Below are 57,671 nucleotides of genomic sequence, written 5' to 3' on the forward strand. Positions count from 1 at the left end.
ACCCTTTTTACAGAATGAAGTGTTGAGTCTTAATTGATGAAAACTGTTGAAAGTTATTTATCGAAAACTGTTGAATTCTACTTGACGGTTACAACTTGTTTTGTGGAGTCTAGGATTTTGATGTATTTTTTCTTGTTGAATATCTTTTTCCTATTCGTTCACAGTAAACAGGACTTTCAGGAAATAAAGTATTCTATCAATTATGGCAATTGAATACATTCTATACTATATATTATTTTCGTATTAATCAAGGCTTCTTCACAAACGGTACCAGGTCCCCGCACAACTCTGATTCAATTCAGAATTGTTTCTGATTTGTGTTGGGACCTGGCACTTTCTTTTTCCAGTCAAAAAAGAGCTTCCTGATCTATTTTCGATCAGAAAGCTCCTCTAGTTATTTCATCCAACTAGTACCTACTTTTCGTGTTATACAGATAAACGGTTTACTCTTTGAACAACAATGCTTTGCTATTCGGATAAGTTGGGAACTGATTCATCGGAATCGTCCAATCTTGCTCCGGTACAGTAAATTCGTATTTATTCACTAACTGGTCAGAAAAGACGCGCAGGCTGTGAAGAGTAATCCATTCACCCGCACAACGGTGCATTTCTCTGAACTTCCCGCCACCTTGTGCAAGCATTTCATATTGCTCTTCATAAGAAATATCTTTCGCTTTCCCTACATATCGTCTACTGTCAAACTGATCTGGAGAAGCGATGGTTCGCTCATCATGGTTACTTCCGTAAAGATCCAGCACCACCCAGCTATCTTTCGGAATCAAGTACCCATCCACTTCTACATCTCTCACAGTAATCGCAGGTAGCATGGGGAAAAATGGATAGTAACGACGCATTTCTTGAATGAAAGAATCTTGTAAGTTGTCGAAATTAGCTTTCAACTCTTCAAAAATATCTCTCTTAGCGAAAAGCGCGTGCCCCATCAATGCCACCCAGACAGTTAATGCTACAGTTGGACGGATGATATTTAACAACTCAACTGCTGCTACTTCCACCGGTAACAATTCTCCGTCGAGATTAGTCGCATTGGCAAAAACATACAAAGCCAAATGTTCTTTTCCCGGAACGGGGTGCTTTCTTGCTTCTTCTATGAGATCCTGAGCCCATTTTTCGGACTCCTTGCGATCCGTCACTCCTTTTACATGATCAATTGGAGAAGTAACCGCGCCACTAATCATGGAAATTTGGTTTCTTGCAAGCTTTTCTACCATTTTTGTATCAAACTTTTCCAAGTTAATACCAGCCCATTCTGAAATGGTAGTAAACAACACTCTATTGGCGAGGTCAAACAACTCAAATTCACCGTGCTGTTTGTCTAGCTCCTTTGATACATTCTCCGCTAACAACTCACGGTACTCTTCCATTCTATCGGGAGTCATCAAATCCATGAAATAGTTCTTGCGATGATGGTGCTCTTCTCCATCTAACGTCTGTACACCGTCTTCACCAAACAAAGTTTTCAACACTGGTTTGGGCATAGCGCCAGTTCGTGTAAAGTACTCCGGATTATAAAATGTACGAGCAGCTTCTTCCCCGTAAATGGCCGTGATTTCCTTCGTTAAAAAACTAGCTTTTACAACAGGTGCACTCACGTCTTTACGCAACTCACCTAAAAGATTATATCCTGAATTGATCAGTTCCTTCACATCAGTTAATTTAACTTTTGTTTCGGGTACTTTTTTCATTCATTCTCACTCCTGTTATATTTTCATATATCACGTAGTAGATTCATGCGTTACTGTCTTATTACCTTATATGTACTCTGGTAAACATTACAATAACAATAGGTACCAGGTCCCCGCACAACTCTAGTTCAATTCAGAATTGTTTCTAATTTGTATCGGGACCTGGTACCCACTCAAAAAAGCCATGTACCGAATAAAATATATTCGCTGCATGGCTAGAGTAGTTTTTATTAGTTAGTATGGTTTTCTTGTTTTTTAGAATATGGCCCATAAAGTTCAGCATTGTCATTGCTGCTATCCAAGTCGTGGTGCCAGTAGAAACATATTGAGGAGCAACTTCAACTAGGTCGAAACAAATGATGTCCCTGCTTCAGTGATTTCAATTACAATGTCGTTTAGGAAATTGAATGAGAAACCCCTAGGCGAAGGAGCCCCTGTAACCGTTGCTAATGATGTATCAATGCAATCAATATCGATCGTAACATAGTACTTGATTATTGGCTGTGCGTAAAACTTTCATGATTGTTTACACATTCGTCAAAGTTTCTCACATAGGTACCTTATTTCATTTTCTAGATTAATATTTGGGTAGTATAAGTCATGTTATACTAAACACTAACATTAAACTAAATCAGATAGCTTATTTCTGACATCTTCTAAATTTTTATGTATATGAGTAATTTCGCCTTTAAATACTAATTCAAGACTTGAAATCTCTGTAGTGATTTTCTCTTTATCTAATAGGTAGCTATTAGCATTGTTTAGAGAGTATCTCTCAATACTATTCAATTTACTTCTAATTTCTAATATACTTTCGGTTCTTGGTAAGATTTTTTGCGATACGATAGGGCTAATTGTCTTTTCTAATTCGGTAACTTGAATATTAGCTTCCGTTATACATTGCTTTGTAGGTTCGAACCTATCCATTTTTTCTCTCAAATTATTTAAAATACGCAAACAGCTATTTATGTTATCTATAACTTCTGGAGCCTCTTTTTCTAATTTCCCTAACTTATTCAGCTCATGTAATTTAGATTTAAACTCAGATTTTTGTTTGCCTAATAAATTTTCATATTCCTTATTTTTCTCATCTATCAGCCTATTCATCTCTAGCACTTTTTTTTGGTATTCTTTTTTATCTTTACGCGTTACTATAATAGTGCCAAAACTAATTATCAATGACAAAACTGTACATATATTAACTATATTAACTATAATAACTTCCATATCCTATGCACACTTCTTTCTAATCCTCTAATTAAAGATACCTGTGCGTCAAACTTTCATGATGGTTTAAACAGTCACTTTTGTTTCTCACACAGCTAACATTTTTATAACATCTTCTTTCCAGTAATCCCATTTTTCCTGGTTATGTCTATCATAAGCTAAAAGGACTGAAATGTCTGTACTATGTTATTTCCTATTAGTGAAATATACCTGTGTGTAAAAATTACATGATTGTTCAAACATTCATGTTTATTTTTCTACGAATAGTGAGACCGTACTTCATCGCTAACGTAGCCAATTCAAACTATAATTTTTTTTCATTTCTTTATTTTCTTATCTTTACGCACTTCTTCTCACTATAGACGTAGGTTATTGTATATAGTTTCATTTTATTTTCAAGAACTAAAAAACGATAAAGCAACTGATTTCCACAGTTTCTCTATCGTATTGGTTAATAGGTACCTTATTCATTAATGCGTCTCCATAACGGAACTTGCAACATTCATTCAGAAATACTATATGCGCCCTATTATCTATTTAGAAAGACGATGTATCCTTTTCTAGAAAACTCTCTATATGAAGTATGAGGAGTACTAAATAGATACTCTTACAACACTTTACTCTAGGGGGACCACCATATGAAATTATTAATTAACGAAGATCCAATTCTATTATTACCTTCATTGGCAATGAAGGTGGGATTAAATGCTGCGATATTCTTGCAACAACTTCACTACCGTTTAAATATTTCAAAAAATATCCGCGACGGTCATAAATGGGTGTTCAATACATACGACGACTGGATGGAAGAATTTCCGTTTTGGTCGTTAAACACGATTAAACGGATAACGTACGACTTAGAACAAAAAGGTTATCTGATTTCCACTTCCAAGCACAATAAGATGAAAATCGACAACACAAAATGGTACCGAATCGATTATGAAAGACTGCCATTTTCGTATACGCCAAATGAGATATTGGTAGACCCAAAAGTGGACACTCCACCACCCCAACATGAGACGACTGTCAACTCACACTTGGATGCTGTGCAAACCCATACTGGTACGAAGGCGTATCCCACTATGGGACGGCCTATAACCAAAGAACTTAAGAATAAAAAGAATAAAACCATTGTCGAGAAGAATCTCTACGTCGCACATTCTGTGATCCAGTACCTAAATGACAAAACCGGAAAACATTTTAAAGCAGAGTCCGCTGCTACCCGTAAATTCATCAACGGTCGAATCAAAGAAGGCTACACACAGGAAGACTTTATTCGTGTCATTGATCTAAAGGCCAAGCAGTGGTTGAACCACCGTGAATTTAATGCGTTCCTTAGACCATCGACTTTGTTTAACGCAACGAATTTTGAAAACTATATCAATGAACTAGGCGTGGCCAAGAAACCGGATATAGAAATATACATACCACCGGTTCTTGATTTTAGTAGTGGTGAGAGGTAAGTAATAGTTCGAATAGTAATGGAGCTATCAAGTTCACACAGAACTTTGTGAACGTCACATGAGCGTGAAACTTTCATGATTGTTTCACACCGACACGTTATTTTGCTTCGTCTACTACTTTCACTGTATCTACCACTCCACTACTTTACTTCCTTTCTGGCGTGGCGTTATACTTCTTCCGCACCTGCTGCAAGTGCGCTTTCCTGATCGACTTCTTTTCCTCTTTCGGAAGATCTGCAAGCTGATCTAGGTTATTGATTATACTGTTCATCTGATTGTCAGTGAGACGAGGTCTATCATCTTGCTTGATTGCTTTCACCAATCCACGATAATGGACAATATCAGCTGACCGAAACGGTTCTTTGAATTTGAATTCGACCACATTAGAGAAAGCGATGATGGAGCATACAGGCAGATTGGGCAAGTTCAGATGGCTTTTGAGCGCTTCTATGTGACCATAGTTCTGCCTTATCGGATTGTAGAATTTCTGTTTATTTTTATAGATGACCTGAGTCCAGTATTTCTGATTTTCACTGCCGAAGATCCATCCTTTATAGTGTTTGGTTTCGATGACGTGCAGGCCATATTTAGAGACGACAACATGGTCGATCTGCGTCAATCCATACTGTGCGTCCTCGACGTAGAGATCATGATAAGCCTGGTACTCTTCGCCTAGTTTTTTGAGTCGTTTCTGCACGATTCGCTCACCGACAGCGCCTCGCCATTTTGGCAATTGCAACTGAACGACGGTGATTAGAACCACCATGACAACGAGGAACCAGAAGGCTTTCAATTTTAGGATATATAATAGGGTGGCAAAAAATAACTCCATTTTGTATATGCTCGCTTTCTATATCATATCTATTTACTTGATACTCATATATTACCGTGACACCAGAAGTAAGTCACTATACTCTCGTTAAGACATTTTTGAATTAGATTCTACTTCTCCTTGTTACTTATCCAAAATAATCCCCTCTAATTAAATTTTGAATCGAAAAAGTGAATAGTACCTGCGCATGAAACTTTCATGATTGTTTAAAAATTCACGTTTGTTTCTCATACAAATGGCATCTTTAATGCCTGATATTTTCTAACAAATAGCACTAGGTCCACCTATAAATCTAAATCGATTCAAAATTGGTTCTGATTTTTGCGGGAACTTATTCTGACCTTCAGATAATAACGATAAAAAAGCTTTAAAAATATATAACCTATGTCTCTTAATTATCTATATTGTGACATTTATCTCTTCAGTTCACAAGAACTGGTATAATAGTTTCATATACTGTAAAAAGTATCGTATTTCTGCATAAACAAGTCGATTACTATCAATTGATGTTGTTGGTTACTACTATTCGAAAAAATGAAAGGGGTTTTTGTATTGAGTAAAAAAGAGTTAAAGAAACAACTGCCTGACGACCTACAGACATTATCTTCCCAAAAGTCATATGACAAATTAAAATGGTTTGAAAAGACATGGAGCGTATTATTAATTATTCTATCTTTACTCGCATTCGTATTCCCAGAGGCAATATTTATTGTTGGCCCTATAATTGCTTGGAAGTTGCGGAAAGCAATAAAGAAGAACAATAAAGTTTTTGAGGAATATGAAGTGCTGTTCACTTTAGAGGAAGATAAGAATAGGCAATTAGATATCTTTAACGCTGAATTGAAAGAGTTAGAAGATAAGATTACTAACAGTAAAGAGGAATTAGATTTCATTAAAGATGAGATTGTCAATAGTAAAGAATTATTTGGACAACGTAAAGAAGAATTTAGAAATGAAGTACGAGATGAAATGAACCAGCAGATTAAGGAAGCAAATACTGAAGCTGAAAAGATTAGAGAAATTGCAGCTTATGATGCAGCAAATATACTAAAGGATGTTCAAAAATATATTGATGAGCGCAATCAACTATTGGCCGATAATGAGAAATCCGAAAAACAATTGAAAACAAACACCAACAAAATTATTAAAGCAAAAGCAGAAATACTGGGAATCAAAACACTGACTGATCGTTTTCCATCCGTCATTGATTATTCTAAGTTGGAGGAAGAGGTACGTAAAGTCAGTCAATTTTATGACGAAGAAAGCTTGTTGCAAAATTTGATTGAGCTTAATTGTCATTATAAAAACTCGAAAGAACTCAGAAAAGAAATGACCCGTAATAAGCGGGAGATGAGCAAAGTACTGGATACCTATGTTGACCGTTATACAACCAAGGGAAACAAGACTATTTATCAGTTAATGGTAATAGGCCTGCAGGCGGAATTACAAAACATCTTATTTACACTTACTTACTCAAAACTCGAAGAAGCACAAGATAATGTTCGTACTTTAGTAAGAAAATACTTAACGATCTGTGCAGACGGCAATAATCAAATTTTACCTACAATCACTCGTTTTCTAACAGAGATTGAACCAATCTTCTTGGAAGCGATAGAAATAGAACACCACTATTATGCAAAACGCGAACGTGAAAAAGAGGAGCAGCAAGCGATTCGTGAACAGATGAGGCAAGATGCCGCTGAAAGAAAAGCACTGAAAGAACAACAGAAAAAGCTGGAGCAAGAAGAAGCAAAGTTCTTAGTTGAAATGGAACGAAACAGAGAACTACTGTTATCTGAAACGGATACCGATAAAATTTCAAGCCTAGAAGCCCGTATTCAAGAGTTGGAAAATCAGCAGAATGAACTTGAAGCGAAGAAGGAAGAAATCACTAGACTTGCAAATGGTAAAGCCGGATATGTTTATGTGATATCCAACTTAGGTTCATTTGGAGATAACATGTTCAAAATCGGCATGACAAGAAGGTTAAATCCACAGGAACGCGTTGATGAACTGGGAAGTGCCTCCGTGCCGTTCAAATTCGATATCCATGCTATGATTTTCAGTAATGATGCAGTAGGCCTTGAAAATCAACTACATCAACTATTACAAAAACAGCGAGTCAATAAAGTAAACTTGAGAAAAGAATTTTTCGAAACAACTGTTCACGAGTTGCAAGAAGTAGTAGAAGAAATCGATCCGACTGTAGAGTTCAAAACGACACTATTAGCCCAAGAATATTATCAAAGTCAAGAATTGAAGGAAGAACAATTAACTAATGTTGGATGATTAAAGAGTTGAAAAGCTCCTTCGAATGAAAGGTACCTACGCTAGAAACTTTCGTGATTGTTTAAACTTTCACGTTTGTTTCTCACACAGGTACCTTATTTTATTTTGGTGTAGGGATTTTTAAATTAGGTAAGTTCTTTCAATATTGATGCCTTCATTTTATTAAATTCATCTTCAGTAATTGCTCCTTCAAGTTTTAGGTTTTGAAGTCTTTTTAAGCGGACAGTAAAATCGTCGTTAATTATTGTCTGCACATTTGATTTTTTATCTAATTCATCAATCTTTTTTCGAATCAAATCGGCAACTATTTCTGATTTAGTACATTGAAACTTCAATGCTTTTTCACCGGTTGAGTTAATAGTCATAGTTTCATATAATAATCGTTTTGAAAAGTCAACGCCTGCAATTTGCTTATATAAAAAGGCGTTAACTTCTCCTCCTATTAATCCTTTATTAAATCCTACTATTACCTTTTTTGATGTTAAAACAATTAAACCTGTTCTTACACCTTTATGTTGTTGAATTGTTTGCAAATATTCTATTGGTTCTCCTTCATCTATTGTCATATGGTTAAAAACTAATGAACTACTTTCATACGAATGTATATTTATATTTTTTTTATGAATTACACTTCTGCCTTCCCTTTTTAATTGTTCGAATGTCTTATACAAAAATAATCACCCCAATTTAATTAATTTTCATTATTTTTCTGAATGCCATTGTCCATACGCTTCAGCAGCTCCAGCCGCAACTGTCCTACATACTCACTTTCTAAATCAGAAAGTGAAGGTGCATGAAACTTTCATGATTGTTTAAACATTCACTTTTGTTTCTAATTTAGATACCTAAAGTATAATTCATATATCTTTACTACTATCAATTGTTTTTACAAGTTTCTATTTACTCTCTAAATCACTTCTCATACTATCAATTAAATTTTTACGAGCTAAATCGATATCATTTTCTAACGGATCATCTCCATCTCCGGCAGGCGATCCTGAAATGAATACATTGTGTATAATAACATCAAAGTTAATTAGAGCATTTCTAACGTTTTGTCCTGCATAAAGATCAAAAATCGATTTTCCAGATTCAGAAAATGACTTGTACTTATCCCTTGCTTTGTAATATTCATCTTGAATCCTAATTATCCTCTTTTTTGCATATTCTCGATTTGATATTCTCACTTGTAAATCATTTTTTTGTTCAAAGTTATTATCTAGATTATCTAACTGGTTTTTATAATCTTCAATTTGAATCTCTAATGATATTAACATAGTTTCAAAATTCTCTAAGGAATATACAGGAGCATATTCAATATTGCTCAGAACATCACTTGGTGATTCATTAGGATAAAAATTGATTGTGGAGATTAAGGAATGATATACTTCTGTTAGATTGTCACGCTTTGATTGAGTTTCTTTTTGTCTAAGATTCGAATCCACTTTGAGTTTAGAAAAGTATATATTAGATATTTGACCTATTAGTGTAAATATGGAACCTAAAAGTGCTGCTATCAAGGTTTCAGACATACTATCCCTCCGTCATTAAAGGCACCAGGTCCTCACACAACTCTAGTTCAACTCAGAATTGTTTCCGAATTGTGTGTGGACCTGGTACTTGCTTTTCAATTTTTATGCGCGCTCAAATTGACTCGTTCTCTATTACGTGCGTTGATTGCACTTTATGGAAGGATTGATAGTATGTACTTCTTGGTATGTCTAGCACGTCACATAAAACTTGAATCGGATGGTTCCCCTTTTCCTGTTCGATATGGTCGATAATCTCTTGGTCGGTCACTTTTTCGCGAATATGGTCATAGCCTTTTTTAGGATTTCGACCTCCTGTTGAAGGCGAAGGTTTTCCTTTTGAATCTCTGCAATTTCAGCAGGAGTTAGACCGCCTCCATTTTCAATTGGGGAATGAGCTTTGATCCATTTATAGATTGTTACTTCAGATACACCATATTCGTGGCTGAGATCACTCACAGATGTGCCAGACCTGTAGAGTTCGACGATTGTTTGTTTGAATTCCTGGTTATAACGTTTTTGTTTCATTCCGGACACGTCCTCTCTATTTAGTAGGATAGAGACTTAACTAACTTGTGTATATACATCTATACTAGCTCCAGTATCTTATTTTCTTATTTAATCTACTCTTTATTCATGACTCTTTGATACCTTTTAAAAGCTTCTTTATCGTTAACCATTTTCAAAAGTTGTGTTTCATATTCATAGGAAATTCTTTGATTTTCTAAGTTTTCATCTTTAGAGACAGTTTTTTGAGAATCAATCATACTATTTACAAGTTGGGTTAATGGTTCGCCAATTGCTTGTTTATAATTGAAACCGAGAAGCTGGAGAATATTAAATGTTTCTTTTGATAGTAAGGGTTTAAATATCTCAAGCTCATTCTTTTTATCTTCTGCATCTCCTTCCGTACCTTTATCTGTATTTTCTTCCGTATTAGGAAGGAGCTTTTCGAATAATGGAATGATATTAGTTGTGATGTACTCAATATCATCTTCCGAAATTTTTTGAGCTACCAATTGTTCATCATATACTTGTGCGATCTGAATCAAGTCATTCTTATCGTCAATTAAATCCTGTATTATTTCCTCCAAAACATTAATTCTTTCTTTATCAGTATCTTTCTCTTTAGATATACTCATTTTTTCTCTAACCGCTGCTGCGCCTTTTTGGGTTAGATACTTAGCTAGCTGTGTGCTAGCCTGTATTAAATCGGGATTATCAAACATAATATTCCTCCTTATTTGGGATTAATAATCTTGAATTAAGGTATCTGCACATAAAAATTTAATAGTAATTTAAACATTCAGTTTTTTCTCACAGGGCTACCTAATCTTATTGTTTCATGCTCCTTTAATCAAATACACCTTGATCGAAGTTCTCACTTTCAATAGACATACCTTCGCCATTCCGTTGCATATTTAATTTATAAACTGTGTCGCCTTCCTTTAGATATGGAGCTTCCCAAAAGACTGTCACTTCGTTAATATCAGGCTGGTCAGCTAATGTCGCACCTAAATCTTGGCCATACAGAGTGACCATATCTTTCGTTGTCTTGGATCTGTTCTTTGCATCAAATGATAGGTAAGCAAGAACGATGTATCCTTCACCTTTTCCCGCATCTTCGTTCACTGTTATTTCCTTGATTGATGTCGAATCATAGTCTGACTCCACTTTATCTTTCACTACTTCCTTGATTTCGTCCGTTCGTTCTACTTCTTGTTTTTCAATTGGCTCAACATTTTGTTTTTCCGGATCAATAGATTCGGACTTCGTTACAATGCCTCTTTCGATAACTGTATCTAATTTATCATCCTTGAAAAGTAAAGAAACATATGAATCATCTTCAATTCCGTTCTCTCCTACGTACTCATATTCTACCATGCCAGCAGCATCGATTTCTCGTATACTTTCAGGTTCACCGCCGACAACTTTCTTCACGTCATCCACTGACATGCCTTCTTCAATTTGCTTAAATTCATCCGGTGTGATGGTAGTAGTTTCTTCACTCCCGCACGCCGCGAGTAATCCAGCAGTTAATAATATTGCTAATAGTTTCTTCATATTTAAATCTCTCCCTACTGAATATTGTGACCGCAATTTAAACAAAGATACCTCTGCGTATAACTTTCTTTATTATATCTAACACAGGTATTCCTTTATTGACTGATGATAAATATTTCATTAAGCTTCACTCACTTAGTAACACTCACAAAAAATTCATGTGCACCTTCCCAAGAACCATTAGGCAAAATATGCACTTTAAGTGTTCCTTCTTTTATAAACTTTCCTGTATCGTAATTAACAATATCGGTGTCCATTGTATACATGACTCTTACTCTATAGTCTTCTAGATAAGATGTCTTTTGAATGAAGTGAAGTTTTTGACCAACTTTTGCATATATAGTGTCAAATGCCTCTATATTGCTGTGGATGATATCGTACTGGTCTTGATCATACGTAATTACAATATCATTTTTCTCTGGTTGAACAATACTAACGTCTGTCTTAAGTAACTTACCATCAGCCCATATATAAGCTACTTTCGATTTGTCTCCTTCAAATAAATTAAGCTCTCTATTTATTACTTTGTAGTTTCCTTGATAGAACGCTGAAGGTATTTCCTCGACGTGGAAACCTGAATTAGATGTATAACCTAGAACTCTGGCAGTTAGCATTGCTGAACTACCTTCTAAAGAATAAATCAGCACTTGATTTTCTTTTTGATTTTTCCCTATTGATATTACGTCCAAGTATACATCATCATAGTCTCCTATTTTGTATTCAGTAGACACTGTCCAAGTCTTTTTCATTTTGTCATATGTTAAAACTTTAAATTGAAAACGTAACGCACGTTCATAGGCAGATTTATGTCTGTATTGTGCAACGTATTGGATTGTAGAAGAATCATTGTCGAAATTAGCTTGTTGAAGATCTGTTAACTTATAATCTTTTGCAGCAAAATTAGAAGCTTTTTCAAATGCGCTTCGTGGTGTATTAGGATAAACGAAAGCTGGACTATCATTTAGTCTCTTGAAAAAGGCAGATATATGTTCTCTTTTCAAAAAGTCGCCGCCACCAAAATCCTTGTATCTATTCGAACTAACACCTTTTCCAGTTGTAATACCTGCTTCATACATCCAGTCAACAGCTTGTTTTTCAGAAACTTTATTTCCAGTCGCCAAAGTTGCAAAAACCTTCGCCACATCGATACGTGTATACGGACGATTTCTAACCTTTTCATCTTTAATACCTTTGATAGGTAAGTTATAAGACCCGATATATTCATACACTTCTTCTCGTTCAAATCCAGGGTATATATTATTTGTAAGTATAGGATTTAAATAACGTGTCAATATTATAGTGAACTGTGCCTCCGTCAGATTATTTTTGGGTTTGAATGTACCATTGTCATAGCCTTTTAACAGATCGTTATGAGTAGCCCATTCAATTGATGTGTAGAACTGATTGGAAGGTTTAACATCTCTAAAACTATCATTTGCTTCAACTGGTGCAGCTATAATAAAGACTAACAAAAAACTAAATATGCTAATTATTTTTTTCATAAGTATATCTCCTCGTATATATTTTTGAAGTGCGGTTATTTTTTTTGCTATCATACTAATAATCTTCTCGATCATCTACCAAATAAAGCAACTGCTCCTGATCCCTACGATTCGCTGTCACTCTCTTCAATCGGTCCTTCAAATAAGACTGCAACTCAGGATCAGTGCAATAAATAAAACATCCCTTTTGCCCCCGTGTCATCAACGTACGGTACGTATTTCTGATAATCGGGTCAGCCACCTCATAAGCATTTTCAGGATCTTCTTTAGCTAGCTTCTTAATACCTCTCAGTGATTGATCCGACTTTGCGCGCTTAGTAAAATCCGTGACCAGTTTCCCGTCCTCCACGCGGAGATCGTCCCCTATAATCACACCGACATAGTCAAACTCCAGTCCTTGAGCTGTATGGATACACCCGGCTTCACGAACAGACGAGTTCTCTATAGCCCACGTATTTTCTATGTTCCAACTAATACCGAAATCATGCTCCGGAATCGTAATGTCAAAATGATCTACATCACGCCGATTGGATTTCGGCCACTCCCAGCAGTACCCCGCCATCAGACGTGATTTATTGTTTCTTTCATTCAGCTTTTCAATTTCCTCAAGCATTTCATTCGGATCATCGAAAATCCTGAAATCGTAGTCCATCCCCATATCATTGATGTTTGCAGTATGTCTAATTTGCAATACATCATCCAGCCATGCAATATAGCCGTCTGATCCGCCACAACGGAATTGTGACACTAGCTCACGTGAGATAATTTCAGCACCTAGTTCTTTTGCATATTTCTCGATCGTTTCTATACTGCCAATATCGTGTATGGTAACTTTCTGATGTTCATCAATAAAGAAAATTGTAAATTGAGAGCCTTTAATTAGTTCTTTAACTTGATTCTCTCCTAAATTACGAAATAAGCCTGACTTCTCATTTAATCGATGAGCTTCATCGACGATTAAAATATCAAATTCATTTGACTCTACTTCTGTAAAGCTGCCAGATCCTTTGAAGAGATTATCAATATGGGACTTTTTAAAATCCTTTTTCAGCTTTGTAGAATAAATATGCCGCGGCGCAGCATTCTTCGTTACATACATCGCCACCAGTTCTTCAGCTATCAACTTCACCATTAAATTAATAGCCAGCACAGATTTACCTGTACCGGGTCCCCCTTCCACTATCATCACTTGTTTAGTTCCTGTCCGGATACTATTGAGCGCTAAGTGGAATGCCTCTTCATAAAACACTTTCTGCTCATCGATCATGATGAACTCTTCATTTCCTTTTAACATATTGTTCAATGCATCCTGAAGAGATTTTGACGGTCGGATTCTACCATTTTCAATCTGATAAATTAAATGATTGCGGTCACCTTCGCGTATGTACTTTTTAATGAATGTCCGCAACTTGGAAATTTCACCTTTAACAAAAACAGGTGCTTTTTCTAGATGTTCTGCATAGTGATCATCTGTTAACGGATCATTATCTGTTTTTCGATAGTTATGTAGGTAAGCACACGGTTCCAAACGAATTTCTTGTTGCTGTACGTTTTCATTGAAATCCTCAATGAGAGCCGCATACGACCATGCCTGATAGGAGGGATGGACGACTTCTCTAACGCCTCCACCGACATATGTGCGAACCAACGCATCACGGGATGGTACTTTCTCTACTTCTTCCCACTGCTTTAATTCTACAATGACTACATGATCTTGCGTCCCGTCATTACCCGCAATAAGAAAGTCCACCCGCTTGGATGTATTAGGAATGTTGAATTCAATAGCGACTGCTGCATCGCGCGGTATATCGTCATCCTGCATCACATTGGACATTTTCTGCAAAGAATTTTCCCACGAACGAATCTCCGCTTTACTCGTTCTCCCTATCTTCTTTTGATAGGAGCTATATAGACGATCAATCAACAGTTCATTTACGACATCACCAACAAATTGTTCTTTAGTCGATTCATATATAATCAATACATCACCCACATACTTGATATTTACGTTCTATCCACATCCTACCATTATAATAGAATAGCGACAACACTTGACAAAATAATCAGTATACTAGGAGGAACTACACTCCTATATATTTCATAAATCCAAACATATATCATCTCTCTATCCTGTATAGTTAAACTAAACTCAATATCCACACACCCAATAAAATACGAACTGGAGGCGACACATAGTGAAAAAAATCATCCTAACAACCGAAAGCGGTGCTGATCTACCAGAATTTCTTTCGAAGAAACACAACATCCATGTAGTACCCATGCACGTCATCATGGATGGTCAGGACTATTTAGACGGTCATCTACCCGTACAAGAAATATTTGATTTTTATGACCGCACTAAAAAGATACCTTCTACCGCCGCCACTAACACCCATGAGTATCAAGAGTTTTTCAAAAAGATTCGAACAGAATTTCCTCATAGTACAATCGTTCATGTAGGGTATACATCAAAGGCGTCTGTTTCCTATCAAAATGCGTTAACAGCAGCGGAAGATGTAGAGGATATTTATTTAATCGATGCATTAAACGTCACAGGCGGATTAACTGCGGTGATTATGTATGCGGTTGCTCTGCTGGAGGAAGAACCTGAAATGGATCCTGTCCACTTGCTAGAAAAGATCGAAGCAAAGGTTCCAAAAGCGAGACTTGCCTTTCTTCCGGGTAGCTTAGATTTTTTACGGGCTGGCGGACGAGTCAGTAATATGGCGTATCTAGGCGGGGCTTTGTTAAAAATCAAACCGTGTATTGAATTAGTGGAAGGGAAGCTTGTTTCGACTAAAAAATATCGTGGGAACATGAGCAAAGTGGCTGAAAGTTTACTGCTAGACTATTTACAGCAATATGACATTGATCGACAACAAATATATTTCATATACTCTATCGGCCTTAGTGAGACTATTAAAGAACGGATCAATGACATTGCAGGAAAAAAAGGATTCGAGAATAGTCTTTGGATTGAAGCGGGTGCGATGATTTCGTCACATTCTGGTCCTGGAGGATTTGGGATTGCGGGGATAGAGGTTTAATATCAAAAAGGTACCTGTGTTATACAGGTACCTTTAATTATGTTGAGCTCTATCTAATAAAACACAAATACCGTCCTCAACAACAAACGAGCTCCATTGCCATCAGTGAAGGTATTTTCCAACCCGCTATGGAGAATTGCAGCTTCGTACACAACTATAGATCGGTTACTTGTTTTTCATAAAAGAACTCTCATCTAAACCCTTACTGAATATAATCCCAAACATCTTCGACAGATTCATAACAGAAAATATTAGACAATAACAGCCCCAATTCAATCGAGTCCGCTCGCATTATCGCTTCTTTAATGTCTACTTGTGCCTCTGCATCTTATTAATTTAGTTTCGTATATTTCAAGCTTAAAAAGCCAACAATGGAATTAATATCGAATTTTACCGTTCTTCCAAAAAATTCTTTTTAACATATAGAAGTGAGGAATGTACATGTTTTGGAAAAAACAATCAGATGAAAATAAGCCTGTTTCTCAATCAAACGCAGAATCAGAAATATCAATAGAGACTCTAAAAAAAGCCCTCGTTCAAATGGATGATGCGGAATTTGTGGAAATTAACATTTCTGAAAATCAACATGTTGATCTTATCTACGTAAGAACTCTGATTGACCAAGAAAGATTAAATGAAAGCATTCTAAAACCTTTATCTAACTGTTCCAAACAATTCATTCAGGAATGCAATGTTCACTCAACAATAAGCCCCATTTCCACTTTTAATGAGGCAAAAAAGCAGCTGTTTAAAGGTTCTGTTTTGTTATTTGACTCTTCGTCAAATCTTTGGTTCGCTATCCCTTTAGAAAATCCACTTGGACGTGCAATTGAACCATCCGATACTGAAACCATCCTTTTAGGAGCAAAAGACAGCTTCAGTGAACAGCTAGAACAAAATATTACGCTCATTCGTAGACGTCTTCTAACACATGATCTGAAAACAGAGAAGTTCACCGTTGGTTCTTTAAGTGAGACAAATGTGGTTTTATTGTACATAGAAGGGCTGACCAATCCAGAATTTGTTTCAACCGCCAAAAAGAAGATTTCGGAAATTAATTATGATCTCTTATCTGATTCTTCTCAAGTAGCGGAATTCATGGAGGAACATCAAGATAGTATTTTTCCTCAGTTTCAGCAAACTGACCGACCTGATGTTGTTGCTTATTCTCTGGGATCAGGAAAAATTACGATTCTGGTAGACAATACACCTTTTGCTCTCGTTGCCCCAATTACTTTTTTTCATTTGTTCCAATCACCAGAGGATTATATTAATCGATGGGTAGTTGCCAGTTTTTTGCGCATCATCCGATATGTAAGTTTTATTCTGTCTATCACATTGATCCCATTCTACGTGGCATTAACAACTCATCACTATCAAATGATTCCTTTACAAACACTTTTCGTCTTGGTGGAGTCAAGGAGCAAGCTTCCGTTCACTCCTTTTTGGGAAGCATTTATCATGTTGATTTTTATTGAAATTATAAAAGAAGCAAGTTTAAGGATGCCAACAAAGACTGGTCAAACGCTTGGGGTTATTGGGGGCATTGTAATTGGTCAAGCAGCAGTTGAGGCTGGTATGGCAAGTCAGGTGTTAATTGTCTTGGTAGGGATTTCAACTATTGGATCTTTTCTTGTTCCTAATTACCTTGTGACAAAGGCGAATTCATTGATTCAATTCATTCTTCTTATATTTTCTTCGTTTCTTGGGATAGTAGGGATTGTTTTGGCAATGATTATCATTTTAGCCCACCTTAATGGCTTGTCTTCACTCAAGCAGCCATATTTATCTCCTGTTGCCCCTTTCTACGGAAAAGATTGGCTTGACCTATTCATTCGAGGGCCTTTAGTCAAAATGAAAGAGCGTCCAGAACATCTTAAACCTCTGAAGATGAAGAGATATCAAACTAGGAGATGAACTGATGGAAGCCCTTCAATTATTTAATAAGAATGAAACCTATAATGGGTTCTATGTCATGTTGATGGTAAATCGCCTCCAAATGCTTTACTTTTTTTTGATTATGCCAAGGTTTTTGATCCATTCATATATGATTTGGGTGATTATAGCGGTCGGCATATTGTCTCAACTAAACATTCTTCTTTTATCCAAATGGTTTTTAACCCGGATTTCTAGCGAAGGGTACAACGGATTTGTCCAATTATTCGGAAAAAAACTTGTACGACTCCTCTCATTCATCGGGTTGTTCTTTATCCTGCTTAAACTTTTCGTGATCATGTTAGGATTCTCGGAAATGGTTCAAATATTTATGTTTCCAGCTACAGATTCAAATTGGCTGATCTTTTTTATTATGTTGTCTTGTTTGTATGTAGCATGGAAGGGCGTTGAAAAAACTATACGTTTTGTCGTGATTTCATTTTTGTGTACATTTTGGATGTTCTTATTCTTTGCTTTTTTCTTCTTTCCTCCAATAGCTCAACTCAGTGATTTGTATCCAATTATTCCAATGGAATTAAGTGTGAATTCCTGGAAAGGAATATTTTTAATTTTATCTTCATTTTCAGGGCCTGAATTTCTGGTATTTTTGGGACCGTGGTTTAAAACAAATAATAAGACATTTCGCTATTTGTCTTATGGCAATGCTCTAACCGTTATAGAGTATGTATTCTTATATATGGCGTCCTTATTCTATTTCGGTTCCAATTATTTAAGCAAAAGTCAATTTCCAGTTGTCACTATGGCCCGTTATTTTCAAAATCCAGTAATTGAACGTATTGATATGGTCATGCTTTCTTTAGAATTATTTAACATCGTCTTTGCGGTTTCAATTTTTCTACTGTTGTTTTATGGAGCATCTAAAATAGCTAGTGGGAAAATGGAGAGACCACCCAGTCGAGTAGGCTTTTTATTCAGTGTATTCATTATTTTAATTGGAATGATTCTTGTGAATGAATGGATTTGGAAGTCAGATGAAAAGCAGGTTATTTTACTTAATCTTCAAATTTTAGCAGGAAGCTTAAGTTACTTAGTGGTTCCAATTACTATGATCGTAGTGATGAAGATAAAGGGGGTTAATAAACATGAGACTACGAAAGAAGATGGCTAAAAAATTGTCAATCATATTTATGGCGTTATGGTTAACTGGATGTGCCCCTTTTACTGAAAATAACATTATTGAAGAGCTTACTCCAGTGACATTTTTATCACTTAGTAAAGGGGATGAAGGTAAAATAAAAATCAGTACGATTTTGCCTTCTCTAAGCAAAGAAAAAAAGAGTGTAGTGACGCAAGAAGTAAGCTTAATAAAGGAGGTACTAAGGAGTTTTAATTTAAACTTCTACCAGGAAATGAAATTTGGGCAAATGCGAATGCTGATAATTAATGAAGACCTCGGAAGAAACGAGGGGATTATGTCCATTATTAATGTGTTATTGACTGATCCGGATATTTCTTTGAGAATCTATTTAGTTATCGTAAAAGGAAATTTTGAAGAATACTTGGAAAATCAATTGGACAAACAAGAAAATCTTGATTACTCTTTTTACCAAATGCTGAAGCACTATGAGGAAAAAAATCAGGGAGAATTAAGTGTCGTTAATCTACATGAATTTAAAAATTTGTTATATACTCCTTATTCAGATCCTTTCTTACCTGTATTCAAAATAGAAAATGACGCTATCAGCTATAAAGGTACAGCCCTGTTTCAAAATGATAAACTAGTTGAAATACTAACAACTTTTGATGATCGTATCTTCCAACTGTTACACAACGATCACTACTTAGCAGTTTTACCGATTCCAAAATTACAAGTTGTTCTCGGTCATGTTAGGTCTAAAACGAAAGTGGATATCAATAAAAGCTTGTCTACAATGACCTATACAGTGAATATAGACTCAAGAATTGAAGAATACCGGGGAGAAAAGCAATTATTTGACCCACAGGATTTAGAAGATTTTAAAAAAGATATCCAATCCAATCTTGAAAAACAAACACAAGAACTAGTAAAAAAGATGCAAGAATTGAATGTGGATCCATTACAGCTAGGCATTCATACATTAAAACCATTCTCAAAACCAATGGATGAAAAAAAATGGATTGAACTTTACAAGAAGATGGACATTAAAATAAAATACAATATTAATATTAATCCTTTGACGGATGCAAATTCAAAAAGGCAAAACCTTTAATTCTTCCTATTGCAATCTCTTTCTCATTAATCGGACGTGCGTCTTCTTCAGCCTGCTTTTCCTTTAACCATTGTTCACGTTCGGCCTTCGGCTTCCGTCCGTGCTTTTTCGGTACCTGCTTCTTTTTCTTTTTGGCGGCTTGGACTCGATCTCTTGCCTCAAAATGTGTGGCATCGAAGGCGACATATTTATCGCTGATACGCCCTTCGTCGATGGCAAGTAGAATTAGTTCATCATGGATCTGTGGAACTACTTACAGCATCAGGTGGAGTATAAGAGGCACCTGATATGATTACATTCTGCTCTCTATACTTCCCTGCATTTGCTCTGTCTATTGAATGCAAGACGATGCCATGCAATTCTTTAATCACTATTTCCGAGAGGGGCTGATCTTGCTGCACTATTTCTTCTGCAACTAAAATAGCTTCCTTATGATTAATAGCTTCTAGGTGCTCTCTCATGGATTTTCCAGCAATAACTATGCCGTCCTCTAGCACCGCTTTCGTTTCATAAACTGTTAGCCTATTTCCTTCAATCGCATTGGAGTGATATGTATTTTTAATTAAAAAGTCTTCTTTCAAGCTACGAATAAGTCCTTTTGAAAGTGGTCGTCGTTGATCGACATTCTTTTTTAACAGTGAAAGTCGATCCGTTTTTTCTGTCACAGCTTACATCCCCTTTATTAAAATAAGGGATATTGTACAAGAGCTCACTCTTGTACAATATCCCTTCATCGAAAAAGTATAGAAAACCGATTCATCACTGGATATATTTTCAGATGTATTCAACGTCTTCGTATAGCTGCTTCACTACAATTCATTTTCTAAAATTCGATCTATTATTCGTATGATTTCGTTTACAGATATATCTTCTTGTTCGTTTTTAGAGTAAATGGTTAACGGATATATTTCTAAGTCGGCTGTGACTAAATACCATATCACCCGAAATCCGCCACTCTTTCCTTTGTTTGCATTTGGATTACTCAATCTCGTTTTATATACGACATTTCCTTTGGTTCTGGGAATTCGGTCCCCATATAATTTACCTTCTTCAAAATCTGCAAAAAGGGAATCCACTAAATCAACCACTACTGGATATTTTCTAGCGATTTTTAAAAGCTCTTTTTCGAACGCTTTAACACCAAGCACTTTATACTTCATTATTTTTCTTCTAAGCTCTTCCTCACTCGATTCATCATATCCTTATATGAATGTTTGGGTAGCTTTCCCTTTCTCATTTGGTTTACTTCTTTTATAGATTCTGTCAGTATTTTTTTACTATCTGCCTGATTGTCTTTTAAAATGGCCATTTCATTTTCCTCCTTCTCATCCACACATACCACATCCTTTCAGATTATGTATATGTGTAAGTATGTAATGAGCATGATGATTTAAACATCGTTTTACTTTATTTTTAAAAATAAGGGATATCACACAAGAGGTTCTCTTGTACAATATCCCTTACATCTTATTACACCTTAATCTCATAATGGAGACGGTGGGAGTCGAACCCACGTCCAAAGGCTCTGCTACTTCAGCGTCTACGCGTGTAGATCGATTATTTAGGTTTCGCGCAAGCATTCTGCCATCAATCAGGGCGTCCTGTGCGCTATTCCGGGAATCTCTTATGACACCCTCAGAATGCAGATGTCATCGTAGCTCACTATAAGTGAACCTTACGCCTCCACATGAGCGATGGAAACGGAAGGTAGATTCAACAGCTTACGCTGCGAATGCTAGGTTGTTGTTTGTTTTGCCAGTTATTATTAACTGTCGTTTCTGACGGAGACGATCCCTCCGACGCGCGGCTCAAGCCCAGACCACCCCTGTCGAATCCGTAACGTCCCCGAAGGAAAGTCCGGAACCCAGGCCCGTTTCACTTAAAACGGCGGGTCGTACTTGAAACTATTTATAGTATATAATAAATCGGCTTGAATATCAATCTTGTTGATTGGCTTTAAATGCTCGTTGCATATCGCGCTTATGCTCTTTTTCTTTCAAGTCTTGGCGCTTATCATAGAGTTTCTTCCCTTTACCTACACCAATCAATACTTTGGCGAAGCCGTTTTTAATATACATTTTCAACGGGATGATCGAATAGCCTTGTTGTTTCATCGTGCCTGTGAGCGAAGCAATCTGTTTTTTGTGCAACAGTAATTTTCGCACACGAACGGGATCATGGTTATGGATATTCCCTTGTTCATATGGACTGATGTGCATATTCGACAGCCATGCTTCGTTATTACGGATTAATATAAAGGCATCACGCAACTGGACTTTCCCTTTGCGGATCGATTTGATTTCCGTTCCTTTTAGCACGATGCCTGCTTCAATCGTTTCTTCAATTGCGTAATCAAAATTCGCCTTTTTATTGACGGCGAGTACTTTACCGGTTCCTTTGGCCATGCAACTTCCTCCCTGACAGAAGACCGGAGACAGGCTCCAGTCTTATTTTTTCTTTGGACGTTTCTTAGATTTCTTTGGCATACCTTCATAAAACTTCTTCTTTGGTTTTTCGTATTTTTTATTGCGCTTGTCGCTAGAACTTTTCGCTCCGCCACCAGCACTTGATTTACTACTAGACCCTTGGCTTCTTCCTCTACCTGCACCTTGGCCTCTGCTCTTACCTCTGCTAGCCTGGATCACTTTTGGTGACTCTTTACGAGAGCCTCGGAAGTTTTCTTTCATTCCAACGATTTCGAAGTCCACTGCTTGCTCTTCTGGTTTAACAGATGTCACACGCACTTTTACTTCGTCCCCGATACGATATTGTTTCGCTGTACGTTCCCCGATCATCATCATTTGGCGATCATCGAAGCGATAATAGTCGTCGTTCATGTTCTTGACATGGACAAGTCCTTCTATCGTATTTTCAAGCTCTACAAAGATTCCGAAGTTCGTAACAGAAGAGATGACTCCTTCAAACTCTTCCCCAACTTTATCGAGCATAAACTGTGCTTTCTTCAGTGCGTTCGTATCACGCTCTGCATCTACTGCACGGCGTTCACGTTCAGACGTGTGCTGGGCAATCTCAGGTAGTGTAGCAGACCAATGTGCAACCGTTTGAGCCGATGTGTCTTTATTGAATAAATACGTACGGATGAGACGGTGAACGATTAAGTCCGGGTATCTTCTAATCGGTGCTGTGAAGTGCGTGTAGTATTCCGTCGACAAACCGAAGTGACCGATACTGTCTTGGAAATACTTCGCTTGTTGCATCGAACGTAATAACATCGTGGAGATCAGTGATTGTTCTGGCATTCCTTCAATCGATTCCACAATTTCTTGCAATGCACCTGAATCGACTTGTTTACCCGTTCCTTTGACGACGATTCCGAATGTCGTAAGGAACTCGAAGAAGCGTTGTAATTTCTCTTCTTTTGGATCTTCGTGGATTCGGTACAAGAAAGGTACTTTCATGCGGTCGAAGTGCTCTGCAACGGTTTCGTTGGCAGCTAGCATGAATTCCTCGATCAACCGTTCAGATACTGTACGCTCAATAATGACCACGTCTGTCGGCCAGCCGTTTTCATCTACTAAAATTTTGGATTCTTTAAAGTCGAAGTCGATGGCGCCACGGTCTTGACGCTTCTGACGGAAAATGCTTGCCAGTTTGGCCATGTCGTTTAGCATCGGTACGATCTCATCGTATTTCTTAGATAGTTCTTCCTCTTGATGCTCAATGATTTGATACACTTCATCGTATGTCATGCGGTAATTGGAGTTAATGACACTCGGATAAATATCATGATCAATGACTTTACCGTTCATATCGACTTTCATTTCGCATGTCAGTGTTAAGCGATCTTCTCCTGGATTGATGGAACAGATGCCGTTCGACAAGCGATGCGGCAACATCGGAATGACGCGGTCTGTCAGATAGACACTCGTACCACGGTCTGCTGCTTCTACGTCCATTGGGGAGTTCTCTGTTACGTAGTAGCTCACGTCCGAGATATGGACAAATAGACGATAGGATCCGTTGTCTTCTTTGAAGACTGAAATCGCATCATCCAAGTCTTTTGCATCGGCACCGTCAATAGTCATCGTCAATTCTTTACGTAAATCTCTACGGCCTTCGAAGTCTTCTGGCTGAACTGTCGTCGGTACACTATTCGCGTGTTCCATAACGTCTGCAGGGAATTCGATTGCAATGCCATGTTTGTGAATGATCGATAGGATGTCTACACCTGGGTCGTTTTTATGCCCGAGAATCTGTGTGATCATGCCAGTTGCATTATTTTCATCGCTTGGCCAAGCCGTGATTTCAGCAATCACTTTCTGACCGTCTACCGCTTCCAATGAATGACCTTTTTCGATGTACAAGTCCATTGGCAATTTCTTGTCATCCGGTAAGACGAAACCATATCCTTCATGTGCTTGATATGTTCCGACAACTTGTGTCGTTTTACGCTCGACGACTTTCGTGATCACGCCTTCGCGACGATCTCCAAATGAGTCGTCTGATACGCGTACCAAGACGATATCGCCATTCATTGCGCCGTTTACTTCATGTGGTGGGATGAAGACATCATCGCCCTCTACTTGCTCTGGTGCCACAAAGCCGAAGCCTTTTGCGTGACCGATGAATTTACCGCGAAGTAGATTCATTTGTTCAGGCAATCCGTAGCGGTTATTGCGTGAACGAACGATTTTCCCGCTCTGTTCTAATTGTACGAGCATTTTTACTAAGTCTTTAAATTCGTCCGCCTGTTCTAAGCCGAGTGCTTCTTGTATCTCGTGCACAGTGGACGGCATATAGGATTTTTCTTTTAATAAAGACATAACCCGTTCTTGTAACTCTTTTATATTTGGTTCCAAAAAAACCATCTCCTCCTTTTGTTCCTTTAGTTATATCTTCCCCTAATTTCACTCTTGCCAATCAAGGGATTCTAAAAAATGTAGTATATTTTCGTGAAGTTGTGCTTTTTCGGGACCTAGTGTAATGACATGTCCCGATTCTTCGTACCATTGTAGTTCTTTTTCTGTAGATTCTGCTTCGTCATAGATGATTTGTGCAGAGTTCGGATCGATTACGTCGTCGTGACGCGATTGAACAACGAGTAATGGTGTGTAGATGCAGTCGACTTGGTCGCGTACGCCTTGGACCATGGATTGCAAACCGTCTAAACCTGGCATGGACTTCGTTTTCAAGTCGTCCATTTCTACTTTGATTTGCTCGTCTGATAGGCCCGCGATTTTTTTGTAGTCTCGTGCATATTTCAGCACGCCTGACCACATCAAGTCGGTCGTTTTCATCGTCATCGGTGCGCACATCGTCACGATACCTTTTAGCGGAAATTGCGCTGCAAGCTTTAGTGAAAATACGCCACCGAGCGATAATCCCGCCACAGCAATCTCTTCATATCCTGCCTCTTTTAGCTCATTATATGCATCCAGTACATCTTGCCACCACTGGTCAGGATTTGTCTCGATCAATTCTTCAGGCGGCACACCATGACCGCGGTAATGTGGTGCCAATGAAGTGTAATTATGTTTTTCAAGGAAGCGGCCGAGCATCCGCACATCCGCGGATGTTCCTGTAAAACCATGCAATAGTAATACCGCACGTTTTCCATGTTGAAAGAAGAATGGCTTCGGTTGGGCAATTCGCATGTATTTCGTTCCTTTCTACGAAAAGCGCCTGACCGTTCAAACATGGTCAGGCGCTTGCATTTTATATTTTCATAATCGCAATGGTTAGGACAAAAAATAGGACGGATAAGACGATGGTCGCTCTTTGTAGAACGAGGTCTAATCCACGTGCTTTTTGTTTTCCGAAAAGTTGCTCTGCGCCTCCGGAGATGGCCCCTGACAGTCCCGCACTTTTACCGGATTGCAATAAAACGACTACTATTAATGCTATAGCTACGACTATCAGCGATGCTGTGAAAACTGCATGCATGTTTTTCCACCTCCAAAAATAGCAAGTTACAACATTTCTATTCTACCAAAGCAAGTCTCTCGGCACAACCTTTTGTTACAAATTATGCCGATTGACCAGTAATAGATGCTATTATTTATTCAAATTATAGAACGTCTCTTTGCCTAGGTACTGCGCTGTTTCAAACAATTGATCTTCGATACGAAGCAATTGATTGTATTTCGCGACACGATCCGAACGAGAAGGTGCACCCGTTTTGATTTGGCCAGCGTTTGTAGCGACTGCGATGTCTGCAATCGTGACGTCTTCTGATTCACCTGAACGGTGAGAAATAACTGCAGTGTAGCCTGCGCGTTTCGCCATTTCAATTGCATCGAATGTTTCAGTCAATGTACCGATCTGGTTCACTTTGATCAGAATCGAGTTACTAATGCCTTCTTTAATTCCACGTGATAATTTGTCTGTGTTTGTCACGAATAGATCGTCACCGACTAATTGGACTTTATTGCCAAGACGTTCTGTCAATAGCTTGTGGCCAGCCCAGTCGTTCTCGTCCAAACCGTCTTCAATCGACACGATTGGGTACTTTTCGCAAAGCTCTTCATACCAAGCAACCATTTCTTCAGATGTTTTACGAATATCTTCACCTGCAAGGTAGTAGTTGTTTTGGTCTTGATCGTAGAACTCAGAAGAAGCTACGTCCATCGCAAGCAAGATGTCTTCGCCTGCTTTGTAACCTGCTTTTTCGATTGCTTCGATAATCGTAGACAGTGCTTCCTCGTTAGAAGCTAAGTTCGGAGCAAATCCGCCTTCGTCTCCAACTGCTGTGTTCAAGCCTTTACCATGAAGAACCGTTTTTAGGCTGTGGAAAATTTCCGTACCCATGCGAAGTGCATGACGGAATGATTCTGCGCCAACTGGCATGATCATGAATTCCTGGATGTCGACGTTGTTATCTGCGTGCTCTCCACCGTTTAAGATATTCATCATCGGTACCGGCAATTGCTTCGCGTTAAATCCGCCAAGATGCTGGTACAATGGAATGTCTAAGTAATCAGCTGCTGCGTGTGCAACTGCCATAGAAACACCAAGGATTGCGTTCGCGCCGAGCTTGCCTTTATTCTCTGTACCATCTAATTCGATCAACGCTCTGTCGATGACGACTTGATCCAACACAGAATAGTTTTCTTCTAGTTCAGAAGAGATCACTTCATTGACATGATCTACTGCTTTCAATACGCCTTTACCGTTATAACGATTTTCGTCGCCGTCACGTAGTTCTACCGCTTCATACTCCCCAGTAGATGCACCGGATGGTACGATGGCACGTCCAAAGGCACCGCTTTCTGTGAATACTTCTACTTCTACAGTTGGATTGCCTCGTGAATCCAATACTTCTCTAGCTTGAATGTGGGTAATGATTGGCATGAAAATCTCTCCTTAGAATAATGATTTTCCGGTCATTTCAACCGGTTGTGGAATTCCTAACATTTTCAACATTGTCGGTGCCAAGTCTGCAAGAATGCCGTCTGTACGCAGCACTACATCTGGATTCGTGACAATGACAGGTACAGGATTTGTCGTGTGCGCTGTCATAGGTTGTCCACCAATTGTAGTGACTTCATCCGCATTGCCGTGATCCGCTGTAATGATAGCCGATCCGCCTTTTGCAGATAAGGCGTCAATGATTCGGCCTAAACATGTATCGACCGTTTCAATCGCTTTAATGGTTGGCTCTAGCATTCCGCTATGACCGACCATATCCGGATTCGCGAAGTTCAGGATGATGGCATCTTGTCGTTCCGCTTCGATTTCCGCAACTAACGCATCTGTTACTTCGTATGCGCTCATCTCCGGTTTCAAATCATACGTCGCGACTTTCGGCGAATTAATCAGAATGCGCGTTTCGCCTTCAAACGTCTCTTCGCGTCCGCCACTCATAAAGAACGTCACATGCGGATACTTTTCCGTTTCCGCAATACGCAACTGACGCTTGCCTTGGTCTTCTAGCACTTCACCGATTGTTTTGGTTAGATTGACATTATGAAATACAATGTCTGCTACTACATCATCATTATAATGCGTAAAGCCGACAAAATGTAAGTCCGTAAATTTTTTCACGCCGCGATCGAAGCCATCAAAGTCCGGTTGCGTGATCGCACGTGATAATTGAATCGCGCGGTCTGGACGGAAATTGAAGAATATTACCGCATCTCCGTTTTCAATCGTTGCTACTGGTTTGCCGTCTTGTTGAACGACAAACGGCTCGATAAACTCATCATGTATTTCTTCGGCATACGAAGCACGAATTCCTTCTTCTGCTGAATCACAATGAGGTCCAATTCCATAGACCATGGCGTCATACGTTTTCTGCACACGTTCCCAGCGCTTGTCGCGGTCCATTGCAAAGTATCTGCCGGACACCGTCGCGATCTGACCGACTCCTACTTCTTCCATCACATCTTCTGTACGTTTGATGTAAGGAAGAGCTGTCGTCGGTCCCACGTCACGTCCGTCGAGAAATGCATGCAAGTAAACACGCTCTACGCCATGTTCTTTCGCCATTTTCAATAAAGCGAATAAATGCTCATAATGACTGTGAACGCCACCGTCTGACAGCAGTCCCATTACGTGAAGTGCAGAGCCTTTCACTTTGACATGCTCCATCGTCTCAAGCAATGTCGCGTTCTCAAAGAACTCACCTTCACGAATCGACTTGTTGATGCGCGTCAAGCTCTGATAGACGATACGCCCCGCACCAATATTCAAGTGACCTACTTCAGAGTTCCCCATTTGTCCTTCTGGTAACCCTACGGCTTCTCCACATGCCGTTAATGTTGCGTGAGGGTAGTTCTCCCACAGCAAATCAAAGTTCGGTATGTTGGAGTGTGCTACCGCGTTGCCGTACGTTTCATCTCGTAAGCCGAAGCCGTCCAAGATAATTAACGCGACCGGTTTATTCCCCATGAGTTCCTGCCTCCACTAATTGAACGAATGCTGCCGGATCAAGACTTGCTCCTCCGACTAACGCACCGTCGATATTGTCCTTGCTGAGTAGTTCCGTGATATTTTCTGGTTTCACACTGCCACCGTATTGAATACGAATGGCATTTGCTACGTCTGTTGAGTAGAGTGTTTCGACCTTATGACGGATCGCTGCACATACTTCATTGGCATCATCAGCTGTTGCTGTTTTGCCTGTGCCGATCGCCCAGATCGGTTCGTAGGCAATGACAGCTTGTTTCGCTTGTTCCGCTGTGACGCCCTGAAACGCTTTTTCTACTTGCGCTGAGACGATTGAAACCGTTTCAAGTGCTTCGCGCTGCTCTAACGATTCTCCTACACATACGATCGGTACGAGGTGATGGTTGAACGCTGCGAGTACTTTTTTATTCACGGTATCGTCGGTTTCATTGAAATACTGACGACGTTCGGAATGTCCAAGAATGACATACTGTACGCCTAAGTCTTTTAGCATAGCCGGGCTGATTTCGCCTGTGAATGCCCCTTCGTCGGTATCATGCATCGTTTGAGCGCCTACTTTGATCGCAGTCGTTTCAAAACGTTGTAGTAAATCGTTCAGATACAATGCCGGTGGACAGATGACTGCTTCGACTTGATCTGATGCCGTGAGTTGTTCTTTAATGTGTTCCGCAAAATCTGCAGCTTCACCAGATAATTTAAACATTTTCCAGTTGCCCGCAATGATTCGTTTTCGCAAAAGAATTCCCCCTTATTCTCGATCTTGTAATACAGCGACTCCTGGCAATTCTTTGCCTTCCATAAACTCGAGTGACGCGCCGCCACCTGTAGATACATGATCCATTTGATCCGCGACTTCAAACTTTTCCACAGCCGCTGCAGAGTCTCCTCCACCAATTACTGTATAAGCAGTTGTTTCTGCCATTGCGTCCGCCACTGTTTTTGTCCCGTTTGCGAATGGTTCCATTTCAAACACACCCATCGGTCCGTTCCAGATGACAAATTTCGAGTCTTTAATTACTTGCTCGTAACGCGCTGCTGTTTCCGGTCCGATATCCAGACCCATCCAGCCTTCTGTAATCGCATCCACTGCAACCGTTTTAGTTTCTGCATCCGCTGCGAACTTATTCGCTACGACTGCATCTGTTGGCAAGTATAAATTCACTGCCTTTTGCTTCGCCTTCTCAATGAAAGACTTCGCCAACTCTACCTTATCTTCTTCTACTAATGAATCTCCAGTTTCATGACCTTGTGCGCGCGTGAATGTATACGACAATCCGCCACCAATCAACAAGTTGTCGACTTTATCCAACAAGTTATCGATGACGCCGATTTTGTCTTTTACTTTCGCTCCGCCAATGATCGCTGTGAACGGACGATCGGGATGAGACAATGCTTTTCCAAGAACATCTAATTCTTTTTCGAGTAGGAAGCCAAGTACCCCCGGTATGTACTCTGCAATGCCAGCAGTAGAAGCATGTGCACGGTGCGCCGTTCCGAATGCATCATTTACAAAGACGTCTGCAAGCTCTGCAAATTGCTTGGATAGTCCCGCGTCATTCTTTTCTTCGCCTGGATTAAAGCGAACGTTTTCCAGCAAGATCACGTCGCCGTCTTTCATTTCGGCAATCGCTTTTTCTACTTCTTCACCGATGGATGAATCCAATTTCTTCACAGGTTTCCCAAGAAGCTCAGACAATTTATCGCCAGCAGGTGTCAAGCGCATATCTTCTTTCACTTCGCCTTTAGGACGTCCTAAGTGGCTAGCTAAAATAACCTTTGCCCCCGCGTTTGTCATATACTCAATTGTTGGTAAAGCTGCTCTAATGCGTGTATCATCCGTTACCTTTCCGTCTTCCATTGGTACGTTGAAATCCACGCGACAAAATACGCGTTGACCGTTCAATTTAATATCCCTAATCGTCTTTTTCGTGTTCATTCAATAAGTCCTCCTCGGCTTAAATACAAAAAGAGGAACGGGTTCTCCGTTCCTCTCACCCATATTAATTCATTATAATCGGTTAGTTGTGGAATGGCTACGATTTATAACAGAATTCATGGTTTTCTCAGTTTATAGGCCTTGTTTATTCATATATCGTGCAAGATCGATACAACGAGCGGAGTAACCGGACTCATTATCGTACCAAGAAATGACTTTTACCATATTGTCTTCCATTACCATAGTAGACAATCCATCTACTGTGGAAGAAGCAGTGTTTCCGTTGTAATCTACAGATACTAATGGCAAGTCACTGAAGAATAGACGTCCTTTTAATTCGCCTTCAGATGCTTTCTTCAATGCCGCGTTGACTTCTTCCACCGTTACGTCTTTTTCTAATTCCGTCACAAAGTCAACAAGTGAAACGTTTGGAGTTGGCACACGAACCGCCATTCCATCTAGCTTTCCTTTTAGTTCAGGAATTACTTTCGTTACAGCAGAAGCTGCACCTGTTGTCGTCGGAATCATTGACACACCCGCCGCACGCGCACGTCGGTAATCGGAGTGTGGTAGATCCAAAATTTTCTGGTCGTTCGTATACGAGTGAATCGTCGTCATCATGCCGCGCTTAACGCCGAATGAATCGTTCAATACTTTCACGACAGGCGCTAAACAGTTCGTCGTACAAGACGCGTTCGATACGATATGGTCGTTCGCTGCATCGTACGTTCCTTCATTGACACCCATCACAAGTGTTGTCATTTCACCTTGTGCCGGAGCCGATAAGATCACTTTCTTCGCGCCTGCATCGAGGTGCTTTTGCAATCCTTCTTTTGAACGGAAAACGCCTGTACAATCGATGACGATATCTACGCCAAGGTCTTTCCAAGGTAGGTTCGCAGGATCTTTTTCTGCAAACACGCTAATCTTTTTGTCATTTACACGGATCGAGGATTCATCTGATTGCACATCAGCATCAAAAATACCGTGTACTGAATCATATTTTAATAAATGAGCCAACATCTCAGCATCCGCTAAATCATTGATCGCCACGACTTCCATATCTTCTGTTGCAAATGCTTCGCGAAGTACCAAACGTCCAATTCGTCCAAACCCATTAATCGCTATTTTCACTGCCACAATAAATCGCCTCCGTTAAAGTAGTTGTATCTTTTCGCCTGTTAGGCATTATCTCTTCGGTTTACATCAGCGACAGCATATTCTGTGCTGCCCCTTCATCTGTTATCAAAATTGTTTGGGACGGTGCACTTGCTAAATACGACAGCAGTGCTTCCGCTTTACTCGCTCCGCCAGCTACTGTGAACACGAGCGGAACGTCTTGCAATTGCTCCATCTGAATTCCAACTGTTCGGATACGATGGACAATTTCACCTTGCTGATTGAAATAAAAGCCAAATGCTTCTCCCTTAGCTTGCTGATCTTGTAAAATCTGCTGTTCTTCTTCGGAAGAGTTTCGCAATACAGCCATCTTCGTCGCATCCCCGACACCGTGGATCACGCAATCGGTGCGACTATATAGCTCCAACATCTCTTTCGCAGCGGGCTCATGCTGGAATACCGCATGCGCTTCTTCACTCAGAGTATCTGGATAATAAAACGCTTTGTATGTTGCGTGACACGATTCTGCAAACGAAGCAGCAATCATATTTGCCTGTAACCCAACTTCTTCCCCAACGCCACCTCTTGCTGCAATGAATTGCACATTTGGCAATTCGTCTTGCTGCATAAACGATGGAATCGCGGCTACTGAACTGCCACCAGTTACAGCGACAATTTCATTCCCCTTAATGCGCGAGCGAAATTGTTTCGCCGCTTGCATGCCGAGCAGCTTTTTCGTCAAAGGTGAATCATCGGAATCCCCTTCCACAACATGTACTTTTAGAATACCGAGACGCTCAGCCAACTCATTCGCAAGTTGTCGTCTGCCCGATTTCTCTTCCATCGTATCATGCAATACAAAAAGCACTTCTATACCTTTTTCAGTAGTCGATACGCCTTCTTTCGCAATATGCACCAATTCTTGTTCTTTCATTAAATCGAGCATCGTACGCGTTTCCCTTTCAGAATAACCAGACATAGAACTAAGTGTGCGTCTGCCGATAGGTCCCGACGCTTTAATCAGTTTCAACATCTGATAACGTTGCTCGATCAATAGCGGAAGTTCAGGTACAAGTGCGAGTTGTGCTTCGTAAAATGATAAGTTCACTCACATCACTCTTTTCAAGTGGGTTGTATTTGATCCCTGATGATTATTCTTGTCCCACCTAGGGTAAAAAAATACTATACATGAAGTATAGCATGTTCAGAAATGAAACACAATAAGAAAGCGTTTTCATTGTTCAATTAATTCCAAAATATCGATATAGCCGATATTTCCATATGCTAACACTTGTCCTTCGTGCTCAATAACCGGGATCATCAACATGTATTTCTCGTGGATTTCGTCATCTTCTTCTATATTAATCGTCTGCCACTCGAGCGGGTAATCTTCTGCGACCAAGTGAAGCATTCGTTCTGCTTCTTCGCATAGCTCACAATCGGGCTTTGTGTAGAATTGAATTTTCATTGGTGGGTCACCTCGTTTTTTATTAATGATGACATGGAATGGGTTGTTTTTCTAGGGATTTGCATTTTTTTGTGGAAGGGTTTGGGGTGATTGGCTTGGGGGTTATGAGCGGATACGGGGTTGCATTGAGCGGGTAACGTGGAACTATGAGCGGATGTAGGTCGCGATAGAGCGGATCACATTGTTGATAGAGCGCTTGCTGGGCGGCATTGAGCGGATAACTGGATTCATTGAGCGGCCACCCCTCCTCCACTGCAATGATAACTGCGGAAAGATAGATGGCGCGGCAGATACAGTCGTGGAAGATTAGCCGTCATACCGCGGACTTAGAGCGGATACGGGGTTGCATTGAGCGGGAAACGTGGAACTATGAGCGGATGTAGGTCGCGATAGAGCGGATTACATTGTTGATAGAGCGCTTGCTGGGCGGCATTGAGCGGATAACTGAATTCATTGAGCGGCCACCCCTCCGATAACCGCGGAAAGATAGATGGCGCGGCAGATACAGTCGTGGAAGATTAGCCTTCAGGCCGCGGACTTAGAGCGGATATGGAGTTTCATAGAGCGGAAAACGTGGAACTATGAGCGAATGTCGAGCGTGATAGAGCGAATCACACTGCTGATAGAGCGCTCGCTGGACTGCATTGAGCGGATAATGGGATTCATTGAGCGCCCTTCCCTCCTCCACTGCAATGATAGCTGCGAAAAGATAGATGGCGCGGCAGATACAATCGTGGAAGATTAGCCGTCAGGCCGCGGACTTAGAGCGGATAAGGAGTTGCATAGAGCGGGAAACGTGGGACTATGAGCGAATGTGGAGCGTGATAGAGCGGATCACACTGCTGATAGAGCGCTCGCCAGGCGGCATTGAGCGGATAACGGGATTCATAGAGCGCCCTCCCCCCACTGCAATGATAACTGCGAAAAGATAGATGGCGCGGCAGATACAATCGTGGAAGATTAGCCGTCAGGCCGCGGACTTAGAGCGGATAAGGAGTTGCATTGAGCGGGAAACTGAGAACTATGAGCGAATGTGGGTCGCGATAGAGCGGATCACACTGCTGATAGAGCGCACACCGGACTGTATTGAGCGGACAGCGTGACTCATTGAGCGCCCTCCCCCCACTGCAATGATAAACGCGGAAAGAAAGCACTCATCCAACAAAAAAAGTGACAACAACTCAAAATCGAGTCATTGTCACTTTTCCGCAAAGCAAGCCATTACCAACTTCGGCCTGCTCCGCCACCACCACCGGAACCACCGCCGCCGAAGCCACCAAAGCCTCCACCGCCGCTACTTCCACCTCCGAAGCCGCCGCCACCGGAGCCAGGGAAGAATATCGGACCAACGCTAGATCGGCCACGTGGACCGCCGCCACCGCCTCTTCCTCCGCCGCCGAAAAAGACGCGGAAGAGAATATAGAGAACGATGATCACGATAATAAATGATGGCATGCCCACGTCTTCATCATCTTGCTCGGGGTATACGACTGGCAACTCATCGCCTTCTAATCCGTATTCCGCGGCTATTTCATTATAGAAAGCTTTGTATGCTTCCATAATAGCGAGGTCTGGTTGTTCTTGCCTTAAATACGGCATCGCCAGTTCGTCAATATAACGTCCCACTTTACCGTCAGGAAGTGCCCCTTCCAAACCGTAGCCAGTCGCTAAATAAAACTCACGATCGATACCTGCCTCCTCATCTTTTTCTGTGGAAACGACAAGCAACGCGCCGTTGTCCATTTCTTTATCGCCTAATTGCAATTCACGAAGCAACCGTAATGCATATTCCTCAACAGGCTCGCCTTCGAGAGAATATACTGTACGAACAGCAAATTCTGCTTTTGTTGCTGCTTGCAAGCGAATTCCGTAGTCTTCTATCTCCACTTCTTGCGTAGGTGATAAAATGTCCGCGTCATCTACTACCACATCTGTAATCGCATGAACGGTCGTAGTACCGGTAAGGGCCACTAGTAGCGCTACGAAGAACATGCAGATGCGGTTGATCACTCCACGTCATCCCCGAAATCGACTGATGGCGGTTGTTGCGCCCCTTCGACCGCTTTGAAATATTCTTTTTCATCAAATCCGAAGATCGAAGCCACGATTTTACCTGGGAATCGTTTAACTTTCCTATTAAATGCAGACACGACGTCGTTATAATCCTTACGTGCAACGGCGATACGATTTTCCGTACCTGCTAATTCATCCATTAATTGTTGGAAGTTCTGGTTCGCCTTTAAGTCAGGATAGTTTTCTACAACTACTAATAAACGACTTAATGCACTTGATAGTTCTGAATCTGCGGCAGCTTGTTCTTCAGGACCTTGTGCCCCCGCCATTTTACTACGTGCATTCGCAATGTTTTCAAGCACCTCTTTTTCATGGGAGGCATACCCTTTCACCGTATTTACTAAGTTCGGGATTAAATCTACTCTACGTTGTAATTGCGTTTCGATTTGTGCATACGACTGATCAACATCTTCTTCCAAGTTCACTAACTTGTTGTAAGAAGGAACGATCATAATCGCCGCGATAATTACTAACACGATAATGGCTATAAGCGGGCCAGCAAGTTTCTTCATTGATCACTACTCCTCTCATCATCTCATTAGTATGTACTTACCCTACTTATTTCACTCACCAAACTTCCCATCGCGATCTTTTTAACGTTAATAGTTGGGTCTATGTCCAGTTTACTTCCTATATATAAGCATAAACTACATACAATATGACGCATCTATTCAATTAAATGTGCTTCTAGATAAAATCCGTAAGAATATTTTTCAATAACTACTTTACAGAAATTTTTGAGTAAGCTATACTATTGAAAGTTGCGCTAGGGAAACAATATAGTCCTAATCATGCATTAGAGTTGCATAGGGGAAACTATTGTTTTATATTATTACTTATAAAAAAACTATACTGCTTCTTAAGTAAAATAAAAGTTGTATTCCTTTTATCTGAAAGTTGCACTAGGGAAAGAAAAGAGGAGGAAACTGGATGATAGATCCGATCACAGTCAATAATATAAGTGTTTCGTATGACGGAAATGAAGTCGTAAAAGACGTTTCTTTTTCATTTGGAGCTGGTAGTTTGATTGGTGTTCTCGGGCCGAATGGTGCGGGTAAATCTACACTGATGAAAGCTATGCTCGGCTTAATTCATAAAGATCAAGGAGATGTGAAATTCGGTAGTAAGACGGTGGATTCCATGCGTAAGCAAATTGCTTATGTTCCTCAGCGTTCCAATATCGACTGGAACTTCCCGATCATCGTGAAAGATACGGTTTTGCTTGGTACGTATCCTAAGATCGGCTTACTAAGACGTCCTCGTAAAGCAGATAAAGAATGGGCAATGGAGTGTTTGAAGCAAGTAGGAATGGAAAGCTTCGCCAATCGCCAAATTGGTGAGTTATCGGGCGGCCAGCAGCAGCGGGTATTTCTTGCACGTGCGCTAGCCCAAAAGGCGGACTACTTCTTTCTTGACGAACCATTCGTAGGAATTGACGTATCCAGTGAAGAAATTATTATTGGCATTTTGCGCGAGATGCAAGCGGAAGGCAAAGTAATTTTTGTTGTTCACCACGACTTGTCAAAAGTAAAAAAATATTTTGATGGGCTGATTCTCATTAATAAAGAGTTAATTGATGCAGGTCCTACTAGTAAAGTGTTCCAGTCAGACAATATGGCGAAAGCATATAACCGTGAATTTATGATCGACGGCTTGGAGGTTTCAATGTAATGGAGTTTATTCAAGACTTAATGACGTACAGTTTCTTACAGAAAGCATTGATTACGTCGATCATGGTCGGCATCATTTGTGGAGTGATTGGAAGTTTCATCGTTCTTCGAGGAATGGCTTTGATGGGTGATGCGATTTCCCACGCTGTTCTACCAGGTGTTGCCATTTCTTATATGCTTGGAATTAACTATTTCTATGGCGCAGTGTTTACAGGTGTTCTTACAGCATTCAGTATCGGTGCCATATCTCAAAATAGTCGAATCAAGAATGACTCCTCTATCGGGATTGTCTTTTCAGCGTTTTTCGCTCTCGGGATTATCTTAATCACACAAGCTAAAAGCGCGACGGACTTAACGCAGATTTTATTCGGTAACGTGTTGTCTGTCCGCAGTTCTGATATGTGGCTGACGTTGATTATCGGTGCAATCGTCATTTTAGTAGTAGCGTTGTTCTTTAAAGAACTCCTCGTTTCTAGTTTTGACGAGACGATGGCTGCAGCTTATGGTTTGAAAACGCGTCTGATTCACTACGCGATTATGTTTTTATTGACATTGGTTACAGTCGCTTCATTACAGACAGTTGGCGTGATTCTCGTTGTCTCTTTATTGATCACACCCGCTTCTACAGCTTATCTGTTAACGAATCGCCTATCGGTCATGGTCATATTGGCAGCATTTTTCGGTGCTGTGTCCTCCATTACTGGACTGTATTTCAGCTTCTTGTATAATATGCCAACCGGGCCCGTGATTGCCTTGACAGCGACAGCCATCTTCGTCTTGGCATTTTTATTCTCGCCTAAACAAGGAATTGTCGTGGGGATGTTCCGTAAGAAGTTTAAACGTAAATCGATTACAGGCGCAACCAACTAAGCGTTTAACTGACCTGGCAGAAAAAATTTGTATTCACAAAGGAGTAGAATGTACTACATGAAAAAATTCGCAAAATGGCTAACACTATCATTGCTCGCTGTATTCATGTTAGCAGCATGTGGCAATGACAAAGGCACGAACGTTGGTGACAAAGCGGCGGAAACGGACGACAAGCTAAAAGTCGTTACTTCATTTACCATCATTGCGGATATGGCACGCGAAATCGGTGGGGACTATGTAGAAGTATATAACTTAGTGCCAACCGGAACGGATCCTCATGAATATGAGCCGTTGCCAAATGATATTAAAGCCGCAACCGATGCAGACGTTTTATTTTACAACGGTTTAAATCTTGAAGGCGGAAAAAAAGGCTGGTTCTTCAAAATGATGGATTCCGTTGGCCAGAAAGACGAAAACATCTATAGCTTAACTGAAAAAGTAGAACCTAAATATATTGGTGGAAAAGACGGCACTGACGAGGAAATCAACCCACACGCGTTTATCGATCCAGCTGTTGGTGTGAAAATGGCAGAAGCTATGCGCGATGCATTGATTGAAAAACACCCGACAGAAAGTGAAAAAATTCGAGAGCAAGGCGATGAGTACGTACAACGCCTACAAGAATTAGATGATGAATTTGCGGAACGCATTTCCACGATACCTGAAAAAAATCGTGTGCTCGTAACAAGTGAACGTGCTTTCCAATACTTGAATGACCATTATGGCTTAAAAGAAGCGTTTATCTGGGAAATTGATACGGAAGAGAATGGTTCTCCTAAACAAATCAAACAGCTCATCCACTATATCCAAGAACATAACGTGCCTGTATTATTCGTGGAATCTAACGTAGATACTCGCCCGATGGAAACTGTTTCCGCAGAGACTGGCGTTCCAATTGCCGAAAAGCCCATCTACTCTGATGAAATTGGTAACCCTGGTGACGAGATCGATACGTATATAAAATACTTGGACTACAATATGAATCTTATCCATGATGAGTTAAGCAAAGAACGATAATTAGCACGATCTATTAATTTGAGAGAAATAGGAAGCCACACTGCCCTGTGACTTCCTTTTTTGTTTGTCTAAAAGCATTGAACATATAAGCCTGAACTTATATGATATAGATACGTAAAATGAAAGGAGAATTTCATGAACCCTAAACAAATGGAACGTTACTTAAAAACCATTGGAGATCAATCTCGATTACAATTACTGAAGGCATTAGAGCAAAAGCCTTTGTGTATTTGTGATTTGAATACTTTACTAGACGTATCACAACCTGCAATCAGTCAGCATATGCACAGACTAAAAAGTGATGAGATCGTGCTCAATGAACGACGTGGACGCTGGGTATATTGGTCACTTAATCGTTCCCATCCCCACTACTACCTATTACTAGAGTTATTGAAATTATTGCCGGTTCCTACTATTGAATGTGGCAAGGAGGAGAACCCATGCAAATAATACTGGCTTCTCTTATATTTCTCCTCACACTGATCTTGGTTATTTGGCAACCGCGTAACCTATCGATCGGCTGGTCTGCCATCGCCGGGGCGGTTCTCGCCCTTCTTGTGGGCGTCGTCAGTTTTACTGATGTCATCGACGTAACGTCTATCGTATGGAATGCTACATTGACGTTCGTCGCGCTGATCATTATTTCATTGATCCTTGATGAAATCGGATTTTTCGAGTGGTCCGCATTACATATGGCGCGCTTTGCCAAAGGAAGTGGTGTGCGCATGTTTTTACTTGTCATCCTACTTGGCGCTGGTGTGTCGGCTTTATTCGCGAATGATGGAGCCGCATTGATACTCACTCCAATTGTCCTTGCGATGGTGCGTGCACTTAATTTTAAAGAGAAAATGATTTTGCCCTTCGTCATGGCGTCGGGATTCATTGCGGATACTACTTCCCTACCACTTGTCGTCAGTAATCTCGTGAACATCGTTTCTGCCGACTTCTTCGGCATCGGTTTTGCTGAATATGCAAGCCGTATGATTATCCCGAACTTCTTTAGTCTTGGTACAAGCATTCTTGTGTTGTATATGTATTTCCGGAAATCTATACCGAAACGTTTTGATGAAAAGTTGTTGCGTACACCTGCGAGTGCAATACGTGACCATAAGCTGTTCAGAATTTCATGGATAGTGCTCGGTGTATTGCTGATCGGCTACTTCATTAGTGAATCATTAGGTTTGCCCGTCTCCTTCATCGCCGGAACGATTGCAATCGTGTTCTTGCTAATTGCGAGAACGAGCGAAGCGGTGCAGACTAAAACAGTAATCAAAGGTGCTCCATGGGCTATCGTGTTCTTTTCCATCGGGATGTACGTAGTCGTCTATGGATTGCGCAATGCAGGATTGACATCTGTTCTGACCGCGTTGATCGAGTGGACATCGAGCCATGGCTTGTACGCCGCTACGATTAGCATGGGGTTTATTGCGGCAATCCTGTCATCGATCATGAACAATTTGCCGACTGTAATGATAGATGCGCTAGCGATCCAAGATGCTGCGGTACCGCCTAATGTGCGGGAAGCGTTGATTTATGCCAATGTGATCGGGTCTGATTTAGGTCCGAAGATGACACCGATCGGTTCGCTCGCTACGTTACTGTGGTTGCATGTGCTGTCGTTAAAAGGCATACAGATCTCTTGGGGATATTATTTTAAAGTGGGTATTATATTGACTGTGCCTACTCTCCTCATTACGTTGACAGGGCTATGGTGGTGGCTTTCAGTTTCTTAAAATGTGTAGGAAAGACAGTACTTGATTAATATAGGCCCCACTCAGTGAGATCACGTCTTTTCTCACTGTGTGGAGCCTATTTATATTAATCGAATCCCTATAAGCAATAATTAGATGGTAATTCAAGTGAAACGATGATAACCAGAATATCTATAATGGCCTCTTCTGAAATGACTTCTAGAATTTCTGTTATAAAAATCAATTGATATATTCTTCCTGTCAGCGTAGTTCTTGCGTTATTTTTTACTTCTGGCTATTACTTACATCAGCATTTGTTTTTATAAAAAAGCCTTCTGTTTTTGACCATTCACAATACAATATATGTTGAAGATTCCCATGCCCCAAGTGTCTCATTTCAGCATAAAGCCATGCCTCCGTTTTTCCAATAAAGTCTAGGACTTCCTTCTTGATTTTTCCCTCATCAATTAATAGTACGGTCGGTTCTTCTTCTCGGTTCTCCAGATTCATATCCTGTACAGCCACGGGTTTATACTTGGCATATTGATTAATTGAAATTTCTCCTCCCGGCTCGATAAATAAGTCCCGTACTTCTCTCAGCGAAAAAATACCTTGCATACGAAGCATCGTTCTCAACTGCTCCATTTCTAATTGGTTTTTTTCCATCAATTTTTTATTGATTTTCCCATCATGGATCAACCTGTCCGTTTCTCCTTTAATCGATATCCGTAACGGATTAGAAAGGGTGACAATTTTCTCCACGGCATAAATGGCAGTTGCCCACACCACAACCGAAAATAAAAACATGGGGATGGATATCTTTTCGTCGTAGAGGCTCTCTTCAAGAACGCCACCGAATACGAGAAGATACACCACATCATACGGTGTCATTTGACTCAAGTATTTTTTCCCTAGTAATCTTATGACAACTAGGAGAGCCACCAAGCCGATTACAAGCTTGCCACCATTCAGTAAGTAATCCACCCTAAACACCTCCAAACTTATTCACAACTAACAAAAAAATAGTTAGATAGTGAGCTGAGCTGCCTATAAATTTCCCCTCTTTATTTTACCTAGCATTTTTACTTTGTAGCTGATTTAACGCAGTTTCAACTATTTATCGAGTTAAGGAACCTATTGCCTGCATAACTCTTGTATGTAATGGAATAGTTCACACCATACTACTTTTTTCAGATGGTTATGAGAGTTTGTATTTAAATTAATTGAGAGTTATTTGGCCCTGTTTTCATTAGCACCTACAGATAGCATCCCCATTTGCACAGTGACCTAAACAAAGTACGTTTGTTTCCTTCACCATATGAGTTTAATGCCTGATGCCATATAGTTTATGTACTATTTTGATAGGCAACGAATCGCCACTAGTTCTTTCGCAATTAGATAATCGATGCAACGCAAAAAGCCCATATAATATGGGCTTTCTACTAAAATATTTTTCATGTAAACGTAATTTTACTTGTCGATCGCTTTGCTAGTAGCAAGAGTTGGAACCACACTCACCGGTTTGTCGGCAAATTGCTTTTCACGAATAAACGATATAGCGACTGCGGCCAATAATCCCGGTATAGCTAGCGCCATGAAGTTCTGCTGGAAGGAAAGACTTAGACCGAGCAACGCACCGCCCACTACGGGACCAATGATGCCGCCTACTCTTCCTACTCCGGATGACCAACCAATTCCTGTGGAACGGACTTCTGTTGGATAGAACTGTGAAGCAAATGAGTATAAAACAATCTGCGACCCTATGGACGTGGCACCCGCTACGGCTATCAGAATATACAGAACGGAAATAGAGGGGTGGAAACTCATTCCGATCAGTGAAAGCGCATTCAAAGAAAAGAACATCGTCAATACGTTTTTCGTTCTCCAGTGGTCTGCGAGCCAACCGCCAATTAACGCACCAGCAATTCCACCCATATTCAGTACTAAAAGGAATGTCAAGCTGGATCCTAAGCTGTAGCCCGCTTCTGACATTAACTTAGGCAACCACGTTCCGAGTCCGTATGTGATCAGCAGGCAAAGGAAGAAGTTAAACCAGAACAGGATTGTACTGACCGTCCGTCCGTTTTCGAATAACTTGGACACCGGTATGCCTTTCCTTGACGGAACAGAAATATCGTAGACATCATCATCCTTTCGTATATAGGAAGGATTGACTTTCGCCAGTACCTCGCCGATTTTCCTGTTCTCTTGCTTCGCCATCAGAAAACCGAGTGATTCGGGAAGTTGTTTGTACAGCAAAGGTACAGCCAGCAACGGAATGGCGCCGACTAAAAACATCGCTTTCCAGCCCGCAGCAGGGATCAGATAGATCGCCAGTCCTGCAGCAAACATTCCGCCAATCCCATAACCACATAACATCAGTGTCACCAATCGATTTTTCATGACTCGCGGTGCATATTCCGTTACGAGTGCAACAGTAACCGGGAATGCCCCACCGAGCCCGAGCCCCGCGATGAAGCGGTAGATTCCGAATTCTGTCGGACCGTTCGAAAATGCGATCAATCCTGTAAACGAACTGAAGAGGATGACGCAGAAGAGAATGACATTCTTTCGCCCAATTCTGTCGGCGAGAGGCGCAAATATGAACGCGCCTAACATCATGCCAATCAATGCATAACTGCCTATCGTTCCTGCCTGTACTGATGTTAAAGACCATTCCTCCATCAATATTGAAACTATTGATCCGTAAACGATTAAATCATATCCATCAAAGATAATGATAAACGCACACCAGAAAACAAGTAAGCCGTGAAAACGATTAAATTTTGATTCGTCAACAGTTTTTAAGACTTGAATGGGCTTCAACTGATTTCCTCCTTTGGTAAGGCAAACATATTTTTTTGTTTGGTACAGGCAGGTTGATTAGGAAAGTGACAAATTACAAAGATCAAAAAGTTTTTCAGCGTCTTTACTTCGATGTGGCCATTTCATGAATTCCGAGGAACTTTAATGCATTCTGTCCGTGTATCAATCTAGCGTCTTCATCCGAAATACCTTCCAATAGATCGACCACTTTGCCGGACGGTGCTTCCCGCAGCAGGAATGGATAATCTGAACCTGCAATAATTTGTTCCGCACCGAATTTATCAATCATATACTGTAAATTCACCGGATCGTACACTAGTGAATCATAATAGAGTTTATTTGCATAATGGCTTGGCGGTTTTTCAGTTTTTCTGATATGTGGCCACACTTCCCAGCCTTTATCCATACGTGGAAGCAGATAAGGGAGCGCTCCCCCGCCGTGCGCGAAGCAGATCTTCAGTTTCGGGTATCGATCCAGTAGTCCGCTCATAATAATACTTCCCGCGGCCAGTGCCGTTTCTGACGGCATGCCGACCATATACATGAAATTATGTCTTGGCATTCTCTCGCCGCCGAGTGTCGCCCATGGGTGTACAAAAAGAGGCACATTCCATTTCTCCGCTGCCGCGAAGAACGGTTCCAGCGCAGGATCGTCCAGGTTCTGGCCGTTCACATTGGAACCGATTTGAAGTCCTTTTAAGCCCAGTTCATGCACGGCACGATCCATTTCCTGTATGGCAATTTCCACATCCTGCAGCGGCACCGTCCCTAAACCAATAAACCGCTCCGGATACTCCTTGGCGATGGATGCGATAAAATCATTCTGTATTTGTGAAAGTTCCAAACCGGCCTCCGGGCTACTCCAGTAGGCAAGTGTGACCGGAATTGGCGACAGGACTTGAATATCGATCCCTTCGTTATTCATGTCTTCGATTCTCTTTTCAATATCCCATGCCTGATCCGTAATTTTACGGAATGACTTTCCCTGGATAAAGATTTCCGCCCCGCAATCACAGGTTTTCTCCATAACCGGAAAACGCGGATCACCAAATTTCGCTGCCAAATCCGGAAAATCTTCCGGGATGATATGTGTATGAAAATCCACACGCAATGTCTTTTTCACCATTTCTCGCCAACCCCTATTCTTTATACTTATTTATAAAAAATAATGAGGTAGACGTTTGCTTCATCTACCTCATTATTTATTTTCGTATATCTGTTTTACTGGACACGCAACTTACAGAAGCTTTGTTCCGTAAGTGAAGTAACTTTCCGGCGCCTTGCTTCCCCACAGGTCCAAACCAAGAGGTCCAACTTCTGGGTTCCATCCGATCGGCTCCCAATCTGGAGAGAAGATCAAGAATCCGCCAGTCCAGATTTCCACACGGTTCCCAGAAGGCTCGATGACGTAGATGAACTGTGCTCCACTCGTCCCGTGCTTGCCCGGACCCCACTCGATCTTAATACCGTTCTCTGCCATCAAGTTTGCTGCGCGGATTAGCTCGTCCGGTGAATCCAAGTAGTATGCCAGGTGATGGAACAGCGCTCCATCTTGATTGGCATTGCGCATTAAAGCAATTTCATGCGCTACGTTCGTTCGACTCAACCATGAACCAAGACGCACGTCTTCCTCATTCTGAACATAGTAACGGTGGTGAATTCCAAGTAGATCTGTCCACCATTCCTGCTCTTTCGCTACATCGTTTACCATAATATTTACATGGTCAAAGCGACGCGGAGATACTCCCTTGCCTGTATATTTACTTGGGTGGCTCGGCAATTTTGAAGCAACATTCGGATCATCCGTGATGAACTTCTCTTTTTCCCAATATAATTCTGCCGGTAGGCCTGAAGGTGAACGGAACTGAAGCGTGTCGCCTTGCGCCTTTTTCTTCCCGGCTTCCACCCAGTTATGCTCGATTCCCATATCCTTAAACTGCTTTTCAAATGCTTTCAAAGCACCTTTATTGCTTACGCGCCAGCCGATTTGCTGAACACCTGACACATCCGCCTGCTGAAGAACTAATGTGTGGTGATCGAAATCCTGCCATGCTCTTAGATACACTCGATCCTCTTCCTGGGCAGAAACCGCAAGGCCCATTACTTTTGTAAAGAACCAGACTGATTTTTCGAGATCCGTAACGCCCATTTCTACATGGCCAAGATGCGCAATACTTGTTGTATATTTTTCAAGTTCTTTCAATAATGCGTGTTCTTCTACAATTACGTTATTTGAGATACTCATAGTTTCTGTCCCCTGTCTGTTAGTTTTAATTTTTATATGGTACTTCATTATTGCCCTGCTTGGATTTCTGATTTTCACTTACTTAACGGCTGCTCTTTTCTCAGCCATCGTCTGTCCCGCAACGCCCCAGTGCGTGCTCGGCACTTCCGAAACGATAACCCGTACCGCTTCTTTTGGTGCATCCAGTGTGGATGAAACTACTTCAGTGATATTGCGGATCAACTCCGAAACCTTTTCTTCAGGTCTGCCTTCAATCATCTCTACATGTATCAGTGGCATCCGTTACATCCTCCTTCTCACTCAGTTACTGTAAACGACACGTCGCCAAGTCCATCGAACTTTCCAAGCACCGTATCTCCCTTTTCAAGAAGGACGGCACCTGTTAAAGCACCTGATAAAATGACATCACCTTTACGGATCTTCTCGCCTTTACGTGCAAGCATATTGGCGAGCATCGCAATGGCATTCGCAGGATGGCCGAGTACCGCGGCACCGGCACCTAATTCCTTGATTTCGCCATTAATCGCCAATGTTGCACCGACTACATCCAGATCGAAATCCGACGGGCATTTTGGCGAAGTACCGAAAACCACTCGAGAGGTAGACGCATTATCCGCTACAACATCGGGTAACGTAAAATCAAAATTCTCATAACGACTGTCGATAATCTCGAGAGCCGGGATGACCGACTTGGTCTTAGCCAATACTTGAGCACCTGTAATGCCGGGCCCTTCAATATCCTCATCTATAATGAAAGCAATTTCCGCCTCCACTTTCGGATGAATCAAATCACTCAGAGAAACCTTGCCACCATTGTCGATGACCATATAATCAAAGACATATCCGTAAATTGGCTCATCGACATTCATCTGGTCCATTTTCGCTTTACTAGTCAATCCCATTTTAGGGCCTACTATTTTCCGTCCTTCAGCTAATTTCCGAGAAACGATCTTCTCTTGGATTTGGTATCCTTCTTCCACCGTCAAATCTTTCTTCAGTTCGGCGGTCACTTTTTTCACTTCACGCTTTTCTTCTTCGCCTGCCACTAGATAATCGGCAATTTCCTGATACACTGTTGCACTCACGATACCCTCTCCTTTTATACAGCAACTTCCGCTTTCCGTTTGGATAACTCCGCGGCTACGTCCATGATCATATCTTCCTGACCACCAACTACTTCGCGCTTGCCAAGTTCAATTAAAATGCTGCGGGAATCAATTCCGAATCGTTCAGCTGCTTTTTGTGCATGCAGATAGAAGCTTGAATATACGCCCGCATAACCGAGAACTAGACTGCCGCGTGTGATCTCCTGTGGTGTTTCCAGAATCGGCGCTACTAAATCTTCCGCCACGTCCATGATCTTATACAAATCGATACCAGTATGAATATTCATCTTATCGAGCACCGCAACCGCCACTTCGGTCTGTGTATTCCCAGCTCCAGCACCAAGGCAGCGGATACTGCCGTCGATTCGTGTAGCGCCCGCTTCCATTGCAGCAAGCGTGTTCGCCATTGCCAGCGACAGATTATTATGTGCGTGGAAACCGATATTTGCGGTCAGATGTTCTTTCAGCAATGCAATGCGCTCTTTCACCTGATGAGGCAACAGTGCTCCTGCTGAATCCACAACATATACAGTATCCGCCCCGTAGCTCTCCATCAGTTTTGCTTGTTCCAGCAATTTCTTCGGAGACGCCATATGGGACATCATCAGGAAGCCGACTGTTTCTAAACCCAGCTCTTTCGCATACGCGATATGCTGCGCAGAGACATCCGCCTCTGTGACATGTGTCGCAACACGTGCCATTTTTACACCCAGCCCGGCTGCTTCCTTCAATTGTGGCATGGTCCCAATACCCGGTATGAGAAGTACCGCAATCTTTGCCTGCTTCACCTCGGCTACCGCTGCTTCGATCAGTTCCATTTCGTTTGTCAATGACAATCCATACTGCATGGAAGAACCGCCAAGCCCGTCTCCGTGAGAAACTTCTATATACGGTACGTTCGCATCATCCAAACCTTTAGCGATAGATTTTACTTGATCTACTGTGAATTGATGACGAACCGCATGGCTTCCGTCACGTAATGCAACTTCTGTCAGTACTATGTCTCGTTTACTGTTCATCTTCCCATTCCCTTCTTTCATTTCTATCGAATATCAATCAGACCGGTATATTGGCTACTTTATGCTTTGCCCACTCTTCCGCCATCTTCACAGAAGATGCTGTCATAATATCCAAATTACCGGAGTATGTAGGTAAGTAATCCCCTACCCCCTCAACCTCGACGAACACGGTAATATCTTTACCGTCAAAAATCGGTTCCTGTCTGAGTCGATAGCCCGGTACATATGATTGAACCTCTTTTTCCATTTCACGGATTGAAGCAGTAATTTCTTCTGTCTTCGCTTCCTCTTCCACCTGTATATGAATCGTATTCCGCATGAGGATCGGTGGTTCTGCGGGATTTAGCAGAATAATCGCTTTTCCTCTTTTAGCTCCGCCCACTTCGACAATGCCACGAGTTGTTGTTTGGGTAAATTCATCAATATTTGCCCGTGTACCCGGCCCCGCACTTTTACTGGAAATAGTGGAGACAATTTCTCCGTATTCTACCGATTGCACTTGATGAACAGCATGGATGATCGGAATCGTCGCCTGGCCACCGCAAGTAATCAGGTTGATGTTGTCCGCGTCCAAATGTTCATCTAGATTAACCGGTGGGACAACGATCGGGCCGATTGCCGCTGGTGTCATATCAATGACTTTTTTTCCCGCTTTTCGCAGTACTTCGTCATGATAGATATGTGCTTTGGCAGAAGTTGCATCGAAAATGATATCAGCAAGCTCAGGTCGTTCTAGGAAGCCGTCAATACCAGTAGTGATGACTTCGTAACCGTGCTCCGCTGCTTTCTTCAATCCATCCGACTCAGCATCTATGCCAATCATCGTTGTGAGTTCCAAAATAGGGGATCTGCTCAATTTCAACATGAGATCTGTTCCTATGTTTCCGGATCCAAGAATCGCTACTTTCACTTTTTTCATCGTATACCCCTCTCATGGAAACGAATTTATACTGATCATGTGCATTTAAAAATGCACGCTCACCTCGCCAAGATGCGCAAATTTTGCGGTAAAGGTATCGCCCTCTTTTGCTTCAACAGCTGCGGAAAGAGCTCCTGACAATATCACTTCACCCGCGTTCAAGGAAATATCGAAGTCCGCGAGTCTGTTCGCGAGCCACGCAACACATTGAGCTGGGTTTCCGAGTGCGGCTGCCCCCACTCCTGTATTTACCAGTTGACCGTTCTTTGTCAGCACCATACCAAGCAGTTCCATGTCGACATCTTCGACTTTCACCGGCTTACCGCCTAGAGCATAGAAAGCAGAAGATGCGTTATCAGCGATTGTGTCCGGTAATTTTATCTTCCAGTCCTTCACCCGACTGTCTACTATTTCAATAGAAGGAAGTATATAATCGGTAGCCTGCAGGACATCCAGCGTCGTGACATTCGGACCTTTTAAATCTTTCTTGAGAACAAAGGCAATTTCCCCTTCCACTTTAGGCAAGAGTACTTTATCCTTTGGTACGAGTCCGCCGTTTTCAATGACCATACTGTCGAGCAGATGACCGTAATCCGGTTCATCTACCCCGAGCAGGTTCTGCATGGCCTTTGATGTCAACCCAATTTTCTTACCGATAATCGTTTGACCGTCAGCTGTTTTCTTTTTGATATTTTCCAGTTGAATAGAGTAAGCTTCTTCCACTGTCAGTTTCGGATCAGCCTCTGTTAAAGGAGGAATCCCGACTAACGTGTTCTCCGCTTCGAGCAAAGATTCCGCATACTTTTTTTGTTTCATAGCCACTTCCGTTGCCATAATCACTTTCCCGCCTTTACAGTTTTATTGTTATGTTTGACAACTCGGAATAGAAATCGATACTATGCATGCCGCCTGTACGCCCCACGCCGCTGTGCTTCATCCCCCCAAAAGGTGTGCGAAGGTCACGAAGGAACCAGGTATTCACCCAAATAATTCCTGCTTCAATTTGATGTGCCACACGGTGTCCGCGTTTTAGGTTCGTTGTCCAAATCGAAGCACTTAGCCCGTAATGTGTATCATTTGCCTGTTCAATGACTTCTTCTTCTGTATCAAACGGAACGACCGTTACGACAGGTCCGAAGATTTCTTCTTTGATACAGCGGGAATCATTTTTAAGACCGGTAATAATCGTCGGCTCTAGGAAATAACCTTTGTCGATTCCTTCAGGTCTTTTACCGCCAATCACGAATTTTCCGCCCTCTTCCCGGGCAATATCGATATAGCTGTTAACACGGTCGTAGTGTTCTTTACTCACCAGTGCGCCTACATTTGTATCTTTATCAAACGGCTGTCCAACTTTTAATTCTTTCGCTTTGGCTGTGAACTTTTCGAGGAACTCGTCATACGCCGACCGTTCGACGTAAATTCGCGATCCGCATAGGCAAACTTCACCCTGATTTATAAAGCTAGACTTGACTGTTGTGGCAACCACTTCATCTATATCTGCGTCAGCAAAAATGATATTCGGGTTTTTACCGCCCAATTCATAGGAAAGCTTCTTCAATGAATCAGCGCCCGCCTTCATGATGGCGGATCCCGTACTCGGCTCCCCGATGAATGAAATCGCATCCACGTCAGGGTGCTCTGAAATCGCGCCGCCCGCTGAACCTGGCCCGAATCCATGAACCAAATTCACGACCCCGTCCGGAACGCCCGCTTCTTTAATGATTTCCATGAGTACAGTGGCTGTCATCGGTGTCCATTCAGCCGGTTTCACGACAACGGTGTTCCCCATACCGATACAAGGGGCTAGTTTCCAAGTAAGCAAAAGCAATGGCAGATTCCAAGGCTTAATCATCCCCACCACACCGACGGGACGGCGCAGTGTATAATGCAGAGCTTCACTGTTCTGCTGGTAAGCGTCCGTTCCGACTGATGTAATATAGTCAGCAAAGAAATGGAAGTTGTATGCTGCTCTCGGGATATCTACAGAGTTGGCTAGGGAGAATGGTTTCCCTGTGTCCAATGCTTCTAGGCGCGCCAGCTCTTCCTGTCTTTCTAGGATCAGATCACCAATTTTGCGAAGCATTTTAGAACGTTCTTCTAGAGTAACGTTTTTCCACGGTCCGTTAAGTGCTTTTCTAGCAGCCTTTACCGCAGCATCCACTTCCTCCTTACCGCCTTCCGCCACGATCGCCTGTACTTCTTCAGTTGCCGGATTAATATTTTCAAAGCTCTTATTTTTATCGATTTCGATATATTTTCCGTCGATAAAGTGACGGCTGTCGATTGCTTGTACTTTTGTTTTTGTGATCATAACTTTATTCATCTCCAGTATTTTATAATGATATCAATAGGCCGCTGCCCCGATGATGAAACCTCATTCACTTAGCCTGCTTCACTTTTCTCACATGTAAAGGGTGTATCTGCCATTTTGATTGAGCCTGATGGACAACTGTCATAAGCATCCTCTAAATCTTCAACTAACTCTTCAGGCACCGGTGTATGACCTTGGTTGTCATCCAGAATGGCAAATGAAGTCCCTTCGTCATCGTAATCAAACAAATCAGGTGCCGCTATTCCACATGCACTACACGCAATACAAGTATCCTGATCAACGATTGTATATTTTACGATATCGCATCCTCCTCCTGTCACTTCATTTTGCGTTCGGGTTGAGTAGACTGTCCTTCAAATTACGGAAGCTATAAACGATTGGATAGTCAAATTGCTAAATACTTATCAGTATACAAAGTATTATGTTTACTAATTAGCTGACGCTGATTGCTTTTTCTGCCTTTTTCGTCTTTTGTTCCGTTTCAGACATCGTACTGGTACTGTGCGGAGCCTGCACTTTTGCTTCCGGATCTATGTGAACCTTTGCATGGCTGATCGCAATCGGCGCTTCACCAAACCCCGTCGCAATGAGTTTCACTTTCCCTTCGTATGTGCAAATATCTCCAACTGCATAAATTCCTTCTATAGTCGTTTCCATTTTCGAATTGACGACTATGGAATTCTTTTGAATTTCCAACCCCCATTGACCGATCGGGCCTAATGAAGATACAAACCCAAAGTTTACGAGTACATCATCCACTTCTATTACCTTACTCATCTCGCCTTTTGCTTCTTTGATTGTCACTTTTTCTATTCTTTCGCTGCCTTCTAGCTTCGCCGGTACATACGGTGTCAAGATTTCTACCTTGGATTGTTTCAGTAGCTCTACACTGTGTTCGTGTGCACGGAACTTATCTCTTCTGTGAATAAGGGAAACTTTGCTTGCGATTGGCTCTAACATCAAAGCCCAATCGACAGCTGAATCTCCACCGCCAAATAAGATGACATCTTTCCCTGCAAAGTCACTCATATTCGTAACGTAGTAATGCAGATTTCCTTCCGCAAATTCCTCTTCCCTCTCTATATTCATCTTTCTCGGCTGAAAGGCTCCGTTGCCTGCAGTGATGATGACGGTCCGAGAGTAATGTGTTGATTGGCTAGTTGTCAATTTGAAATGACCATCTGCTTGTTTCTCCACATTTTCGACTACTTCATTTAAACAAACTGTCGTTTCAAATTGTTTCATTTGCTCCGTGAGATTATCTACAAGATCTTGGGCTTTCACTTTAGGGAACCCGGCGATATCATAAATATATTTCTCAGGGTACAAGGCAGCTAATTGTCCTCCCAACTGCGGAAGACTTTCGATAACTTTTACAGTCATTTGTCGCATACCCGCGTAAAATGCAGTAAACATGCCGACTGGACCGCCACCGATAATTGTTACATCTACTATCTCGGATTGTTCAACCATGGCTGTTCCTCTCCTAGCTGTGTAAAATTTAGGTCCACACGACTGACCCTTATAAAATAAGACTGATTTTTCCGTGAGGGCGTAGGCTATCATGCTTTAAGGTAACTTTTTTGTCCTGAATCATGATTTTATCGTCTCTCACAATCAGCTTGTAATCATTAACGCCAACAAAACAATCCAGCACTTCACGCTTTGTCCGGTATGTCGAGAAGTTGCAGCGCACATGAAGAGAATCGCCTTCTTGACCTTTAATCCGTACATTATTCACATTACGTATCGTAGTAGAATGCGGATATTCCACATGTGCTTCTTTTTTTAACAGACGTTCCGCTCTTTCTTTCAGACGTGAACGAGTATCATTGATATAGAAAATCGACTTTGCAGGATCAGCTTCCGGATTGCCGAGCGGTGGCACAACGTACGTACCGTCATCCGTAAACAGCTCAGACCACTCCACCAGTTTCCACTCATCAAGGAGCTCTGATTCGTAGTATAGAAATTCCTTAATCTGCTGGATGCTTATAGTAACCTTGGTGCTCAGAAGCGTCTCTGTCATGATAAAACCTCCTCTTTCACATTTTCTTTCGTCATAATTTCATTCCATCTTCTCCAGAAACTTCGCATTTGCTCTTCGTCCGTCGCCTGTGCTTGGTCGCGGTTCATTCCCTTTGAAATATCGTTCCATTCCACTTCTAAATTGTTCAAGTATCCTTCCTGGCACAGTTCAAGAGCTTCGTTGTCATCCGGAGTCGCAAATCCGCCAGGTCCGAGAAATTCGAGGAAGTTATCATTTCTTCGCAACCTGAACTTTTCGCTCTCGTCTTTAGGAGCTAACGAATACCCCGTCACTTCCATATAACCCGGTTCAGTAGGATAGAAGGTCCGTGCCGTGATTGCCATGATGTCGTTTATGACCAGGTTTGGGAAGATCAATATGTTTCGGTTATATTTGGCTATTCGTTCCCCGCGCTCTTCACCATGTAGTTCAATCAGTTTGTCTTTTAGTTCCTGTATTTCCTTCTTGTCTTCTTCTTCCCATGCAGGCGTCCACTCCGCAACCGGTCTTCCCCAAGGCGCAATGTATTCAATTACCGCATGGCCGTTCCCAAGGTCAATTCCTTTTCCTTCAAGAACTGCTTTTCTCATCGTAGGATCCTGAGCGGCTTTGATATCAAAATAGGTTTTATGCGTCGGCATGCCGTGGTAAAGATCGACACTGTTCTCAGAAATCAGCTTCCAGTTTGCACGGACACTGTATTGCTGCGGATCCCCTAGAACTTCCAATCCTGCATCTGATTGGTCTGCCACTAAATCGATATATTCTTTCGCATTTCCAAGGTATTCTTCCAACGAAACTGCTTCGCTGTCATAGTTTACAAACATAAAGCCGCGATAACTTTCCAAACGGGAGACTTCCGTCATGTTTTTGGAACCATCACAGTTGAACGTATCAGGGAATCCGTCTTTACCTGGCATCCCTACGAGCTCCCCGTCATTTTTAAATGTCCAGGCGTGATAGAAGCATCTGAAGACTTTAGTATTTCCTTCATTTTCCCTGCAGACTAACGCACCGCGGTGAGGACAGGAATTATATAGAGCCCTGATTACGCCTTCATTATCACGAGTGAATATGAGGTTTCGTCCGCCGACTTTCTTTCTCTTAAAATCACCGTTTTTCGGAAGCTCAGATTCATGTCCAATATAGATCCAACACTCGCTGAAGATCTTTTCACGTTCTTCCTGTAATACATCGTGACTCGTAAAGACGCTGCGGTGAACGGAAAACTCAGACTTCTTGACGTTCTCAATGATATAGCTTTTCATTATGTTTCCTCCCTTTCGTGTTGGCAGTACTTCCACTGCACCCAAATTAGTATTTACAATTCTAAATGAAGATCCCGTCTGGCAATTCGATTTTATTGCATCGTACTTCCGCCATTCACACTAATTACCTGACCATTTATAAAGGATGCTTTATCGGAAGCCAAGAACACTACCGCATCTGCAACCTCTTCCGGGTAAGCTCCCCTTCCGATCGGAATAATATCGATATAGCGGTTTACTAGTTTAGTATCTCGGTCACGGATATCATCGAGCAGCTCTCCTTCTACTGCTGGAGGGGCGATGACGTTGGCAGTAATATTACTCTTCGCAAATTCTCTCCCTAATCCCGAAACAATAGCGTGAACTCCGCCTTTCGCAGCGTTATATGCCGCATGATCCCATAAACCGTTACGGACTGAATCTGCACCGATGTTGATGATTCTTCCGTAATTTTGCTCGACCATATGAGGTAGAACTTTATAGCATGACCAGAGCATCGTCCATAAATTTCGGTCAATGGTTGTTTTCAACGTTTCGGGTGTCTGTTCTAGGAACGGTAGAATGACACCGCCACCTGCATTGTTCACGAGGATATCTATCTTCTCCCAGTTTTGAATCGCCTTGTCAGTCATTTCCGCGACATTCTCTTCCTTGGACAGATCACCGATATAATAATCCGATTGCTGACCCGTTTCCTTGGTAATCTCCTCTGAAACGGCTTTTGTACGTTCAGGATGTGTTCCAGTTACTAATACATTCGCTCCCTGCTGTGCAAGTCCGATTGCAATCGCTTTCCCAATGCCTCTCGAAGAACCTGTCACAATTGCAACCTTGCCTTCTAAAAGTGATTCCTGCTGCTGACTAGCCATAATTTCAGTCATCTCCTTCGATTTGTGAAAACCATACATTTTTGATCCGGTAGTCAAATGAAATTCAGTTCCTGTTCATATCCTACGGTCGATCACTAAAAGTTGACTCTTCGCTGTATACAGTGTCCAGTTATCATTCATTGAGCGCTTCCTGCACTGTGTGGAACTTTTACCACTCCAATCACTAACACAATTGTGATGGCGAATTAGTGAAATGAAAACCACTTGTTTGAGTGCCCCGTTTCCTAAAAGAATAATGATCCATTTTAAACCTCGGTATGTAACCGCATACATTTTCATTAGAAAACAAAATCTCTTCCGCTGGATTTCCTCGCTTTAAGAAAAGCGCCTCAAACTTGTTTCTCAAGTAAACTTGTAATTGTGTCAGTTCAATGAACTTAACTTACTCTCAGTATAAGATGCGAAAATAGATAACACCAATCGAATATAATTTGTTATTTGTACTATTCAGAAGATTTTTTCTATACAAGTTTTTTGGTGACTCCACGTCTAACTAGGTGTTCAACTTTTCCAGCCCCTTACAGTGAAGATGTTTAATAGATTTAGTTTCTGCTCTATAGATGAAGGAAAATATCATTTGGGTATTACGACTGAAAAATGTTTTTGACAGCTTTAAATCTAGTGCTATACTTATTGAATAATTACCAATTTGGAATAAATTCCATCTCATTATCTGCATAGGGGGTAAGCAATTGGATAAAACTCAGCTGGAAACTTTTTTGACTATCGTGGAACAGAAGAGCTATTCAAAAACAGCAAATTTGCTAAATGTTACACAGCCTACAGTCACAGCCCGGATAAAGAATCTGGAGCTCGAGTTGTCCTGCTCGTTATTTGAACGAGTCGGCCGGAAGATTGTTCCGACAAAAGAAGGCACGGTTTTTTTTGAATATGCAACGAACATATTAACGTATATGAACCATTCAAAAGAAGTAACAAAGCATTCCAACTTCCCGGAAATCAGAATTGGTTTTTCACCCGGTTATTCCTATTCCTTTATGACTGAACTCCTGAACGCAATCATTACGATTGAAAACTTAAATATTACGATAATTGAAGGTGAAGATTCCTGCAGTCTGAATGAACAGATTTTGTCAGGTGAATTGGATTTAGTATTCACTCGAAACGTTAGCGCCCACCGCCCGGAAATCATAACGGAATATCTGTTTGATAATAATTTAGTCGTTGTTCTAGGAAAAGACCATACTCTGGCTGAGAAGGATAAGCTCGCAATCGGCGACCTTGAAGGTGAAACACTGATCAGCTATAGACGTAAATCCAATCTCTGGAATGAAATTGATCAGAAGTTGGTCGGTGTTCCCGATATTAAACGAATTGATGTGGACAATAATGAAATGCTGATGACGATTATTGAAAGTGGAATAGGAATCGGTATTACACCATCTCTTGGAATTCATAGATTAAAGAAAAATGACATAGTCGTCAGAAAAATGAAGGATATCTCCAATATCCCGAACAGAGTCTATGTGCAGTACAGAAAAAGCTCCATAATTGCTGCGCCTGTCAAGAAAATTATCTACTCCATCATCAACCATGAAATGGAAGTGACATGTAATTAACCTGTAAATGTAAGCGCTTATATGTCTAAATAATTAATCTACTGCAGAAAGACTGTTTCCAGGAATTCTTTTCGTTTCCATGGTGAAGCAGCATCTGCACCATTTTACTGTGAATATGGAAACGAAGATTTATAGCTGGGAGGCTGGGATATATGAAAATAACTACTCTGCGTGCGCACTTGAAAGACCTGGGTAATCACACCAACTTACATACCATTAGCGCAGGGTTGGTGGCAGCAATCTTTGGTTGCACAGGTCCAGCTTTAATCATCATTGGCGGTGCAACAAGCGGTGGCTTATCTTACAGCGAGACGATAAGTTGGATATTTGCCGTTTATTTTTTCAGTGGATTGCTCGGTATTTTTCTCTCATTACGATATCGTCAGCCCATCGCAGGCGCCCACTCCATTGCCGGTGCAGTATTAGTAGCTGGATCTTTAACCCATTTCTCTCTTCAGGAAGCAATCGGGGCTTATTTAGTCGCACATGTGTTAGTAATCATTCTAGGTTCATCGGGCATAATCGACAAAGTGATGAAGTGGATACCAGTGCCAATCGTCATGGGGATGATTGTCGGTGTCATGATCCGTTTTTCCACAGAAATGATTACTTCCGTCACGGTTTCCCCACTATTGGCAGGCTCTACTATTCTGGTGTTTTTACTGTCAATGCGCTTTTTGAAGAAATTCCCACCGGTTTTACTAGCGCTTCTGATCGCTGTTATATTGGCTATCTTTATGAAAGAGTTTCAATTGCAAGACATTACCAGTACATTTATATTGCCGCAGCTCATTATGCCAAGCTTCAACTTAAACGCTATTCTGTCTATTGGCATACCACTTGCTCTGCTGATTATCTGTACAGAAAATGCCCAAGCATCCGGCGTACTGACAGCTCAAGGTTATAAGCCTCCGAATAATATGATGGCGATTCATGGTTCT

The 57,671-nt window shown here is 41.3% G+C and carries 55 protein-coding genes, 1 other RNA gene and 1 pseudogene (1 of these 57 running past the window's edge); 13 read left to right on the forward strand and 44 right to left on the reverse strand.

Going from position 1 to position 57,671, the window contains the following annotated elements; genetic code table 11:
* Positions 1 to 443: 443 nt before the first annotated feature.
* The 3 genes from H605_RS0109725 to H605_RS0109730 form a co-directional block, all read right to left on the reverse strand.
* The gene (locus H605_RS0109725; RefSeq protein WP_029054043.1) at positions 444 to 1,703 is read right to left on the reverse strand and encodes a cytochrome P450; all 1,260 of its coding nucleotides are present in this window, start codon (positions 1,701 to 1,703) and stop codon (positions 444 to 446) included.
* A 342-nt stretch (positions 1,704 to 2,045) separates the two neighbouring features.
* Positions 2,046 to 2,201, reverse strand: a complete 156-nt coding sequence (locus H605_RS19735; RefSeq protein ID WP_081657914.1) for an arginase family protein — start codon at positions 2,199 to 2,201, stop codon at positions 2,046 to 2,048.
* A 123-nt stretch (positions 2,202 to 2,324) separates the two neighbouring features.
* A complete protein-coding gene (locus tag H605_RS0109730; RefSeq protein WP_029054044.1) occupies positions 2,325 to 2,930 on the reverse strand; it encodes a hypothetical protein in 606 nt (201 codons plus the stop codon).
* Between the two features lie 638 nt (positions 2,931 to 3,568).
* Here H605_RS0109730 and H605_RS18405 point away from each other — a divergent pair.
* The gene (locus tag H605_RS18405; RefSeq protein WP_051210542.1) at positions 3,569 to 4,393 is read left to right on the forward strand and encodes a conserved phage C-terminal domain-containing protein; all 825 of its coding nucleotides are present in this window, start codon (positions 3,569 to 3,571) and stop codon (positions 4,391 to 4,393) included.
* A 145-nt stretch (positions 4,394 to 4,538) separates the two neighbouring features.
* On the opposite strand, the gene H605_RS17715 is transcribed toward H605_RS18405, so the two are convergent.
* Positions 4,539 to 5,159: a nuclease-related domain-containing protein gene (locus tag H605_RS17715; RefSeq protein WP_162141896.1), complete on the reverse strand. Its 621-nt coding sequence runs from the start codon at positions 5,157 to 5,159 to the stop codon at positions 4,539 to 4,541.
* Positions 5,160 to 5,777: 618 nt separating this feature from the next.
* On the opposite strand from H605_RS17715, the gene H605_RS19225 reads away from it, so the two are divergent.
* Positions 5,778 to 7,514 carry a GIY-YIG nuclease family protein gene (locus tag H605_RS19225; RefSeq protein ID WP_198040337.1) on the forward strand — a complete coding sequence of 579 codons (1,737 nt, stop codon included), beginning with the start codon at positions 5,778 to 5,780 and terminating at the stop codon, positions 7,512 to 7,514.
* 125 nt (positions 7,515 to 7,639) lie between these two features.
* Here H605_RS19225 and H605_RS0109750 read toward each other — a convergent pair whose 3' ends face one another.
* From H605_RS0109750 to H605_RS0109780, 7 genes are all read right to left on the reverse strand, one after another.
* Positions 7,640 to 8,080 (reverse strand): PH domain-containing protein, encoded by a 441-nt coding sequence (locus H605_RS0109750; RefSeq protein ID WP_156875519.1) that lies wholly within the window; start codon positions 8,078 to 8,080, stop codon positions 7,640 to 7,642.
* A 330-nt stretch (positions 8,081 to 8,410) separates the two neighbouring features.
* Entirely contained in the window at positions 8,411 to 9,046 is a 636-nt protein-coding gene (locus tag H605_RS0109755; protein WP_029054047.1) for a hypothetical protein, read from the reverse strand.
* A 264-nt stretch (positions 9,047 to 9,310) separates the two neighbouring features.
* Entirely contained in the window at positions 9,311 to 9,571 is a 261-nt protein-coding gene (locus H605_RS0109760) for a transposase (RefSeq protein WP_029054048.1), read from the reverse strand.
* Between the two features lie 95 nt (positions 9,572 to 9,666).
* Positions 9,667 to 10,272, reverse strand: a complete 606-nt coding sequence (locus H605_RS0109765; RefSeq protein ID WP_029054049.1) for a hypothetical protein — start codon at positions 10,270 to 10,272, stop codon at positions 9,667 to 9,669.
* A gap of 124 nt (positions 10,273 to 10,396) precedes the next feature.
* Complete coding sequence (locus tag H605_RS0109770; RefSeq protein WP_029054050.1) at positions 10,397 to 11,107, reverse strand: hypothetical protein; 711 nt, start codon at positions 11,105 to 11,107, stop codon at positions 10,397 to 10,399.
* A gap of 131 nt (positions 11,108 to 11,238) precedes the next feature.
* On the reverse strand, positions 11,239 to 12,609 hold the full coding sequence (locus H605_RS0109775) for an S-layer homology domain-containing protein (protein ID WP_162141897.1): 1,371 nt from the start codon (positions 12,607 to 12,609) through the stop codon (positions 11,239 to 11,241).
* A 55-nt stretch (positions 12,610 to 12,664) separates the two neighbouring features.
* Positions 12,665 to 14,590 carry a DUF2075 domain-containing protein gene (locus tag H605_RS0109780; RefSeq protein WP_029054052.1) on the reverse strand — a complete coding sequence of 642 codons (1,926 nt, stop codon included), beginning with the start codon at positions 14,588 to 14,590 and terminating at the stop codon, positions 12,665 to 12,667.
* 214 nt (positions 14,591 to 14,804) lie between these two features.
* On the opposite strand from H605_RS0109780, the gene H605_RS0109785 reads away from it, so the two are divergent.
* The 4 genes from H605_RS0109785 (at position 14,805) to H605_RS0109800 (ending at position 19,801) form a co-directional block, all read left to right on the forward strand.
* Positions 14,805 to 15,656: a DegV family protein gene (locus H605_RS0109785; protein WP_029054053.1), complete on the forward strand. Its 852-nt coding sequence runs from the start codon at positions 14,805 to 14,807 to the stop codon at positions 15,654 to 15,656.
* A 441-nt stretch (positions 15,657 to 16,097) separates the two neighbouring features.
* Positions 16,098 to 17,573, forward strand: a complete 1,476-nt coding sequence (locus H605_RS0109790; protein ID WP_029054054.1) for a spore germination protein — start codon at positions 16,098 to 16,100, stop codon at positions 17,571 to 17,573.
* Positions 17,574 to 17,577: 4 nt separating this feature from the next.
* Positions 17,578 to 18,720 (forward strand): GerAB/ArcD/ProY family transporter, encoded by a 1,143-nt coding sequence (locus tag H605_RS0109795; RefSeq protein ID WP_051210543.1) that lies wholly within the window; start codon positions 17,578 to 17,580, stop codon positions 18,718 to 18,720.
* Entirely contained in the window at positions 18,713 to 19,801 is a 1,089-nt protein-coding gene (locus tag H605_RS0109800) for a Ger(x)C family spore germination protein (protein ID WP_232321255.1), read from the forward strand. The genes H605_RS0109795 and H605_RS0109800 overlap by 8 nt, the downstream gene beginning before the upstream one ends.
* Before the next feature lie 13 nt (positions 19,802 to 19,814).
* On the opposite strand, the pseudogene H605_RS19425 reads toward H605_RS0109800, so the two are convergent.
* The 18 genes and pseudogenes from H605_RS19425 to H605_RS0109885 form a co-directional block, all read right to left on the reverse strand.
* Positions 19,815 to 20,036 (reverse strand): annotated as a pseudogene (locus H605_RS19425) (IS5/IS1182 family transposase); the annotation flags it as partial.
* Positions 20,035 to 20,466, reverse strand: a complete 432-nt coding sequence (locus H605_RS17720; protein ID WP_051210544.1) for a Fic family protein — start codon at positions 20,464 to 20,466, stop codon at positions 20,035 to 20,037. The gene H605_RS17720 and the pseudogene H605_RS19425, both read right to left, overlap by 2 nt.
* Before the next feature lie 144 nt (positions 20,467 to 20,610).
* Positions 20,611 to 20,961, reverse strand: a complete 351-nt coding sequence (locus H605_RS0109810; protein ID WP_051210545.1) for a type II toxin-antitoxin system RelE/ParE family toxin — start codon at positions 20,959 to 20,961, stop codon at positions 20,611 to 20,613.
* Positions 20,961 to 21,110 carry a hypothetical protein gene (locus H605_RS18930; RefSeq protein WP_155979509.1) on the reverse strand — a complete coding sequence of 50 codons (150 nt, stop codon included), beginning with the start codon at positions 21,108 to 21,110 and terminating at the stop codon, positions 20,961 to 20,963. The genes H605_RS0109810 and H605_RS18930 overlap by 1 nt, the downstream gene beginning before the upstream one ends.
* 177 nt (positions 21,111 to 21,287) lie before the next feature.
* Positions 21,288 to 21,648, reverse strand: a transfer-messenger RNA (tmRNA) gene (gene ssrA, locus H605_RS18655).
* Positions 21,649 to 21,738: 90 nt separating this feature from the next.
* Positions 21,739 to 22,206 (reverse strand): SsrA-binding protein SmpB, encoded by a 468-nt coding sequence (gene smpB, locus H605_RS0109820; RefSeq protein ID WP_029054058.1) that lies wholly within the window; start codon positions 22,204 to 22,206, stop codon positions 21,739 to 21,741.
* Positions 22,207 to 22,248: 42 nt separating this feature from the next.
* A complete protein-coding gene (gene rnr, locus H605_RS0109825; protein ID WP_037561876.1) occupies positions 22,249 to 24,630 on the reverse strand; it encodes a ribonuclease R in 2,382 nt (793 codons plus the stop codon).
* A 39-nt stretch (positions 24,631 to 24,669) separates the two neighbouring features.
* Positions 24,670 to 25,416 carry an alpha/beta hydrolase gene (locus tag H605_RS0109830; protein ID WP_029054060.1) on the reverse strand — a complete coding sequence of 249 codons (747 nt, stop codon included), beginning with the start codon at positions 25,414 to 25,416 and terminating at the stop codon, positions 24,670 to 24,672.
* A 61-nt stretch (positions 25,417 to 25,477) separates the two neighbouring features.
* Entirely contained in the window at positions 25,478 to 25,705 is a 228-nt protein-coding gene (gene secG, locus H605_RS0109835) for a preprotein translocase subunit SecG (RefSeq protein ID WP_029054061.1), read from the reverse strand.
* A gap of 111 nt (positions 25,706 to 25,816) precedes the next feature.
* Positions 25,817 to 27,112, reverse strand: a complete 1,296-nt coding sequence (gene eno, locus H605_RS0109840) for a phosphopyruvate hydratase (RefSeq protein WP_029054062.1) — start codon at positions 27,110 to 27,112, stop codon at positions 25,817 to 25,819.
* 12 nt (positions 27,113 to 27,124) lie between these two features.
* Positions 27,125 to 28,651, reverse strand: coding sequence for a 2,3-bisphosphoglycerate-independent phosphoglycerate mutase (gpmI, locus tag H605_RS0109845; RefSeq protein ID WP_029054063.1), 1,527 nt, complete (start codon positions 28,649 to 28,651; stop codon positions 27,125 to 27,127).
* Entirely contained in the window at positions 28,641 to 29,405 is a 765-nt protein-coding gene (gene tpiA, locus H605_RS0109850; protein ID WP_029054064.1) for a triose-phosphate isomerase, read from the reverse strand. Before tpiA ends, gpmI begins: the two co-directional genes overlap by 11 nt.
* Positions 29,406 to 29,417: 12 nt before the next feature.
* On the reverse strand, positions 29,418 to 30,605 hold the full coding sequence (locus H605_RS0109855) for a phosphoglycerate kinase (protein WP_029054065.1): 1,188 nt from the start codon (positions 30,603 to 30,605) through the stop codon (positions 29,418 to 29,420).
* Between the two features lie 132 nt (positions 30,606 to 30,737).
* Entirely contained in the window at positions 30,738 to 31,745 is a 1,008-nt protein-coding gene (gene gap / locus H605_RS0109860) for a type I glyceraldehyde-3-phosphate dehydrogenase (RefSeq protein ID WP_029054066.1), read from the reverse strand.
* A gap of 61 nt (positions 31,746 to 31,806) precedes the next feature.
* On the reverse strand, positions 31,807 to 32,832 hold the full coding sequence (locus tag H605_RS0109865; RefSeq protein ID WP_029054067.1) for a sugar-binding transcriptional regulator: 1,026 nt from the start codon (positions 32,830 to 32,832) through the stop codon (positions 31,807 to 31,809).
* Positions 32,833 to 32,958: 126 nt separating this feature from the next.
* On the reverse strand, positions 32,959 to 33,192 hold the full coding sequence (locus tag H605_RS0109870) for a glutaredoxin family protein (protein ID WP_029054068.1): 234 nt from the start codon (positions 33,190 to 33,192) through the stop codon (positions 32,959 to 32,961).
* 1,221 nt (positions 33,193 to 34,413) lie between these two features.
* A complete protein-coding gene (locus tag H605_RS19565; RefSeq protein WP_051210546.1) occupies positions 34,414 to 35,202 on the reverse strand; it encodes a TPM domain-containing protein in 789 nt (262 codons plus the stop codon).
* Positions 35,199 to 35,777 (reverse strand): LemA family protein, encoded by a 579-nt coding sequence (locus tag H605_RS0109885; protein ID WP_029054071.1) that lies wholly within the window; start codon positions 35,775 to 35,777, stop codon positions 35,199 to 35,201. Before H605_RS0109885 ends, H605_RS19565 begins: the two co-directional genes overlap by 4 nt.
* 418 nt (positions 35,778 to 36,195) lie before the next feature.
* Here H605_RS0109885 and H605_RS0109890 point away from each other — a divergent pair, with 418 nt between their 5' ends.
* The 5 genes from H605_RS0109890 (at position 36,196) to H605_RS0109910 (ending at position 40,555) form a co-directional block, all read left to right on the forward strand.
* On the forward strand, positions 36,196 to 36,936 hold the full coding sequence (locus H605_RS0109890; RefSeq protein WP_029054072.1) for a metal ABC transporter ATP-binding protein: 741 nt from the start codon (positions 36,196 to 36,198) through the stop codon (positions 36,934 to 36,936).
* Entirely contained in the window at positions 36,936 to 37,805 is an 870-nt protein-coding gene (locus tag H605_RS0109895) for a metal ABC transporter permease (protein WP_029054073.1), read from the forward strand. The genes H605_RS0109890 and H605_RS0109895 overlap by 1 nt, the downstream gene beginning before the upstream one ends.
* 57 nt (positions 37,806 to 37,862) lie before the next feature.
* A complete protein-coding gene (locus tag H605_RS0109900; protein WP_029054074.1) occupies positions 37,863 to 38,822 on the forward strand; it encodes a metal ABC transporter solute-binding protein, Zn/Mn family in 960 nt (319 codons plus the stop codon).
* A 135-nt stretch (positions 38,823 to 38,957) separates the two neighbouring features.
* On the forward strand, positions 38,958 to 39,272 hold the full coding sequence (locus H605_RS0109905; protein ID WP_029054075.1) for an ArsR/SmtB family transcription factor: 315 nt from the start codon (positions 38,958 to 38,960) through the stop codon (positions 39,270 to 39,272).
* Positions 39,263 to 40,555, forward strand: coding sequence for an arsenic transporter (locus H605_RS0109910; RefSeq protein ID WP_029054076.1), 1,293 nt, complete (start codon positions 39,263 to 39,265; stop codon positions 40,553 to 40,555). The genes H605_RS0109905 and H605_RS0109910 overlap by 10 nt, the downstream gene beginning before the upstream one ends.
* Before the next feature lie 243 nt (positions 40,556 to 40,798).
* On the opposite strand, the gene H605_RS0109915 is transcribed toward H605_RS0109910, so the two are convergent.
* From H605_RS0109915 to H605_RS0109985, 15 genes are all read right to left on the reverse strand, one after another.
* Positions 40,799 to 41,497, reverse strand: coding sequence for a DUF421 domain-containing protein (locus H605_RS0109915; protein ID WP_029054077.1), 699 nt, complete (start codon positions 41,495 to 41,497; stop codon positions 40,799 to 40,801).
* 486 nt (positions 41,498 to 41,983) lie between these two features.
* The gene (locus H605_RS0109920; protein WP_029054078.1) at positions 41,984 to 43,339 is read right to left on the reverse strand and encodes an MFS transporter; all 1,356 of its coding nucleotides are present in this window, start codon (positions 43,337 to 43,339) and stop codon (positions 41,984 to 41,986) included.
* A 103-nt stretch (positions 43,340 to 43,442) separates the two neighbouring features.
* Positions 43,443 to 44,465 carry an amidohydrolase family protein gene (locus tag H605_RS0109925; RefSeq protein ID WP_198040338.1) on the reverse strand — a complete coding sequence of 341 codons (1,023 nt, stop codon included), beginning with the start codon at positions 44,463 to 44,465 and terminating at the stop codon, positions 43,443 to 43,445.
* Positions 44,466 to 44,576: 111 nt separating this feature from the next.
* Positions 44,577 to 45,584: a VOC family protein gene (locus tag H605_RS0109930; protein WP_051210547.1), complete on the reverse strand. Its 1,008-nt coding sequence runs from the start codon at positions 45,582 to 45,584 to the stop codon at positions 44,577 to 44,579.
* 78 nt (positions 45,585 to 45,662) lie between these two features.
* Positions 45,663 to 45,863: a 4-oxalocrotonate tautomerase gene (locus H605_RS0109935; protein WP_029054081.1), complete on the reverse strand. Its 201-nt coding sequence runs from the start codon at positions 45,861 to 45,863 to the stop codon at positions 45,663 to 45,665.
* A 17-nt stretch (positions 45,864 to 45,880) separates the two neighbouring features.
* Complete coding sequence (locus tag H605_RS0109940; RefSeq protein ID WP_029054082.1) at positions 45,881 to 46,669, reverse strand: 2-keto-4-pentenoate hydratase; 789 nt, start codon at positions 46,667 to 46,669, stop codon at positions 45,881 to 45,883.
* Positions 46,670 to 46,683: 14 nt separating this feature from the next.
* The gene (gene dmpG, locus H605_RS0109945) at positions 46,684 to 47,709 is read right to left on the reverse strand and encodes a 4-hydroxy-2-oxovalerate aldolase (RefSeq protein ID WP_029054083.1); all 1,026 of its coding nucleotides are present in this window, start codon (positions 47,707 to 47,709) and stop codon (positions 46,684 to 46,686) included.
* 37 nt (positions 47,710 to 47,746) lie between these two features.
* Positions 47,747 to 48,628 carry an acetaldehyde dehydrogenase (acetylating) gene (locus tag H605_RS0109950; RefSeq protein ID WP_029054084.1) on the reverse strand — a complete coding sequence of 294 codons (882 nt, stop codon included), beginning with the start codon at positions 48,626 to 48,628 and terminating at the stop codon, positions 47,747 to 47,749.
* A gap of 45 nt (positions 48,629 to 48,673) precedes the next feature.
* A complete protein-coding gene (locus H605_RS0109955; RefSeq protein WP_029054085.1) occupies positions 48,674 to 49,462 on the reverse strand; it encodes a 2-keto-4-pentenoate hydratase in 789 nt (262 codons plus the stop codon).
* 16 nt (positions 49,463 to 49,478) lie between these two features.
* Complete coding sequence (locus tag H605_RS0109960) at positions 49,479 to 50,954, reverse strand: aldehyde dehydrogenase (RefSeq protein WP_029054086.1); 1,476 nt, start codon at positions 50,952 to 50,954, stop codon at positions 49,479 to 49,481.
* 59 nt (positions 50,955 to 51,013) lie between these two features.
* Positions 51,014 to 51,262 carry a ferredoxin gene (locus H605_RS0109965; protein WP_029054087.1) on the reverse strand — a complete coding sequence of 83 codons (249 nt, stop codon included), beginning with the start codon at positions 51,260 to 51,262 and terminating at the stop codon, positions 51,014 to 51,016.
* A 133-nt stretch (positions 51,263 to 51,395) separates the two neighbouring features.
* Positions 51,396 to 52,436 (reverse strand): NAD(P)/FAD-dependent oxidoreductase, encoded by a 1,041-nt coding sequence (locus H605_RS0109970; RefSeq protein ID WP_029054088.1) that lies wholly within the window; start codon positions 52,434 to 52,436, stop codon positions 51,396 to 51,398.
* 49 nt (positions 52,437 to 52,485) lie between these two features.
* Entirely contained in the window at positions 52,486 to 52,992 is a 507-nt protein-coding gene (locus H605_RS0109975; protein WP_051210548.1) for an aromatic-ring-hydroxylating dioxygenase subunit beta, read from the reverse strand.
* Positions 52,989 to 54,260 carry an aromatic ring-hydroxylating oxygenase subunit alpha gene (locus H605_RS0109980; protein WP_029054090.1) on the reverse strand — a complete coding sequence of 424 codons (1,272 nt, stop codon included), beginning with the start codon at positions 54,258 to 54,260 and terminating at the stop codon, positions 52,989 to 52,991. The genes H605_RS0109975 and H605_RS0109980 overlap by 4 nt, the downstream gene beginning before the upstream one ends.
* Before the next feature lie 92 nt (positions 54,261 to 54,352).
* Positions 54,353 to 55,141, reverse strand: a complete 789-nt coding sequence (locus H605_RS0109985) for an SDR family NAD(P)-dependent oxidoreductase (protein WP_248681209.1) — start codon at positions 55,139 to 55,141, stop codon at positions 54,353 to 54,355.
* 701 nt (positions 55,142 to 55,842) lie between these two features.
* Here H605_RS0109985 and H605_RS18410 point away from each other — a divergent pair.
* Complete coding sequence (locus tag H605_RS18410; RefSeq protein WP_029054092.1) at positions 55,843 to 56,730, forward strand: LysR family transcriptional regulator; 888 nt, start codon at positions 55,843 to 55,845, stop codon at positions 56,728 to 56,730.
* 152 nt (positions 56,731 to 56,882) lie between these two features.
* A protein-coding gene (locus H605_RS0109995) for a benzoate/H(+) symporter BenE family transporter (RefSeq protein WP_029054093.1) crosses the window boundary here: on the forward strand, positions 56,883 to 57,671 show its 5' portion. Its footprint extends 438 nt past the window's final position; 789 of the gene's 1,227 nt are visible here — the first part of the coding sequence; the start codon lies at positions 56,883 to 56,885; the stop codon falls past the right edge of the window.

It is taken from the genome of Sporosarcina ureae DSM 2281, from assembly GCF_000425545.1.
Classification (GTDB): Bacteria; Bacillota; Bacilli; order Bacillales_A; family Planococcaceae; genus Sporosarcina; species Sporosarcina ureae.

Excerpts from the sequence above, each read along its gene's own strand:
- H605_RS0109975 (WP_051210548.1), bottom strand. The coding sequence starts at position 52,992 with ATGACAGAGACGCTTCTGAGCACCAAGGTTACTATAAGCATCCAGCAG.
- H605_RS0109830 (WP_029054060.1), bottom strand. The coding sequence starts at position 25,416 with ATGCGAATTGCCCAACCGAAGCCATTCTTCTTTCAACATGGAAAACGT.
- H605_RS0109985 (WP_248681209.1), bottom strand. The coding sequence starts at position 55,141 with ATGACTGAAATTATGGCTAGTCAGCAGCAGGAATCACTTTTAGAAGGC.
- H605_RS0109730 (WP_029054044.1), bottom strand. The coding sequence starts at position 2,930 with ATGGAAGTTATTATAGTTAATATAGTTAATATATGTACAGTTTTGTCA.
- H605_RS0109980 (WP_029054090.1), bottom strand. The coding sequence starts at position 54,260 with ATGAAAAGCTATATCATTGAGAACGTCAAGAAGTCTGAGTTTTCCGTT.
- H605_RS0109725 (WP_029054043.1), bottom strand. The coding sequence starts at position 1,703 with ATGAAAAAAGTACCCGAAACAAAAGTTAAATTAACTGATGTGAAGGAA.
- H605_RS0109910 (WP_029054076.1), top strand. The coding sequence starts at position 39,263 with ATGCAAATAATACTGGCTTCTCTTATATTTCTCCTCACACTGATCTTG.
- H605_RS18405 (WP_051210542.1), top strand. The coding sequence starts at position 3,569 with ATGAAATTATTAATTAACGAAGATCCAATTCTATTATTACCTTCATTG.
- H605_RS0109870 (WP_029054068.1), bottom strand. The coding sequence starts at position 33,192 with ATGAAAATTCAATTCTACACAAAGCCCGATTGTGAGCTATGCGAAGAA.
- eno (WP_029054062.1), bottom strand. The coding sequence starts at position 27,112 with ATGCCAATCATTACCCACATTCAAGCTAGAGAAGTATTGGATTCACGA.
- H605_RS0109750 (WP_156875519.1), bottom strand. The coding sequence starts at position 8,080 with ATGACAATAGATGAAGGAGAACCAATAGAATATTTGCAAACAATTCAA.
- H605_RS0109895 (WP_029054073.1), top strand. The coding sequence starts at position 36,936 with ATGGAGTTTATTCAAGACTTAATGACGTACAGTTTCTTACAGAAAGCA.
- H605_RS0109765 (WP_029054049.1), bottom strand. The coding sequence starts at position 10,272 with ATGTTTGATAATCCCGATTTAATACAGGCTAGCACACAGCTAGCTAAG.
- H605_RS0109795 (WP_051210543.1), top strand. The coding sequence starts at position 17,578 with ATGGAAGCCCTTCAATTATTTAATAAGAATGAAACCTATAATGGGTTC.
- H605_RS0109905 (WP_029054075.1), top strand. The coding sequence starts at position 38,958 with ATGAACCCTAAACAAATGGAACGTTACTTAAAAACCATTGGAGATCAA.
- smpB (WP_029054058.1), bottom strand. The coding sequence starts at position 22,206 with ATGGCCAAAGGAACCGGTAAAGTACTCGCCGTCAATAAAAAGGCGAAT.
- gpmI (WP_029054063.1), bottom strand. The coding sequence starts at position 28,651 with ATGGGGAATAAACCGGTCGCGTTAATTATCTTGGACGGCTTCGGCTTA.
- H605_RS0109855 (WP_029054065.1), bottom strand. The coding sequence starts at position 30,605 with ATGAACACGAAAAAGACGATTAGGGATATTAAATTGAACGGTCAACGC.
- H605_RS18930 (WP_155979509.1), bottom strand. The coding sequence starts at position 21,110 with ATGGCCATTTTAAAAGACAATCAGGCAGATAGTAAAAAAATACTGACA.
- secG (WP_029054061.1), bottom strand. The coding sequence starts at position 25,705 with ATGCATGCAGTTTTCACAGCATCGCTGATAGTCGTAGCTATAGCATTA.
- H605_RS0109885 (WP_029054071.1), bottom strand. The coding sequence starts at position 35,777 with ATGAAGAAACTTGCTGGCCCGCTTATAGCCATTATCGTGTTAGTAATT.
- H605_RS0109760 (WP_029054048.1), bottom strand. The coding sequence starts at position 9,571 with ATGAAACAAAAACGTTATAACCAGGAATTCAAACAAACAATCGTCGAA.
- H605_RS0109810 (WP_051210545.1), bottom strand. The coding sequence starts at position 20,961 with ATGAAGTATAAAGTGCTTGGTGTTAAAGCGTTCGAAAAAGAGCTTTTA.
- dmpG (WP_029054083.1), bottom strand. The coding sequence starts at position 47,709 with ATGAACAGTAAACGAGACATAGTACTGACAGAAGTTGCATTACGTGAC.
- H605_RS0109930 (WP_051210547.1), bottom strand. The coding sequence starts at position 45,584 with ATGAGTATCTCAAATAACGTAATTGTAGAAGAACACGCATTATTGAAA.
- H605_RS0109890 (WP_029054072.1), top strand. The coding sequence starts at position 36,196 with ATGATAGATCCGATCACAGTCAATAATATAAGTGTTTCGTATGACGGA.
- H605_RS0109925 (WP_198040338.1), bottom strand. The coding sequence starts at position 44,465 with ATGGTGAAAAAGACATTGCGTGTGGATTTTCATACACATATCATCCCG.
- rnr (WP_037561876.1), bottom strand. The coding sequence starts at position 24,630 with ATGGTTTTTTTGGAACCAAATATAAAAGAGTTACAAGAACGGGTTATG.
- H605_RS0109790 (WP_029054054.1), top strand. The coding sequence starts at position 16,098 with ATGTTTTGGAAAAAACAATCAGATGAAAATAAGCCTGTTTCTCAATCA.
- H605_RS0109935 (WP_029054081.1), bottom strand. The coding sequence starts at position 45,863 with ATGCCACTGATACATGTAGAGATGATTGAAGGCAGACCTGAAGAAAAG.
- H605_RS0109755 (WP_029054047.1), bottom strand. The coding sequence starts at position 9,046 with ATGTCTGAAACCTTGATAGCAGCACTTTTAGGTTCCATATTTACACTA.
- H605_RS0109955 (WP_029054085.1), bottom strand. The coding sequence starts at position 49,462 with ATGGCAACGGAAGTGGCTATGAAACAAAAAAAGTATGCGGAATCTTTG.
- H605_RS0109900 (WP_029054074.1), top strand. The coding sequence starts at position 37,863 with ATGAAAAAATTCGCAAAATGGCTAACACTATCATTGCTCGCTGTATTC.
- H605_RS0109970 (WP_029054088.1), bottom strand. The coding sequence starts at position 52,436 with ATGGTTGAACAATCCGAGATAGTAGATGTAACAATTATCGGTGGCGGT.
- H605_RS17715 (WP_162141896.1), bottom strand. The coding sequence starts at position 5,159 with ATGGTGGTTCTAATCACCGTCGTTCAGTTGCAATTGCCAAAATGGCGA.
- H605_RS0109950 (WP_029054084.1), bottom strand. The coding sequence starts at position 48,628 with ATGAAAAAAGTGAAAGTAGCGATTCTTGGATCCGGAAACATAGGAACA.
- H605_RS0109770 (WP_029054050.1), bottom strand. The coding sequence starts at position 11,107 with ATGAAGAAACTATTAGCAATATTATTAACTGCTGGATTACTCGCGGCG.
- H605_RS0109960 (WP_029054086.1), bottom strand. The coding sequence starts at position 50,954 with ATGAATAAAGTTATGATCACAAAAACAAAAGTACAAGCAATCGACAGC.
- H605_RS0109800 (WP_232321255.1), top strand. The coding sequence starts at position 18,713 with ATGGCTAAAAAATTGTCAATCATATTTATGGCGTTATGGTTAACTGGA.
- H605_RS0109775 (WP_162141897.1), bottom strand. The coding sequence starts at position 12,609 with ATGAAAAAAATAATTAGCATATTTAGTTTTTTGTTAGTCTTTATTATA.